The sequence below is a fragment of the Bradyrhizobium nitroreducens genome, from assembly GCF_002776695.1.
Taxonomy (GTDB): Bacteria; Pseudomonadota; Alphaproteobacteria; order Rhizobiales; family Xanthobacteraceae; genus Bradyrhizobium; species Bradyrhizobium nitroreducens.
In genome coordinates this window covers 7916102-7969297 of record NZ_LFJC01000003.1, presented here as the reverse complement: position 1 = coordinate 7969297, position 53196 = coordinate 7916102, and the positions used below count along the sequence as shown (strand labels likewise).

The window sequence follows — 53196 nt, the reverse complement described above, 5'->3', positions numbered from 1 at the left end:
CGGCGTCGCGCTCGGCCTTGGCCACCGCCTGAACCTTGAACTCCTCGACCGCGCCGGCCATCTCGCCGATCTCGTCCTTGCGTCCCAAGCCCGGCAGCACGACGTCGAAATTGCCCGAGGCCAGCTCGCGCATCGCCTTGCACATCGCGATCATCGGACGCGAGATGCCGGTGCCGAGCAGGAAGGCGAGAACAGCACCAAGCAAGGTACCGCCAATGGCCAGCATCAGAACCAACTGCTCGGTCTTGCCGATCGTCGCTTCCGATTCGGAATCCAGCCGCTGCTGCTCGGCGACGAGATCCGCCTTCATGGCGGTCGCTCCTTGCAGGATCGCACCCGCCGAACCGCTCATCTCGGTGACGAGCTCGTCGACCAGCTTGGCATTGGCGATCAGCTTCTCCAACGCTTCGCGATAGGCGCCGAGGATGGCCTTGGCGTCCTTCAGGCCGGCGACGATCTTGTCGTCCATGGAATAGACCGCGCCGAGCGAGTTCTCGACGAATTTCAGCCGTGCCAGCGCGCTGCTCGCGATCGCCTGATCGGACGTCAGCACGAAATTGGTGGCCGCGGCGCTCGCGGTTTGGAACTGGGCGTTGACCTGCTTGGTGCCGAATTCGATTGCCTGCGCCTCGGAATCGGAGGCGTTGTTGCCGATGTCGTCGAGCTTGTACTTGAGGAGATTGGCTTGGCGCTGCAGCTGGTTCTGCACCAGCAACGTGCTGTCACGCTTGGCCTGGAGAACCTTGGCGAAGGTCGCGGAGAAGTTCGAGAATTCCTTGGCGAGCTTGTCGAGACTCTCCTTCCGCGCCGGCGACTTGGCGCTCTTGACGGCCTGGTCGATGGCATTCTTCAGGTTGGCCTCGGCATCAAGTGCCGCCTTGGCGTCATCTTCCTTGCCGGTAACGACGAAATATTTGGCGGCCGAACGATAGCCGAGCAGCTCGCGGTCGATATTGCGGGCGAGGTCGGCCTCCGACACGCTGCTGCGGTAGGACCCGACCCCGGCCGAGACCCGCTCGAAGCCGAAATAGGAGAAGGCCATGCTGCCGGCGGAGATCGCCAGCACCGCGGCAAAGCCGAGGATGATCTTGGCGCGGAACCTGAGAGCGGGAAATATTGTGCGCTTAGACGGCGACGCGTTACGCCCGGACATTCCCAACCCCCGATGTCAATTCTTGCATGTGCAGCTCGGCCCGGGAGCAGCCCCTCCCGGACCGGCGATGAAAATTAGGGCAGAAAGGTCAAGGGGCGGTAAATTCGTGCAGCGCGCACCGTTTTGGTACGGACCACACGTTCCGCGGATTGTCCGCAATGTTGCGACCAGACGAAAAAGGCCATATTCTCTGGACACTTGTCAGGCACTTGGCATCAGACCAAGCGGGTCCTTGAGGGAGAGACGGAGTGGGGCAAACCGACTTTCGGTTTGGCGGTGCGTCTGGCGTTGCCGTCGCGAAGTCGAAGGCCGCGGGGGCCGAGCAAGCCGTCGCCGACCTCGCCGCTCAGCTTCCGTCCGACGAGCTGGCGCTCGTTCTGCTCTTCGTCTCCCCGAGCTACGATCCGCACCAATTCATCGCCGAGATCAGCCGCCAATTCGACGGGATCCCGGTCTGCGGTTGCACCACCGCCGGCGAGCTGGCTCCCGACGGCTGGGACGAGAACAGCGTCGTCGCGCTCGCTTTCTGCAGCGCCGATTTCTCCGCCGTGGTCCGCCCGATTCTCAATCTCGACAGCTTTCACGTCGAGGACGGCCGCAGGATCAGCGCCGAGGCCCGGCAGGAATTGCTGCGGGTGTCCTCCCAGGTCGAGCGCGGTAATCCGTTCGGCCTGGTCCTGATCGACGGCCTGTGCCGCCGGGAAGAAGCGGTGATGTCCGCGCTCTATGCCTCGCTGGACGACATCCCCATCGTCGGCGGCTCCGCGGGCGACGGGATGCGGTTCGAGCGGACCTGGGTGTTCCTCGACGGCAAGGCGCACACCAACGCCGCTCTCCTCATCCTCCTGAGCACGTCGCTGCCGTTCCGGGTCTTCAAGTGTGACAATTTCGAACCGCGGGCCCAGAAGATGGTGGTCACCGAGGCCGACATCGAGAATCGAACCGTCAGGGAGCTGAACGCCGAGCCTGCCGCCCAGGAATATTCCCGCGTCGTCGGGATCATGGACGCCAAGCTCGATCCGTTCTCCTTCGCCTCGCATCCCGTTCTGGTCCGCGTCGGCGGCTCCTACTATGCCCGCTCGATCCAGCGCGTCGAGCCGGACGGGTCGCTGCACTTCTTTTGCGCGATCGACGAAGGCATGGTGCTGACGGCGGCGACATCGCGCAGCCTCGTCGGCACGACGCGCGCGGCCTTCGCGGAGACGCGCGAGCAGATCGGCGACGTCTCGCTCTATATCGGTTTCGAGTGCCTGCTGCGCCGGCTCGACGCCGAGCAGCACCAGCTCGCCCGCGACATGTCCGAGCTCTACCGGCAGAATCGCGTGGTCGGCTTTCATACCTACGGCGAGCAGTTCGGCTCGATGCATGTGAACCAGACCTTCACGGGCGTCGCCATCGGCAGGCGTCCGTCGTGACCGAGCTGTGGCAGGACCCCGACACGGTCGAGCAGCTGCAGCGGGAAACCGTGAAGCTGAGGAAGATCAATGCCGCGCTGATGTCCCGGGTCGAGCGCTCGATGGACCAGCAGCTCAACGCCTTCTCGCTGTTCGAGACCGCCATCGCGCTCGACCGCCAGGTCCGGGACCGGACCCACCAGCTGCGCGAAGCCCTGCATTCGATCGAACGCGCCAACGAGGGTCTATATCGCGCCAAGCAGCAGGCCGAGGCTGCAAGCTCGCTCAAATCGTCCGTTCTGATCTCCGTCACCCACGACCTGCTGCAACCGCTGAACGCGGCGCGGCTCACGCTCTCTGCGCTGGCGGAGATGATGGAAACGCAGGAGTCGGGCCTTCTGGTCGACCAGGTCGATCGCTCGCTGGTGACGCTGGAGGATCTGCTGCGGTCGCTCTTGGAGATCGCCAAGCTCGACGCCGGCGCGCTCAGGCCCGACGTGCGTCCGTTGGCGCTGGCGCCGCTGTTCGAGCAGCTTCGCAACGAATTCGCGCCGATCGCGGCGCGGCAAGGCCTGTCCTTGCGCATCCGCAACTCGCCGCTCGCGGTGGCGTCGGACGCGATGATGCTCCGGCGCATCCTGCAAAATCTGCTCGCCAATGCCATCCGCTACACCCGCAGCGGTGGCGTCGTGATGGGGTGCAGGCGCCGCAACGACCGCATCTGCGTCCAGGTTTCCGATACCGGACCAGGAATTGCGCAGGCGCAGCAGGAAGCTATCTTTCGCGAGTTCCAGCGCGGCGAAGCCAGCGCGACCGACCAGGCCGGGTTCGGGCTCGGTCTCTCCATCGTTCGCCGCTTCGCGACGGTGCTCGGTCATGAGGTGCAACTGTCCTCGCAGGTCGGCAAGGGATCGACCTTCGTCCTGGAGCTCGAGCCGGCCGATCCCGCCGAGGTCAGCGACGAGGTGCACGAGACCAAGCTCAGCGAATGTCGATATGGCGGCCTCGAAGGCGCCAAGATCCTGCTGGTCGAGAACGACCCGTCCGGCTCCGAGGCCATGGCCGCCCTGCTGGAAGGCTGGGGCTGCGACGTCGCGACCACGCCATCGGCGGCCGACGCGCTGCTGCGCCTCAGCGAGCTGGGCGGCGCGCCCGATGCCGTCATCGCCGATCTTCATCTCGATCACGGCGAGAGCGGATTGTCGGCGATTGCCGACATCCGCCAGCATCTGAAGCTCGACGTGCCCGCGATGATCATCACCGCCGACTACTCCGAGAAGGCCGCCAAGCAGGCGAGCCTGTCCGGCCTCGAAGTGCTGAAGAAGCCGGTCAAGCCCGCCGAAATGCGCGCACTGCTGTCGTTCCTGCTGACGTGACGGACATCTATTCCGACTGTGCGCGATCGTGCTTCGCCCGGCTCTCGTCGCTTGCCAGCGTCGCAAAATCGATCTTCGACATCTCGACGATCGCCTTGGTGCGGCTCACGACGTTCAGCTTGCGCAGGATGTCCGAGACATGGACCTTCACGGTCGTCTCGGAAATCTTCAGCTCATAGGCGATCTGCTTGTTCTGGAGGCCGCGCTTGAGCATGTCGAGGACACGCAATTGCTGCGGCGTCAGATCATGCAGCCGCTTCAGCAGATCATGGGCGGGACTTGGGGCGCGCTGCGGCCGGAGTGCACGATAGGCATCGGGAAGACAGACGAGCCCCTGCAGCGCCTCGCCGATCGACTGGGCGAGCTCCTGCTTGGACGAGGATTTGAAGATGTAACCGGCCACACCGAGCGACAAGGCGCTCGAGATGATCCTGGAATCCTGATGTCCCGACACGATGACGACCGGAACCTTCGGAAAGGCCTTGCGGATGCGCACGATGCCCGAAAGGCCGGTCGTGCCCGGCATCGACAGATCGAGCAGGAGAAGATCGAGCTCGGCGCCCGCGGACAGCTGCTCCAGCGCACCGTCGACCGAAATCGCCTGCAGGATCTCGGCCCCGGGCGCCACCATTTGCAGCGCGCCTTCGAGTGCCTCGCGGAACAACGGATGGTCTTCGACAATCAGAAATCGCGTCACGCGTCAGCCATTTCCAAATCGTTGCCGGACTTCGAGCTTCAGATAAGCATGGATCAGCCGGCGCGCGCCGGCTTGATCGAGGTCAACAACGGCGAGGCCGATCATTGCGGCCTCCCGCGATCGACCCTCGCATAGGCGCGGTTCCTGGGATCGGGCAGGTCCATCTTGCCGATCTCGATGATCGCCTTGTTTCGGCTGAACAGCCCGAGCTTGCGCAGGATCTCGGTGATGTGCGCCTTGACCGTGGATTCGGCGAGCTGCAGCTCCTGCGCGATCTGCCGGTTCGGATAGCCGCGGCGCAGCAGGTCCAGAACCCTGAGCTGCTGCGGCGTGAGCTCGCGGAGCTTGACCTCGAGAGCCTTGCTGGTCTCGGCTTTCCGCCGCTGCGGCGTTGCCACGAAATCTCGCGGCACCGACACCGATCCGGACAGCACGCCCTCGATCGACTGAGCCAGCTCGCGCTTCGACGTCGATTTCGGCAGATAGCCGGCCGCGCCGAGCGCCAGCGCCTCGCGGACCACGTGCTGGTCTTCCTCGCTCGAGACGATGGCGACCGGCAAGCGCGGATAGGTCTCGCGCAAGCGCAGGAAGCCGGAGAAGCCGGTCGCATCCGGCAGCGACAGATCGAGCAGCGCGAGGTCGATCCCCTGCTCGGCCGACAGGATGTCCAGCGCGTCCTCGATCGACATCGCCTCCAGGATACGAGCCTCCGGCAAAGCCAGCCGCACTGCATTGCCCAGCGCTTCGCGAAACAGCGGATGATCGTCGATGATCAGGAAGCTGGCCATGGCGCCTTCCAAAAGATCCACCGCACGCGCGGCAGCAGCGCATCGCTCCTGGGCCGGTTCGGCGTCGGAAGGATGCCGGATGGACCCTACCACATCTTCCCGATCCCGTCCGGTCAAGACCGTTCAGTCGTTCGATTCGACCTGGACGCTCAGCAGGAAGGAATAGATGCTGGCGAACTGGTCGTCGGTGAAGACCTCCTTCCAGGACGGCATGCCCTTGGCGGGACGCCCCTCATGCACGGTCTTCCAGAACGTATCGCGCATGTCGTCGCCATAACGGTGTCGCAGCAGCCGAAGGTCGATCTTCCGCTCGCTCTGAATGGCGTCGGGGCCGTGGCAATGCGCGCAGGTTCCGTTGAAGATTTCCTTGCCCGCTCCGGCAACTTCTGCATTCGGCGCAGCCGCATCGCCCTTGGTCTCGGTCGCCACCACATTTGCGACCTGCGCCACACCCGGCCCAGGACCGGTCCCGGTCGTGGTTCCCGTCGGCACGGCTTCAATCGCGCCGAAGCGAACCGGCTGTCCGGCCGGCAAGCCGTATTTCACCGCAAGATCGGCGATCGTGCGCTGAAGCGTCGGCAGGATCGCATCGACCCGATCGCGCAGCTCGCTCGATCCCTTCGCGAAGCCGATCGCGGCATCCCATGACAGGCCCTCGCCTTCGGTCAGCCGGATCTGATAGCGATCGCCATAGGCTGTCATGTTCAGCCAGCCGGCGACAGGTCCCCAGATGAAGGCGACGTCCGCCCTGCCCTGGTCGAGCGCCTGCATCGCCTCCTCGGGCGACAGCACCGTCACCTTCTGGATGTCGTCACGGGTCGCCAGAAGGTTTTGCGGCGTAGAGGCGTACTGGACGGCCACGCGCTTGCCCCGGAGATCGTCCACGCCGCCGATCGCCTGCCCCTTCGCCGCAACCAGGGCATAACCCTCCCTTGCAAACGCGCTGGAGAAGATCACGGCCGGCCCCATGAAGTCCTCGGAGCGCGGCAAGCCGATCATGGCATCGCATTGCTTGCCGAGCAGCGTGACCCGCACGGTCCGCTTGCCGAAATAGGATTTGTACCAGTCGTAGGTGATCGGCTGGCCGAGCGCCTGCGCCAGCGCCTGGCCGATCTCGACATAAAATCCCGGCTGCGACGGATTATCGCTCGAGAACGGCAGGTTGGTCGGATCGGCGCACAGGCGGAACGGCTTGGCCTCGTCGGCATGGACGGCGGCAACCGATGCAATCACCGCGGACGCGGCGAGCCATGCAAGTCGTCCCGCGATGTTGCGATGTCGGCGCTTGCCGTTACCTGGATTAATCGGACGCATCCTCATCTCCGGGATCTGGGAATGGTTGGACCAGGCGTTGCGGCCCAGGATCTGGCTGGTGCCGCCGCGCAATGTCGAGAAAGCACGCGCGTATCCCGTCTCCTTCGGGATACGCGCGCGAGTGGTCACTGGACGGAGAACACGAAGAGCGAACCGCCCTCGGGGGCTGCGGCCGTCATCTTCTTTCCAACCTCGCCCAGGAACGCGGGCAATGCTGCCGTGCGGCCGACGACGATGGCGACGTATTGCTTGCCGTCGACACTGTAGGTCACCGGGCCTGCGCCGATGCCGGAGCCGAGATTCTTGCTCCAGAGCACCTTGCCGGACTTCGCATCGATGGCGCGGAAGTCGCCGTGAATGTTGCCGGCAAACACGAGGCCACCACCGGTGGTCAGCGTGCCGCCGTTGAACGGCAGGTCTTCCTTGATCGACCAGACCTTCTTCTGCGCCACCGGATCCCAGGCCACGAGCTCGCCGAGGAAGCCGCCGGGACCTTCCTTGGTCGGGAACTCGGCGCCGAGATAGAATACGCCACGCTTGTAGGCGACGTCGGAGACCGACCAGTCCATGCAGACGTTATTGGAGGGGATGTAGACGAGGCCGGTCTGCGGGTTGAACGACATCGGCTGCCAGTTCTTGCCGCCGATCAGGTTCGGGCAGATGTCCTTGGCGGGATGGTTCGGCCCCGGACGCTTGTCCGGATCCTCTTCCGCACGCATCGTGTTGACGTCCCACTTCTTGGCCCAGTTCGAGAAGACGTATTTCTCCGCCGAGAGCACCTTGCCGGTCTCACGGTTGGCGACGAAGAAGTAGCCGTTGCGATCCGCTTTCATCAGCGTCGGCACGGTGCTGCCGCCGATCTTCAGATCCGCGAGCACGGCCTCGTTGACGCCGTCATAATCCCAGGCATCGGCCGGCGTGGTCTGGATGTGCCATTTGATCTTGCCGGTGTTGGGATCGAGCGCGAGGGTCGAAGCCGTGTAGAGATTGGTCAGCTTGCCGAAATTGCCGTCGCCGGTCGAACGCACGCCGGTGTTCCACGGACCGGGATTGCTGGTGCCCCAATAGACGGTGTCGGTCTTGGCATCGTAGGAGCCGACCAGCCAGGCCGCACCGCCGCCATGCTGTGCGGAATCGCCCTTCCAGGTGTCGCCGCCGGGCTCGTCCGGGCTGGGAACGGTGAAGGTCTGCCACAACTGCTTGCCGGTATTGATGTCGAAGGCCTGGAGCGAGCCGCGCACGCCGTACTCGCCGCCGCCGAAACCGGTGATGACCTTGTCGCGCACGACCAGCGGAGGCGAGGTGATGACCGAGCCCTGCTTGTAGTCGACGACCTTCGTCGTCCAGAGCGACTTGCCGGTCGCGGCATCAAGCGCCGTCAGCTTGCCGTCGAGACGGCCGACGAAGATCTTTCCATCCGCGTAGGAAACGCCGCGGTTGTTCACGTCGCAGCAGGCAAATTGCAGCACGTCCTCGGGAATCTCGGGCTCCCAGGTCCACTTGCGGACACCGGTCGCGGCATCGAGCGCGTAGACATATTTCGGCCCCCAGGAGCTCGACACGTACAGCGTGTTGCCGATGACGATCGGCGATGATTCGTTCGAGCGCAACGAGGCCAGCGAGAACGAATAGGCGAGCGTCAGCTTGCCGGCGTTCTCGGTATTGATCTGCTTCAGCGGGCTGTAGCGCGTATTGCCGTAATCGTGGCCGGCGACGGCCCACTGATTCTGGTCGGATTGCGCCTTGATCAGCGAGTCGTTGGCGCGAACGCCCGACGTGACGGCGGCGAGCATCGCAATCATCGAGATGCCAGCCAAGAATCCCTTCGTTCCAAAGGTCATGTATTCCCTCCACGATGTTGTTGTGCACGCCACGTTGGGCGTCGAAGCGCGTTGCGCCGTGATGCGCAGTTCGTCTGCGAGCCATCGTTCGAAATTACAGCATCGCCGTTTCGCGCTTAGTATAGGCGGAAGGTAGTAGTGCAAATCATTGGCGGCTTTCGCCGCTCATCTCGTTGTCGCGACTTGCGCCTTACCCCTATTTTTAAAGCTCGAAATGCGCCATCGGATTGAGGCGGCATCGCCGCATCGGTCACGATGATGGCGCTACCACCGCTGCAAAATTCTCGAAGAAGCTCGCGGCAAGTTTTCGCGATGTCGAGTCGATCAACCGCGCGCCGAGCTGTGCGAGCTTGCCGCCGATCTGCGCGTCGGCCTCGTAGTGCAGGATGGTGACGTCGGGCGATTCATCTTCCAGCCTGACCTTCGCGCCGCCCTTGGCAAAGCCCGCGACGCCGCCGGCGCCTTCGCCGATGATGCGATAGCCGTTGGGCGCATCGATATCGGCCAGCGTCACCTTGCCGCTGAACGTCGCCTTCACCGGACCGACCTTCAGCACCACCGTCGCCGTCATCTCCGTCGGCGAGGCCATCTCGAGCGATTGGCAGCCGGGAATGCAGCGCCTGAGAATCTCGGGATCGTTGAGCGCGGCCCATACCTTGGCTTTCGACGCCGGAATGCGCTGGCTGTCGTTCATCTGCATCGCTTCCACCCTCCGTTGTGTTTGTTCAGCGCGGATAGGGCGGCATGCGCCGTCGATCAATCGCCAGGAAGTAGGAGGCGGGCCGCTGCGGCCGCGAGCGCTGCGGCCGCAATGCCCGGCCCCGGGCACGCCCGCAGCGAAATCAATGACTTAGCGTTTCGCCGCATACTACCAAGATCGCGATTACAAAGCCGCGAACCCATGCTCCTATCCAGGCCAAGGAACAAGACATCCGAGGAGGACAACGTGCGACAGGGCTGAACTCGCGCTCGAGCGGCCGCACGCGGCGTCGACGATGCGACGTTCCGGACGCGATGCCTGAATTTTCAAGACCTGCGTTCCAGCCGCGCCATGCTTTGGCGACGGCCCGGAGCATCGTGATCGATTCGCGCGCCGAGACGGCCGCCCCGATGACCTTTCCATGACGCGAGGTCACCAAAATGCCAGTTGCAAAGTTCCGTTGCGCTGTCTCTAATTAGAAGCAATCAAAATCACTTGGGAGGACGTCACGTGTCTACAGTCAAACTGACGGTGAACGGCAAGGCCGTTGCTGTCGACGTCGAGGACCGCACGCTGCTGGTCCAGCTGCTGCGCGATCACCTCAATCTCACCGGGACCCATGTCGGCTGTGACACCAGCCAGTGCGGCGCCTGTGTCGTGCACATGGACGGCCGTGCAGTGAAATCCTGCACCATGCTGGCGGGCCAGGCCGACGGCGCCAGCATCACCACCATCGAGGGCATTGCGAAGGGCGACGAGCTGCACCCGATGCAGGCCGCCTTCCGCGACAATCACGGCCTTCAGTGCGGCTATTGCACGCCGGGCATGATCATGTCGGCGATCGACATCGTGCAACGCCACGGCGGCCAGCTCGACGAGGCCACCGTCCGCACCGAGCTCGAAGGCAATATCTGCCGCTGCACCGGCTACCACAACATCGTCAAAGCCGTGCTGGATGCAGCCGGCCGCATGAAGGTCTCGCAGGCGGCCGAGTAAAGCGGCGCGCCTCGATAGAACAAATCACCGCTGCCGCTCTCGAAGGAAAGCGCAGCCATAAAATTTCCGGTCGGGAGGACCAGACATGGGTGTTGAAGGCATCGGCGCACGCGTCGTGCGCAAGGAAGACAAGCGTTTCATTACCGGCAAGGGCCGCTACGTCGACGACATCAAGCTGACGGGCATGACCCATGCCCATTTCATCCGCAGCCCCCACGCCCACGCCAAGGTCAAGGGGATCGACTCCTCCGCCGCGCTGAAGATGCCGGGTGTGGTCGCGGTGCTCACGGGCCAGCAGATCGTCGACGACAAGGTCGGCAACCTCATTTGCGGCTGGGCCATCACCTCCAAGGACGGCAGCCCGATGAAGATGGGCGCATGGCCCGCAATGGCGCCGGAGACGGTGCGCTTCGTCGGACAGGCCGTCGCGGTCGTGATCGCAGAGAGCAAGAATCTGGCGCGCGACGCCGCGGAAGCGGTCGTTGTCAATTACGAAGAGCTTCCCGCAGTCGCCGACGTTCACGCCGCGATCAAACCAGGCGCGCCGCAGCTGCATCCCGAAGCGCCCGGCAACCAGGTCTATGACTGGGTGATCGGCGACGAGGGCGCCACCGATGCCGCCTTCGCCAAGGCCGCCAACGTCGTCAAGCTCGACGTCACCAACAACCGCCTTGCTCCGAATGCGATGGAGCCGCGCGCGGCGATCGCCGATTACGACGCGGCGGAGGAGCATTTCACGCTCTACACGACCTCGCAGAACCCGCACGTCGCCCGTCTCGTGCTGTCGGCGTTCTACAACATCGCCCCCGAGCACAAGCTGCGCGTGATCGCCCCCGACGTCGGCGGCGGCTTCGGCTCCAAGATCTTCATCTATCCGGAGGAGATGGTGGCGCTGTGGGCCTCCAAGAAGGTCGGCCGTCCCGTGAAATGGACCGGTGACCGCACCGAGGCGTTCCTCACCGACGCGCATGGCCGCGACCATGTGACCCATGCCGAGATGGCGTTCGACGCCAACAACAAGATCACCGGCCTCAAGGTGAAGACCTACGCCAATTTCGGCGCCTACATGTCGCTGTTCTCGTCGTCAGTGCCGACCTATCTCTACGCGACACTGCTGTCGGGCCAGTACAACATCCCGGCGATCCACGCCGAAGTGGTCGGCGTCTACACCAACACGACGCCGGTCGACGCCTATCGCGGCGCGGGCCGCCCCGAGGCGAGCTATCTCATCGAACGTCTGATGGAGACGGCGGCGCGGCAGCTCAAGGTCGATCCGGCTCAGCTGCGGCGGACCAACTTCATCACCACGTTCCCGCACCAGACGCCCGTGATCATGGCCTATGACACCGGCGACTTCAACGCCTCGCTCGATGCGGCGATGAAGGCGATCGACTATGCCGGCTTCCCCGCCCGCAAGGCCAAGGCGAAAGCCGACGGCAAGCTGCGCGGCATCGGCGTGTCCTGCTACATCGAGGCCTGCGGCATCGCGCCGTCCAAGGCGGTCGGCAGCCTGGGCGCCGGCGTCGGCCTGTGGGAATCGGCCGAGGTGCGCGTCAATCCGGTCGGCACCATCGAGATCCTCACGGGCTCGCACAGCCACGGCCAGGGTCACGAGACCACGTTCTGCCAGCTCGTCGCCGAACGTCTCGGCGTTCCCATCAGCCAGGTCTCGATCGTCCATGGCGACACCGACAAGGTGCAGTTCGGCATGGGCACCTACGGCTCGCGCTCGGCGGCCGTCGGCCTCACCGCGATCCTGAAGGCGATGGAGAAGATGGAAGCGAAGGCCAAGAAGATCGCGGCGCATGCGCTGGAAGCTTCCGAAGCCGACATCGTCATCGAGAACGGCGAGTTCAAGGTGACGGGCACCGACAAGGCGATCGCCCTGCCGATGGTCGCGCTCGCGGCCTATACCGCGCACAATCTGCCTGACGGGATGGAGCCGGGCCTGAAGGAGAGCGCCTTCTACGATCCGACCAACTTCACCTTCCCGGCCGGCACCTATATCTGCGAGCTCGAGGTCGATCCCGGCACCGGCAAGACAAGCTTCGTCAACTTCGTCGCGGCCGACGATTTCGGCCGGCTGATCAACCCGATGATCGTCGAGGGCCAGGTCCATGGCGGCCTGGTTCAAGGCATCGGGCAGGCGCTGCTCGAGCACGCCATCTACGATGCCAACGGCCAGCCGGTCACGGCCTCGTTCATGGACTACGCCATGCCGCGCGCCGACGATGTGCCCTCGTTCAACCTCTCCCACACCACGACGCTGTGCCCGGGCAATCCCCTGGGCATCAAGGGTTGCGGTGAGGCCGGCGCGATCGGCGCCTCGGCGGCCGTGATCAACGCGATCACGGATGCGATCGGCAAGAACAATCTGGAAATGCCCGCAACCCCCGATCGGGTGTGGCGCACGATCCACGCAGGCTAACACCTCATCATCGTCATTCCGGGGCGATGCGCAGCGTCGAACCCGGAATCTGGAGCCACGAATTCAACCTCGAGATTCCGGGTCTGCGCCAACAGGCGCATCCCGGAATGACAGAGAATAGATTTCAGGAGCAACCAAGATGTACCAGACCACCTATCATCGCGCCTCCTCGGTCGACGAGGCCGTCAGCCTGTTCGGCAAGAGCAGCGAGGCGAAGTTCCTGGCCGGCGGCCAGACGCTGCTGCCCGTGATGAAGCAGCGCCTCGCCAGCCCCTCCGACGTCATCGACCTCGGCAAGATCAAGGAGCTGCAGGGCGTCGAATTGTCGGGCGACACGCTGACCATCAAGGCCGCCACGACCTACTACGACATCATGACGAATGCCGATGTGAAGAAGGCGATTCCCGCGATCGCCCATCTCACCTCGGTGCTCGGCGACCCCGCGGTGCGCTATCGCGGCACGATCGGCGGCTCGATCGCCAACAACGATCCTGCAGCGGACTTCCCCGCCGCGTTGCTCGCACTTGGTGCCACCGTGAAGACCAACAAGCGGTCGATCTCCGCCGAGGACTTTTTCCAAGGCCTGTTCACCACGGCGCTTGAGGACGGCGAGATCATCACCGCCGTGTCGTTCCCGGTGCCGGCGAAAGCAGGCTACGAAAAGATGCGGCATCCGGCCTCGCGCTTTGCGCTGACCGGGGTGTTCGTCGCCCAGACCAAGTCGGGCGAGGTTCGCGTCGCGGCGACCGGCGCCTCACAGAGCGGCGTCATGCGCGTGACCGCCATCGAAGCCGCGCTGAAGGCGAACTGGTCGCCGGCGGCGGTCGATGGCGTCAGCATTTCCGCGAGTGGATTGCTGGCCGACATCCACGGCACTGCGGAATATCGCGCCAATCTCATCAAGGTAATGGCGCAGCGCGCGGTGGCCGCGGCAGGCTGATCTCGCCGCCAGCGTCTCGACACAAATTTTCTGCGGCGCGCACTTCAGTGCGCGCCGTTTTATTTTTGGCCATGCGGCATGAAAACCGCTTGCCTCGCAGGCGTGAAGGCGAGAAAAGTTAATCAGCCGATTAACTCGCTCCAAAGAAGAACGTCAGCAGCGATTGCGGAATCATCGGCATTCGCCCGCGACCCGAGGAAACAACAACGTGCTCGATAAATCAGCCCCCTCCACGTCCGTCCGCGCCTCCGGCCCGCTCTCGGGCTTCCGCATCGTCGAATTCGCCGGCATCGGGCCCGGCCCGTTCGCCTGCATGATGCTGGCGGATATGGGCGCAGACGTCGTCACGCTCGACCGTGTCGGCGCGAAGAAGAGCATGAAGTCGGTGGCGGGCCGCGGCCGCAAGGTGATCGAGCTCGACCTCAAGGACAAGGCGGCGATCGCGCAAGTGCTGGACCTGCTCGCCAGCGCCGATGCGCTGGTCGAAGGTTTTCGTCCCGGCGTGATGGAGCGGCTCGGCCTCGGGCCGGACATCGTGCTCGCGCGCAATCCCAAGCTGGTCTACGGCCGCATGACGGGCTGGGGCCAGGAAGGCCCGCTTGCGAACGCAGCCGGCCACGACATCAATTACATCTCCATCACCGGGGCGCTCGCTGCGATCGGCACGAAGGAGGCGCCGGTGCCGCCGCTCAACCTGGTCGGTGATTTCGGCGGCGGCGCGCTCTATCTCGTCGTCGGCGTGCTCGCAGCGCTGCTGGAAGCGCAAAGGTCCGGCAAGGGCCAGGTCGTCGACGCCGCGATGTGCGACGGCGCGGCGTCACTGATGTCGTTCTTCTTCGACATGACCACGCTGGGACGCTGGACCGAGGGGCGTAACCAGAACTTCCTCGACGGCGGCGCGCATTTCTACGGCGTCTATGAATGCGCCTGCGGGCACTTCGTCTCGATCGGCTCGATCGAACCGCAATTCTACGCGCTGCTGCGCGAGCATGCGGGCCTGACAGATGCCGATTTCGACGCGCAGATGAACCCCAAGGCCTGGCCGGCGCTGAAGGAGAAGCTGAAGGCGGTGTTCAAGAGCAAGACGCGCGAGGATTGGTGCAAGATCATGGAAGGCACCGACATCTGCTTCGCGCCGGTGCTGACCATGTCGGAAGCGACGAAGCATCCGCACATGGTCGCGCGCAACGTGTTCATCGAACGCCATGGCGTGAAGCAGCCCGCACCGGCGCCACGGTTCTCGCGCACGCCGTCAACGGTGCGCGAGCCGGAGGGCGCGGAGATCGGCGCGGTGATGCAGGCGTGGGCGGGGCGTTAGCCCCTCTGCTGTCGCGTAACTCTCCGCTGTCGTCCCCCTGGACAAGCGAGCGTAGCGAGCGCTGATCCGGGACGACAGCTCTGTTTGGCGCGCGAGCGTAGCAACCGCAACAACCTATGCCGCATCCACCTTCAACACTCCGCGGCGGATCTGATCCTCCTCGATCGATTCGAACAGGGCCTTGAAATTGCCCTCGCCAAAACCGTCGTCGCCCTTGCGCTGGATGAACTCGAAGAAGATCGGACCGATCGCGTTGGCCGAGAATATCTGCAGCAGCACCTTGGTCTGGCCGCCTTCGACGACGCCTTCGCCGTCGATCAGGATGCCGTTCTTCCGCAGCCTCGCCAGATCCTCCCCATGCTTGGGCAGCCGCGCGTCGACCTTCTCGAAATAGGTGTCGGGCGGCGACGGCATGAACGGCAGGCCGGCCTCGCGCAGGCCTTCGATGGTGCGGTAGATGTCGCGGCAGCCGCAGGCGATGTGCTGGATGCCCTCGCCGCGATAGGTCTTCAGATATTCCTCGATTTGGCCGGCATCGCCGGCGTCCTCGTTGATCGGAATCCGGATCTTGCCGTCGGGGCTGGTCAGCGCGCGCGAGAACAGGCCGGAGGCGCGGCCCTCGATGTCGAAGAAGCGGATCTGGCGGAAATTGAAGATCCTCTCGTAGAAGCCGGTCCAGACATCCATGCGGCCGCGATGGACGTTGTGGGTGAGATGGTCGAGATAGAACAGGCCGGCGCCGGCAGGCTTGGGATCGCGCGCGCCGAGCCATTCGTACTCCGCATCATAGGCCGAGCCTTTGGCCCCGTAGCGATCGACGAAATATAGCAGGCTGCCGCCGATGCCCTCGATCGCGGGCACATCGAGCGTCTTCTGCGCGGATGACGCTTCCGCAGGCTCCGCGCCGAGCGAAATCGCGCGGTCATAAGCCGCCTTGGCATCGACGACGCGGAATGCCATCGACGGCGCACAGGGGCCGTGCGCGGCGACGAAGTCGTAGCCATGGGTGCCGGGCTCCTCGTTGACGAGATAGTTGATGTCGCCCTGGCGATAGACCGTGATCTTCTTGGTCCTGTGGCGCGCGACCGGCGCATAGCCCATCAGCTTGAACAGCGCGTGCAGCTCTTCCGGATGGGGATGCGCGTATTCCACGAACTCGAACCCGTCGGTGCCCATCGGATTGTCGGCGCTGACAGTGGCCGGCGGTGCATCGTGCGGAAACGGTCCCATGGTGTTCTCCCGAATGGTTGCTGGAAGGAATTATCCTTCATGGGAAGCGCAAGAGGCGTGCAAACGGACCGGCATTTCGCTATCTTATGCATGATCCGCGCATGAAATGGGCAAATGACGCATGATTTCGGTTGACGCCTTCGACCTCAAGATTCTGGGTGCGCTCCAGGACGACGGCCGCCTCACCAACCAGGAGCTCGCCGACCTCGCCGGGCTGTCGGCCTCGCAATGCTCGCGCCGACGGATGCGGCTGGAGGAAGAGAAGGTGATATCGGGCTATCACGCCGATCTCTCCAGCGAGGCGCTGGGCTTCGGCGTGATCGCCTTCATCCAGGTGGGGCTTGCGACCCATTCGCCTGACAATTCCAAACGCTTCCGCGCACTGGTGAACCGCATCGACGAGATTCAGGAGGCCTATTCGCTGACGGGCGATGCCGACTACGTGCTGAAGGCCGTGCTGCGTGATCTCAAGGGCCTCTCCAACCTCGTCAACGACGTCCTGATGCCGCACCAGAGCGTCGCGCATGTGCGCTCCTCGATCGTGCTGGACAGGTTGAAGGAAAGCTCGCGATTGCCGCTGAAGGAGATCAAGCCCGGCTGAAATCGAGGGAACTAAGTCATTCGCGCTGGCTCCGCGATCTGCGATGATCGCAGCCCCATGTGCGGAGATTTAACATGGCTCTCCAGCTTCGACCGAACTGCGAATATTGCGATTGCGACCTGCTGCCGGATGCAACCAACGCGCGGATATGTTCCTACGAGTGCACGTTCTGTGCGGACTGCGTCGAGACAAAGCTCTTCAATGTCTGCCCGAACTGCGGCGGTGGCTTTGCGCCGCGCCCGATCAGGCCGACTCGGGAATGGCGGCCGGGCGTGTGCACCAGCAAGCAGACGCCGTCCGACCAGCGGGTGCATCTGAAATACAGCGTGGAGGATGTCGCCGCGCATTGCGCGCGGATCCGCGACGTGCCGCCGGAGATGCGGTGATTTAGCCGGTCATTCCGGGGCGATGCGCAGCATCGAACCCGGAATCTCGAGGTTCTCTGGTGCGCAAGCGCGCACCATAGTTCGCGCTACGCGCGCCCCGGAACGACTGGATCTCACTCCGCCGCCAGAATCGTCCCCTCGACCTCGCCGAAGCCGACGCGATAGCCGTTGCCCTGGCACCAGCCGCGCATGACGAGACTGTCGCCGTCCTCCAGGAACGAGCGCCTGGCGCCGCCAGGCAATTCGACCGGCTCGGTACCGTTCCAGCTGATCTCGAGCAGGCTGCCGCGCTGGTTCTTCTCCGGCCCGGAGATGGTGCCGCTGCCGAGGAGATCGCCGACATTCATGGCGCAGCCGGAGGAGGCGTGGTGCATCAATTGCTGCACCGAAGACCAGTACATGTATTTGAAACTGGTGCGGCTGATGATGGTCGGCGCGTTGGCCCCGGCCGCGCGCAAGGACACGTCCAGCTCGACATCGTAGTTCTGCGGCTTGGTCTGCTTGAGATAGTCCAGCGGCACCGGCTGCTGCTCCGGCCCCTTCAGGCGGAACGGCTCCAGCGCCTCGCGCGTCACCACCCACGGACTGATCGAGGTCGCAAACGCCTTGGCCAGGAACGGGCCGAGCGGCACATATTCCCATTGCTGGATGTCGCGCGCGCTCCAGTCGTTGAGGAGCACGAAGCCGAAGATCATCTCCTCGGCCTGACTCTCCGTGAGCATGCCGCCCATCGGCGAGGACTGGCCGATCACGACGCCCATCTCCAGCTCGAAATCGAGCCGCTTGCACGGGCCGAAGCTCGGCAGCTCGACATTCGGCGGCTTGAGCTGCCCGCGCGGGCGCTTCACCTTGGTGCCCGACACCACCACCGTGGAGGCGCGGCCGTTATAGGCGATCGGCATATGCAGCCAGTTCGGCTGCAGCGCATTGTCCTTGCCGCGGAACATGACGCCGACATTGGTGGCGTGCTCCTTCGACGAGTAGAAATCGGTATAGCCGGAGACGGCGAACGGCATATGCAGCCTTGCTTCACGCATCGGCACGAGCGCTCGGCTGCGCAGCTCTTCATTGTCGCGCAGCTCGGGATGATCGGCGCGCAGGAGCTCGCTGATCCGCGCCCGCGTCTTCGTCCAGACCTTTGGCCCCAGCGCCATGAAAGAATTGAGCGATGGCGTCGCGAACACACCAAGCGGTCCGACATCGAGCCGCGAGTCTTGCTCAAGCTCCCAGAGATCGAGCACGTAGTCGCCGATTGCCACGCCAACGCGAGGCGTCGGATTGGACGCAGTGGAGAACACGCCGTAGGGCAGGTTCTGGATCGGGAAGTCGGAGGAAGGATCGACGTCGATGAAGGAGCGGAGGCTGGGGTCGTTGGGGTGGGGCACGGGGTTCTCCGAGCTCGGGATCGTCATGGCCGGGCTTGTCCCGGCCATCCACGATCTTGCTTCTACGTTTTAATACGTGGATGCCCGGGACAAGCCCGGGCATGACGACGGAGTAGGTGGCGTAGAGTTACGGCCGGTTCGGATCGAACCGCTTCTCGAGTCCCTTCCAGCAATCCGCGTAATCATCCTGCAATGTCGATGCGTTCGCCGCATGCGCCGTAACGCGCTGCGGGTAGCGGGTCTCGAACATGAAGGCCATGGTGCCGGTCAGCTTCACCGGCTTCAATTCGCCGTTGCTGGCATGCTCGAAGGCATCGCGATCGGGACCGTGCGGCAGCATGCAATTGTGCAGGCTCATGCCGCCGGGGACGAAGCCCTGCGGCTTGGCGTCGTAGACGCCGTAGATCAGGCCCATGAACTCGCTCATGATGTTCATGTGGTACCAGGGCGGACGGAAGGTGTTGTCGGCCACCATCCAGCGCTCGGGGAAGATGACGAAATCGATGTTCGCGGTACCCGCGGTCTCCGACGGCGAGGTCAGCACCGTGAAGATCGAGGGATCGGGATGGTCGAACCCGATCGCGCCGACAGGCGAGAAGGTGCGCAGATCGTATTTGTACGGCGCGTAATTGCCGTGCCAGGCGACCACGTCGATCGGCGAATGCGGCAAGGTCGTCTTGAACAGCGACCCGCCCCATTTCACGAACAGCTCGGTCGGCGTGTCCTTGTCCTCGTAATGCGCGACGGGCGTGAGGAAGTCGCGCGCGTTGGCGAGGCAATTGGCGCCGATCGGACCGCGCTCCGGCAGCGTGAAGGCGCCGCCGTAATTCTCGCAGAGATAGCCACGCGCCGGCTCGTTCGGGATCTCGACGCGGAACTTGACGCCGCGCGGGATCACCACGATCTCACCGGGCTCGGCATCGATGCGGCCGAACTCGGTGACGAGACGCAGATTGCCCTGCTGCAGCACGAACATCAGCTCGCCGTCGGCATTGTAGAAATGCTGGTCCACCATCGACTTGGTGATGAGATAGACATGCGCGGCCATGCCGGCTTGGGTGTTGACGTCACCCGCCGTCGTCATGGTCTGCACGCCCTGCACGAAGGTGACGTCATCCTTCGGCAGCGGCGTCGGATCCCAGCGCATCTGCGCGATCGGCAAATCATATTCGTGGCACGGCGCCGAGCGCCACAGGCCGGCATCGGCCTTCTCGAAGCGGCCGGAGTGCTTCACCGAAGGGCGGATGCGGTAGAGCCAGGAGCGCTCATTGGTGCCGCGCGGCGCGGTGAAGGGCGAGCCGGACAATTGCTCGGCATAGAGCCCGTAGGCGCAGCGCTGCGGCGAGTTGCGCCCGATCGGCAGCGCGCCGGGCAGCGCCTCGGTCTCGAAAGAGTTGCCGAAGCCGGACATGTAGCCCGGCGTCACCTGGGCCGAGCTGCGGACGATCTGGTCGGGCGAGGTGTTGATGTTCATGACTATCCTCCTCCTTGCAAATTCGCCCACATCTCCTGGTCGCGCTTGTCGGTCCAGATCACGGGGTCGTCGATCCCGGACGCTTCGTCATAGGCGCGCGACACGTTGAACGGCAGGCAGTGCTCGTAGATGGCAAAGCTGGAAAACTTCGGATCCATCACCTCGCGCGTCGCCGCCATCGTCTCCTTCAGCGTGCGCCCCTTGGCGACCGAAATCTCGGCGGCGCCATAGAGCGAGGTGACGAAGTCGCGCGTCATCGCAATGGCCTCGCGCACCGTGGCGGTACCCTTCAGCGCATCGCCGCGCCCCGGCGCGATCGCCTTGGGATTGAAGTTGCGGATCTCGGTCAGCGTCATCGGCCATTCGCGCAAATGCGCATCGCCGCAATAGCAGGCCGAGTGATATTCGATGAGGTCGCCGGAGAACATCACTTCCGCATCCGGCACCCAGGCGACGATGTCGCCGGAGGTGTGGCCCGCCCCGAGCTGCATCAGGCGCACCTCGCGTTTTCCCAGATAGATCGACATCTCGCCTTCGAAGGTCAGTGTCGGCCAGGTCAGGCCGGGAATGCTGGCTGCATCCTGGAACAGCCGGGGGAAGCGGCCATATTCGGAATCCCAATCCTGCTTGCCGCGCTCCTCGATCAGCCGATAGGTCTCCTGCGAGGCGACGATGCCTTGCGCCTTGTAGGCGGAGGCCCCGAGCACGCGCACCGCATGATAGTGCGACAGCACGACATATTTGATCGGCTTGTCGGTGACGGCGCGCACGCGCTCGATCACCTTGTTCGCCATCGCGGGCGTTGCCTGCGCGTCGAACACCAGGCAGCCGTCGTCGCCGACGATCACGGCCGTGTTCGGATCGCCCTCGGCGGTGAAGGCGTAGAGATCGGTGCCGATCTCGGAGAAGGTGATCTTCTTCTCGGCGAGATCGCCGGTGGATGCGAAGTTCTTCGCCATCGATTCGTCCTTTGAGCTGTGCTTCAGGTTGTTGGGTTATTGTTGTTGCTGTTGCTGCTGCTGGCCGTCGATCATGCGGCGCCTGGCGAGCCCGATCGCCTCACGCAGCACGTCGATATCGCCGATATGGTTGGCGAGGATCAGCACCAGCGCCGCGTCGAAATCCGCGCTCTGCTCCTCGGTGAGGCCACGATGCGCTTCGACGATGGCGCGAAAGGCATCGTCAGGTCGTGCGAAATTGGAGCTGGTGGACAACGGCATGCAAATCCTCGGTTCAAGCCTTCTTTTGGTTCAGGCCTTCAGTTCAGGCCTTGTGCGCGCGACAGCGCCGCAGCGATGGCTTCGCGCGTCGGATGGCGGAAGCGCGCCGCGACATAGCCGTCGGGCCTCAGCAGATAGGCCGTGCCGGGCTCGGCATCATAACGTTGAGCGACAAGGCCCGAGGGATCGGCAAATCCGCTCCCGCCGATCCGAATATTCCTGACGCCATCTGGCGGATCGAGCGCGGCGCCATTGCTGAACGACAGCAGGGTGAAGTCCGTTCCATCCTTGCGGAAGGCATCCGTCAAGTAGCTCTGCTCGGCAATCGGGGCATCGAGCATGGAGCAGCCGGGAGGCGGACCGCCGCGCCAGGAATCTGCATCGCGCGATGACAGCTGCGAGTCATAGCTGCACGGCACCGACAGCCGGCCGCCATTGACCATGCGCTTGCCGAACTCGGTTTCCTTGGCGAGCGACAGCACCGCCTTGCGCAGCCGCGCTTCCTGATGCGAGTTCGGCGCCATGAAATCGGTCGAGCGGGTGGATTCGCGGATGTTCTCGTCGGCCGCCATGCTGCGCTCGGTGTGGTAGCTCTCCAGCAGGCTCGCGGGCGAAGTGCCGCGCAGCACGCGGTCGAGCTTCCAGGACAGGTTTTCGGCATCCTCGAGCCCGGAATTGGCACCGCGCGCCCCGAATGGCGAGACCTGATGCGCGGAATCGCCGGCAAAGATCACGCGGCCATGGATGAAGCGATCCATCCGCCGGCACTGGAATTTGTAGAGCGAGATCCACTCGAACTCGAACTCGTCGTGACCGAGCATGCGCGCGATCCGCGGCCGCACGTTTTCCGGCTTCTTCTCCACGACAGGATCAGCGTAACGGTTGAGCTGGAGGTCGATGCGCCAGACGTCGTCCGGCTGCCGGTGCAGCAGCGCCGAACGTCCCGCATGGAACGGCGGATCGAACCAGAACCAGCGCTCGGTCGGGAATTCCGCGGTCATCTTGACGTCGGCGATCAGGAACTGGTCCTCGAACACCTGGCCGGCAAACTCCGCCCCGACCATCTGCCGCAGCGAGGAGCGCGCGCCGTCGCAGGCGATCACATATTGCGCGTGCAGGCGATAGGCGCCGTCCGGCGTCTCGATCGTCAGCGCGACGCAATCGTTGCGCTGCTCCAGCGCCGTCACCTTGTTGCGCCAGCGCAGGTCGACCGCAGGCAGATCCTGGATGCGATCGACCAGATAGGCCTCGGCGTAATATTGCTGGAGGTTGATGAAGGCGGGCCGCTTGTGGCCGTCCTCGGGCAGCAGGTTGAACTGGTAGAGCAGGGACTCCCCGTGGAAGATCCGGCCGACGCTCCACACCACGCCCTTGGCGACCATGCGGTCGCCGACGCCGAGCCGGTCCCAATATTCCAGCGACCGCTTCGAGAAGCAGATCGCGCGGGAGCCCTCGCCAATGCGGTCGGCGTCATCCAGAAGGACGACGCGCTGGCCGCGCTGGGCGAGATCGATCGCGAGCGACAGCCCGACCGGGCCGGCGCCGACAATTACCACCGGATGCTCGGCCGGGCTTTGGCTGGCGCGGTCCTGATCGGGATGGCGGCGATAGCCGAACTGGGCTTTGGCCTGATGTGTCTTGACCGGAAGTGTCTTGGCCTGCGCCATACTCGAACCTCGGCTATGGTCAGGAGAGCACGGATCTGCTAGATAGTCTCACGTGCAACTATTTTGGACCGGAGCCGGCCGGCCGTCAACTGGAATTCGGAGCGCCCCTTGGCAAGGACATCCAGCGACACCGCATTGAAGACGCGCGAGGCCGATGAAGCCTCTCTACGGCCAAAGGCACGGCTCGACCTGTTCAAGTTCGTGCCGTTCCGTCTCAACCGGCTCGCAGCAGAAGTCAGTTCCGCGCTCTCGGTCGAATATCAGGAACGGCATGGTCTCGATATTCCAGCCTGGCGCGTAATCGCAACGCTCGGGTTCCGCAACGACGCCTGCAGCGCGCAGTACATCGCGCAATGCACCCGCACGCACAAATCCACCATCAGCCGCGCGGTGACAATGTTGCTCCACGAGGATCTGATCGAGCGGGTCGAGAACGAAGCCGACCGCCGCGAATTCCGCCTGCAACTGACGACGAAGGGCCGCGCGCTCTACGAAGAGCTATTCCCGCAATTGCTGCGGCGGGAGGACGAGATCCTCGCCTGCCTCTCCGCGCAGGAGCGCAAGCAGCTCTCGATGCTGCTCGGCAAGATCGAGGAGAGCCTCGACCTGATCCAGACCAGCAAGGAAGCGGACGCCAAGCAGGCGTATTAGGGCGCAGGCTGGTCGTCGATGGCTTGATCGGAGTCTCGCGCCTGGGCGCGACTGTCTTCCGGAGTCGTCGAGACATTCGTGGCGCCGGCTTCCTCCTCCGCTGATGGCGACGGTGATTGGGACTGATCTTCGGCTCGGTTACCCCTGAAACGGCGATGCAGTTTCTCACCCTGATCGAAAATGATGTTGAGCAGCCATCCTGCGATTGGTCGCGCGATGGCACGAAACGGCCTGGCGATGATGAAACCGCCTTTGACATTCTCGATCGGGAACGCCAATGCGTTGACCAGGGTATCGGCGGTAACATACCGATAATTTTCCGCCAGATGTTCGGTGTTCATCAGCATCTGGATGGCAGGCCTGTCGTTCTGACCTTCGACCAGGATCATCGCGGAAAATTTATCGTCCGAGCCGGTTAGCGCATTGGCCTCAGCCGTTGGGACAGGATGCAAGCGCACCACGCCGGCTTCGGTTTGCTGGCGGTAGTGCACGGCCAGCGTAAGCTCGCCCATCTGCACCGCGGCGAGCAGCGTATTGAGATAATCGGCGTTAAGCTCCGGCTTCTCGAAACTGACGCCCGGGACCATTTCGATGATATCGAGAATGCGGCCCAGATCAGCGGCGGCTGCAGCACGGTTGGCAAGACTCGCGGCCAGGTCGGCAATTGCCCCGGAAACTTTCGAGAAACGCTCGCTGACGCCCTTCATGGCGTCAGCGGCAAGGTCTTTGAGTTTTGAAAGCACGCCCAACACCTCAGTGAATGTCAGGCACAACCTAGGAATGACGTATGAATACGTCAATCAGCGTGCGCGCATCGCCCGCGCGTGACGACATCGTCACGTCGCAAACGACCGCGACGGCGGCAGATGCAGCGCCCAGGCGTCGACCTTGTCGCTGGCGCGCGGATAGATTTCGGTCACGATCGGATCGTGGCCGGGAATGAATCGATCCGGATGGCCGGCAAGGCGCTCGATCGTCTCCCAGCCCTGCGCCATGTCGCCGACATTGTAGACAATCGGGAACGGGCTCTTGCGCTGCAGATTGGCGTAGTAATGCGCGGCATCGGATGCCAGCACCACCGGTCCGCGCGCGGTCTCGACCTTGACCACCTGCAGGCCGTCAGAATGGCCGCCGACACGGTGCACGGTGACGCCGGGCGCGACCTCGCCGTCGCCGGAATGGAAGGTGACGCGCTCGCCATAGACATGGCGCACCATCTGCGTGACGTGCTCGACCGTGAACGGATGACGCAACAGGCCGTTGCACATGCAGCGGCCGGTCGCATAGGCCATCTCGCGCTCCTGCAGATGGAAGCGCGCATTCGGGAAGCGATCGAGATTGCCGGCGTGGTCGTAATGCAGATGCGTCACGATGATATCGCGGATCTTCGACGCCGCGACGCCGAAGCGCTCCAGCGCATCCACCGGATTGAGCGTCAGCTTGCGCGCCCGCGCGCTCGCCTCCTCGGCATTGAAGCCGGTGTCGACCAGGATGTCGCGGCCGCCCCCGCGGATCAGCCAGACGAAATAGTCGAGATCCTGCGCCGCGCTGTCATGCGGATCGGGCGCCAGGAAGTTCATGCTGGGGGTGCGAGGCGACATCGTCGCATAGCGCAGGGCGTAGATCTCGTAGGCGTTTCCCATGTTTCTTGACTTTGCTTTTCTGAGTGGACGTTCCGGGACGAGCCTGCGCACCAAGCCATCATCGGCAGCAAAGGTCAAACACCGCGCAGTGCGACGGAGGCGGCCCTTCAATGTGAGACCCATCACATTTTGATCGCCGTGGTCGCCCTAACATGTTGCCGATAGGATCGAGCCGGATCGCGTCGAGCACAACCATGCCCCCCCGTTTATTCCCCTTGCGGCGCGCCGAGGCGTTGCGGTCAATCGTCGCGATAACGCCGAATCTCCAAGCGGTTGACGCCCCCCGCCCTCGGTTTGATAATGAGGTAAGCGTAAGTTAAGGTCGCCGCGGCGCAAGCTGGAACGGCGCCTTTTTGGCTGGACCGCGCTGATTATGAAAATTCGCTTCTTTTTTCTTCTGCCCTTGCTCATCTCGCTCGTCCCGACAGCGCCATCACTGGCGGCCGGTGACCGCTTTGCGCTGGTGATCGGCAATGCAAAATATCCCGATGCGGATGCCCCGCTGAAGGAACCGATCAATGACGCGCGCGACGTCGCCGACGAGCTGAAGCGCGACGGCTTTGCGGTCGAGATCGGCGAGAATCTGACCGGCGACGGCATGCGCCGCGCCTTCGACAAGCTCTACGGCAAGATCAAGCCCGGATCAGTGGCGCTGGTGTTCTTCAGCGGCTTCGGCATCCAGTCGGCGCGCCAGAGCTACATGCTGCCGATCGATGCGCAGATCTGGACGGAATCCGACGTCCGCCGCGACGGTTTCAGCCTCGAGACCGTGCTCGGCGAGCTCAACACCCGCGGCGCCGGCGTCAAGATCGCGCTGATCGATGCCAGCAGGCGCAATCCGTTCGAGCGCCGGTTCCGCAGCTTCTCGGCCGGCCTGACCCCGGTCATCGCGCCGAACGGCACGCTGGTGATGTATTCGGCGGCGCTGGCCTCGGTGGTCTCCGACGCCGGCGGCGACCACAGCCTGTTCGTCCAGGAGCTTCTGAAGGAAATCCGCGTCCCCGATCTGATGGCCGAGGAGACGCTGAACCGGACCAAGATGGGCGTCACCCGCGCCTCGCGCGGCGAGCAGGTGCCGTGGATATCCTCTTCACTGGCCGAAGATTTCTCGTTCAGCCCGGGCGCCGTCGGATCGCGTCCGGCACCAGCCACGCCGCCTGCGCCACCCGCACCGCCGCCGGTCGTTGCCAACAACCCGCCGCCGGCCCCGCCCGCGCCGCCGACACCGCCTCCGCCGCCGAAGCCGGCCGACACTGCTGCGGCCCCGGCGCCTGCACCTGCTCCACCGCCTGCGCCCGCACCGGCCCCCACGCCGAAACCGCAGGTCGAGGCAGCCCTGCCTCCGCCTCCGCCACCCCTGCCGGTAAAACCGATCGAGACCGCTCCGGCGCCGAGCCCGGACAGCGGGCCGAGTGCCGCGGCCCTGGCTGACGACCCGACGATCAAGAGCCTGACCTCCAAGATTGCGGCCAATCCGGACGACGTGAACGCGCTGTACCGGCGCGGCCAGGTCTATGCCAGCAAGGGCGCCTACAACCTCGCCATCAAGGATTTCGACGACACGCTCCGGATCAATTCGAAGGATGTCGAGGCGCTGAACAACCGCTGCTGGACCCGCACCGTGGTCGGCGACCTCCAGGGCGCGCTGAAGGATTGCAACGAGGCGCTGCGGCTGCGGCCGAACTTCGTCGATGCGCTGGACAGCCGCGGCCTCGTCAACCTCAAATCGGGCGCGGTCAAGAATGCCATCGCCGATTTCGACGCTGCCCTGAAGATCAACCCGCGCCTGACCTCCTCGCTCTACGGACGCGGCCTCGCCAAGCAGCGCAACGGCTCCGCCCAGGAAGGGGCGCTCGATATCGCCAATGCCAAGGCGATGGATCCGAACATCGTTCAGGAATTCGCAAGCTACGGAGTACGCTAGTATTTTTTTCGATTGAGGCAGGCGCCGCCTCGAACCTTGACGGCTCAGGAAAGACTAACAAACGGATGCCGCAGGCGGCCTTCTCCGGAAGGCCCATTGCAGGAATTTTCGAACCGCGCGAGCTGGCTGCGCAGGAGGGACTGGCTATGAAATCGGCTGCAAAGGGACTTACCGCGATCCTGTCCATCGTTACGCTGAGCGTTGCTCTTGGCGCCGCCCTGTCGCTGCCGACCTCGCCCGCATTCGCCGGCGATGACGGCAACAGCAAGAACGTCACCGAGGATGAGATCGTTCGAGCCCTGGCGCCGGCGCCGAAGAAGCCCCTGACCCGCGGCCTCTCGATCGCCCCGCAGGCCGATCCCGCGCCCAACGCGGCGGAGACCAAGCTGATCCAGTCGGTGCGCGGCCGCTCGACGCGTTCGCTGTCGTCGACCGAGCGCGAGGAAATCGCGTCAGTCGCCAAGGACAAGCCGAACATCGATCTCGAAATCACCTTCGACTACAACTCGGCCAACATCAGCGCCAAATCGATGCCCTCCGTGCAGGCGCTCGGCCGTGCGCTGACCAGTCCCGACCTCAAGGGCTCGACCTTCGTGGTCGCCGGCCACACCGACGCCGCCGGCGGCGAGGCCTACAATCAGGATCTGTCGGAGCGCCGCGCGGATTCGATCAAGCGTTACCTCGTCGAAAAGTACAGCATCGCGGCGACCGACCTCGTCACCGTCGGCTACGGCAAGAGCAAGCTGAAGGACCCGAGCCAGCCGATGGCGGAGGCCAACCGCCGCGTGCAGGTCGTCAATATGGAAAACAAGACCACCGCATCGAAGTAAGCACGACGCAATCCCTTGGAATGACCAGTCGTGATGTGGTGTAAAGTCTCGCTTGCAAAGCGCGTCCCGCAGCCTTGCGGGACGCCGCTTTGTTTCAGGGAAACGCTTTTCATGGGCCGCGCGCGGATGGCCGTGAGCCAGGCCAGGATGATCCGGCGATGAATCTCTCCGAATATCTCAAGCCTGCCGGAACCGTGGTGTTCGTCGTCGCGCTCGGCGTCGGCTATTACCTGTTCGAGCATCGCAAGCGCCCCGAGCCGAAGGAGACGCAAAGCGAGGCGCTCGTCATCGTGACGAAGTCGACCAACGCCTGCTTCTCCGACCTCGTGCGCGTCACCGGCTTCTTCGTGCCACGCCGCGAGGCCGTGGTCATCGCCGACCAGGAAGGCTCCAAGGTCACCGATCTCCTGGTCACCGAAGGCGCCGTCGTTGCCGACAATCAGGAGCTGGCGCGCCTGACCGCGCCGCCGCAGATCCCGGGCCAGCCGCAACGCCCCGGTCCGCAAGGCCCGATCTCGCTGAAGGCACCTGCGCCGGGCCTCGTCACTGAAGTCCGTACCATCGTCGGCGCGCCGGCATCCCCGCAGGCCGGCCCGATGTTCCGCATCGCCGTCAACAACGAGATCGAGCTCGATGCCCAGGTGCCGGCGGTGCACATGCCCAAGCTCAGCGCCGGCGCCACCGTGCGCATCAGCCGCGACGACGCGCCCGACCTGATCGGCCGTGTCAGGCTGGTTGCGCCCGAGATCGACCGCGCCACGCAGCTCGGCCGCGTCCGCATCAGCGTCACCAACAATCCGTCGCTCAAGGTGGGCGTGTTCGCCCGCGCCTCGATCGACGCCAAGCGAAGCTGCGGCGTCTCGATCCCCAAGACCGCGATCGACCATCTCACCATTCAGGTCGTCAAGGGCAACACGATCGAGACGCGCAAGGTGCGGGTCGGACTGTCGTCCGACAGCGCCACGGAAATCCTGGAAGGTCTCGACGTCGGCGAAATCGTCGTGGCCGACGCCGGCTCTTCACTCCATGACGGCGACCAGATCAAGACCATGTTCGCCGATGAACTCGATCGCACGCGGGTACGCTGATGGCTCTCAATATCTCGGCTTGGTCGATCCGCAATCCGCTGCCGTCGGTCGTCTTCTCGATCATCCTCCTGGTTCTCGGCTGGGTCTCCTTCACCAAGCTCGCGGTGACGCGGCTGCCGTCGGCCGACATTCCCGTAATCTCGGTCGTGGTCTCGCAATTCGGTGCGGCGCCCGCCGAACTCGAATCGCAGGTCACCAAGACGGTCGAAGACGCGGTTTCCGGCGTCGAGGGCGTGCGGCACATCACCTCACAGATCACCGACGGCGTGTCGGTGACCACGATCCAGTTCGCGCTGGAGACCAACACCGACCGCGCCCTCAACGACGTCAAGGACGCGGTGACGCGCGTGCGCTCCAACCTGCCGCAGAACGTCACCGAGCCGCTGATCCAGCGCGTCGACGTGATCGGCCTGCCGATCGTCACCTATGCCGCGATCTCGCCCGGCAAGACGCCGGAGCAGCTCTCCTACTTCGTCGACGACGTGGTCAAGCGCGCCCTGCAAGGCGTGCGCGGCGTCGCCCAGGTCGAGCGCATCGGCGGTGTCGAGCGCGAGATCCTGGTCTCGCTCGATCCCGATCGGCTGCAGGCGATGGGCCTGACTGCCGTCAATGTCAGCCAGAGCCTGCGCGGCACCAATGTCGACGTCGCTGGCGGCCGCGCCGAGATCGGCAAGAACGATCAGGCGATCCGCACGCTCGCCGGCGCCAAGACGCTGGGCGACCTCGCCGGCACCATGATCCCGCTGTTCGGCGGCGGTGAGGTCCGGCTCGACGATCTCGGCACCGTCACCGACACCATCGCCGACCGCCGCACCTTCGCCCGCTTCAACGGCGAGCCCATCGTCGCGCTCGGCATCAAGCGCTCCAAGGGCGCCAGCGACGTGAAGGTGGCCGAGGCCGTGCAGAAGCGGGTCGACGCGCTCAAGGCCGCCTATCCCGACGTCGACCTCAAGGTGATCGACACCTCGGTCGAATACACCAACGGCAATTACCACGCGGCGATCTCGACCCTGTTCGAAGGCGCCATCCTCGCCGTCGTCATCGTGCTCTTGTTCCTGCGAGACCTGCGCGCCACCATCATCGCCGCGATCTCGCTGCCGCTGTCGATCTTCCCGGCGTTCTGGGCGATGGACCTGCTCGGCTTCTCGCTGAACCTCGTCAGCTTCCTCGCGATCACGCTGTCGACAGGCATCCTGGTCGACGACGCCATCGTCGAGATCGAGAACATCGTCCGGCACATGAACATGGGCAAATCGCCCTATCGTGCCGCGCTCGAGGCCGCCGACGAGATCGGCCTCGCGGTGATCGCGATCTCGCTGACCATCATCGCGATCTTCGCTCCCGCGAGCTTCATGTCGGGCATTGCCGGACAGTTCTTCAAGCAGTTCGGCATCACCGTCTCGGTGCAGGTGTTCTTCTCGCTGCTCGCGGCGCGCTTCGTCACGCCGGTGCTGGCCGCCTACTTCCTCAAGCACGGCAATCACGAGGAGCCGCCGCCCGGGCGCATCTTGCGGTCCTATCACCGCATCGTGGCCTGGTCGGTGAGACACTATTTCATCACGGTGCTGATCGGCTTCGGCGTGTTCGCGGCCTCGATCTGGAGCATCACGCTGCTGCCGCAGGGCTTCCTACCGGCGCAGGACAGCGCGCGCTCGCTGCTGGCGCTCGAGCTGCCGCCGGGCACGCAGCTCGCCTATACCGAAAAGGTCACCGAGGACATCGTCGCGCGCTTGCGCAAGCGGTCCGAGGTGAAGAGCATCTTCGTCGACGGCGGGCGCGTCCCGCCCGGCACCCAGGAAGTCCGGCGCGCCTCGCTGATCATCAATTACACGCCCAAGGATGCCCGCGACATCACCCAGCGCGAGCTCGAATTCTCGATCAGCCAGGAATTGGAGAACATCCCCGACATCCGCTTCTGGTTCCTCGACGAGAACGGCCTGCGCGCCATCTCGCTGGTGGTGACCGGCGTCGACGCCAACATCGTCAACAATTTCGCGAGCGAGCTCGCGACGCAGATGAAGCGGATTCCCACGATCTCCAACGTGATCTCGGAGACCACGCTGGAACGGCCCGAGCTGCGCGTCGAACCGCGCGCCGATCTCGCCGCGCGGCTCGGCGTCTCGACCGAAAGCCTGTCGCAGACCATCCGCGTCGCCACCATCGGCGACGTCGGGCCGGCGCTCGCCAAGTTCGACGTCGGCGACCGACTGGTGCCGATCCGCGTGCAGCTCGAGGATGCCGCGCGCGGCAATCTGAAGACGCTGGAGCAGCTGCGCGTGCCGCTCGGCGAGCACGGCGAAAAGGGCGGCGTGCCGCTCTCGGTCATCGCCGACGTCAAGCTCGACCAGGGTCCGACCAGCATCAACCGCTACGACCGCGAGCGGCAGGCGACCGTGGCCGCCGACCTCGTCGGCTCCGCCGCGCTCGGCGACGCCACCAAGAAGATCTACGACCTGCCGGTGATGAAGAGCCGGCCGAAGGGCGTGAAGGTCTCGCCCTCCGGCGACGCCGAAAGCCTGAACGAGCTGTCCGATGGCTTTGCCACCGCGATCACCGCTGGTCTGATGATGGTCTACGCGGTGCTGGTGCTGCTGTTCGGCACCTTCCTGCAGCCGATCACCATCCTGTTCTCGCTGCCCCTCTCGATCGGCGGCGCGATCGCGGCCCTGCTCCTCACCGGCAAGCAGCTCACCACGCCGGTGTGGATCGGCATCTTGATGCTAATGGGCATCGTCACCAAGAACGCGATCATGCTGGTGGAATTTGCGATCGAGGCCATCCACGCCGGCAAGCCGCGCGACGAAGCCATGATCGACGCCGGCATGAAGCGCGCCCGCCCGATCGTGATGACCACGATCGCCATGGCCGCGGGCATGATGCCGAGCGCGCTCGCGGTCGGCGCCGGCGGCGAATTCCGCTCGCCGATGGCGCTCGCGGTGATCGGCGGCCTGATCTTCTCGACCATCCTGTCGCTGGTGTTCGTGCCCGCGATGTTCATGGTGATGGACGATCTCGGCGCCCTGATCTGGCGCTTCGCCAAGCGGCTGATCGTGCACAGCGAGGATGCGGAGACGGGTGGTCATCACGACGCCGCACCGGCCGAAGCGGGGCCGGCGCCAAGGAATATCGTGCATCCTGCGGCGGAGTAGGACTGAGGCCTACTCGTTCCGCGCGATCGCCGTCAGCTTGGTCATGTTCCTGAGCAGGATGCGGCCGCGCTGCAGATCGAGGATCGCTTCCTTGCGCCAGGCCTGGAGCTGGCGGTTGACGCTCTCGCGGGCGGCGCCGACGAAGATGCCGAGCTGTTCCTGCGAGATGTGGACCTCGGAGCCGAAATCGGCAGCGAGCGCGCAGAGCCGCCGCGCGAGGCGCACCGGCAGCGGCTGCAGCATGGATTCCTCCATGCGCTCGCTCTGCCAGCGGATGCGCTGGCACAGCAGGGCGATGATCTTGATCGCGACCTTCGGCTCGCGTTCGAGGAAGCTGAGAAAGTCTTCGCGCCGCAGCACGAACAATTCGCTGGCCTCGCCCGCGGTCGCATCCGCGGTGCGGTTCTGGCCGTCCAGCACCGCGACTTCGCCGAACAGGTCGCCCGGTCCCATGAAATTCAGCGTCAGCCGGCTGCCGTCGGACGCGCCGGTCTCGATGCGGACCTGGCCGCGGCGCACGCCGAACAGCGCGTCTCCGGGATCGCCCTTCTGGAACAGCACCTCGCCATTCCCCAGATGCTGGGTGTGGCAGAGATTGGACAGCCGCTGGAGCTCGTCCGTACCGAGATCCGCGAACATTGCGTTCATCTTCAGAATGACCGCAAATTCGGCCTGCTTGCTCATTTCAATGTCCTTGTGAACGTCCTGGTCAGTCTTGTTGGGAAATCGCTTGAAACCATCATCGTCACGATCGCGTAAAACCGCGCCGGGGAAGTGTGTCATAAGTCACATAACTTTGCAGCACCCCCTGACTATTTTTACGCGCTTGGAGCCCCTTCCCGTCCGGGGATAAACTCAAGGCGTGAGGGATGGTGCAAAGGACGGTATTCTGCGGGATTCGACGCCGATTGTCCGTCGTTGGAAAGTCGACATGAGAGCAGTGAAATTCGCCGGCGCGGCTTTGGCCGTTGTCATCATCTTGATCGCCGTCGTTCTGTCGGTCGGGATCCCATCGGGCTTCCTGAGCTCGACGATCGCCTCGCGTGTCGAGAGTGCGACCGGCTATCGCCTGGCGATCGACGGCACCACGAAGATCAGCCTGTGGCCGACGCTCAATGTCACCCTCAACGATCTCACGCTGTCGGACCCGAAGGACCGCAGCGGCATCACGCGCCTGACGATCGACAGCGTGCAGGCCGACATGTCGCTTTCCAGCGTGTGGTCGGGCCGCCCAAAGGTCAGTGAGCTCGTCGTCACCCATCCCGTGCTCTACCAGCCGCTGCTGCGTGAACGCCTGCCGAATGCGAGCACCTCGTCGAAGCCGCCCATCGCGCTGGACGCCGATGTCGCAACCATCGACCGCGTCAGGATCAACGACGGCGAAGTCGCATTCTCCCGCCTGCGCGATCGGGTCGAGGGCCGCATCAGCGCCATCAACGCCGACGCGGTCGTCGGCCGCGACCGCAAGGTCAATGTCACCGGCACCGCGCGTGTCGGCGACCACCCGACCAAGTTCGACATCAAGGCGGCCACGCCGGCTGCGCCAGGCGACCGGCCGACGATCCCGGTGGATTTCGCCATCGACATGCCCGATGTGCTGAAGTCGCAGCTCACCGGTCATGCCGAGATGCGGCTGAGCGGCGACGTCGTGATGATCAACGGCGTGAACGGCCGGCTCGGCGACGGCGCGTTCAACGGCTGGGCTTCGGTCGACATTGCGAGCAAGCCTCTGGTCAAGCTCGACCTCGACTTCCAGCGGCTGGCTGTACCGCTGGCGAAAACGCCGGCGGGCGTCGCCGGGCAACCCTGGAGCGATGCGGCGATCGACGTGTCCGGGCTCAATTACGTCGATGCGCAAATCAGGATCTCGGCGAACGAGGCCGTGATCGGCGACGCCCGCATCGCGCCGCTGGCGCTCGATGCCAAGCTCGCGGGCGGCGTGCTGAAGGCCGGCACGGCCAATCTCGGCGCCTATGGCGGCCAGGTCTCCGGCGAGGTGATCCTGGACGCGACCACGGGCGCGCCGAGCTTTGCCATGCACTCCGACCTCGTCGGCGTGCGGGCGCTGCCGCTGCTGCAGGGGCTCGCCGAATTCGACCGCATCGACGGCAAGCTGCAGGCCAAGCTCGCGCTGCGCAGCGCCGGCACCAGCCAGCGCGCGCTGATGGCGAACATGCAGGGCACCGCGTTCGTCAATTTCCAGGACGGTGCCATCCGCGGCATCAATGTCGCCCAGATGATCCGCTCGCTGACATCGGGCACGCTGTCCGGCTGGCAGGACAACCAGAGCCCCAGCCAGGAGCAAAGCACCGACCTGTCGCAGCTCTCGGCCTCGTTCCGCATCGACAAGGGGCAGGCGGTGACGACCGATCTCAATCTGATCGGGCCGCTGGTGCGCGTCACCGGCGCCGGCACCATCGCGCTCGACACCAAGATGATGGGTTTTCGCGTCGAGCCCAAGCTGGTGATGACCACCGAAGGCCAGGGCCGCACCAACGAGCCGGTCGGCTTCGGTATTCCCGTGATGATCCAGGGCTCCTGGTCGCAGCCGAAGATCTACCCCGATATGGCCGGCATGCTGGACAATCCGGATGCCGCCTATGCCAAGCTGCGCGAGATGGGCAAGGGCCTGTTCGGCCCCGACGGTGCCGGGCTCGGCAACATTCTGGGAAGTTTGGGTCTCGGCGGCACCGCCGCGCCGGGCGGCGGCAATGCGGCCGGCAACGCCAATCCGCAGGCCCAGCAGCCGGGGCAGAACAATCTGCTCGGCGGCCCCTTGGGCGAGGCGCTCGGCAATTTGATTCAGCAGGGCCTGTCCAATGGCGCCGCAAGCAGCACCGGCGCCGCGCCAGGCAGCGGCCGCAGCCGCAGCCTGCCGGCAACCCCCTCCACGCCGGCACCCCAGGCTTCGCCCGCGGCCCCGTCCCTGGACGACCCGCCGGTCGCGCAGCAGGACAGTCAGCCAATGAACGACGTGCTGCGGCAACTTTTCAACCGGTAATGGGCGGACGGGCGGACTGAACTCCACGGCAATCCCCTTACATCAGCTTCCCCGCCCGCGGCTTCCTCCGAACGGATGAGGCGGCGGCAATTCACGCCCCTTCCACCCGCCCAGGCATCCAAGCGTCCACAGGGGGTAAACCACGCCGGCCGGTCCTTCGGCCGCGCGGCGGTCCCTTGGCCCGAATTGTGATAGAAGGACCCCGCAGCGCCGGCGTCGATGGCGGCGCGAGAGGATCGGGATGGCAGGAGCGAACGACAAGACACGGTTTCTGCGCGAGGGCCTGTTCGCCAAATACGTCGTCTCCCTCGTCGGCCTCGTCGTGTTCGTCCTCGCCGTCAACGGCGCGATGGAGACCTGGATCTCCTACCGCGCCACAAGGACCCAGCTGACCGACGGCCTGGAAGACAAGGCGCAGGCCGCCGCCCGGCGGATCGAGCAGTCGATCTCCGAGCTCGACCGCCAGATCAGCTGGGTGACGCGGGCAAGCCAGGACACGCTCGAGAAGCGCCGCGCCGACTATGCCTCGCTGCTGCACCAGGTCTCCGTCGTCAACCAGCTGTTCCAGCTCAACGGCGAGGGCCGCGAGGTGCTGCGCGTCTCGCGCCAGTCGACCACGACCGGCAGCAATGCCGACCTCTCCCGCGACGCACGTTTCACCGAGACCGTCGCCCGCGGCGTCAGCTACGCGCCGGCCTGGTTCGCCGACCGGACGCCGCTGATGTCGATCTCGGTGGCGCATTCCGGCTTCAATGCCGGCGTCACCGTGGCCGAGATCGATCTCAGCTTTCTCTCCGACTTCCTGTCCGACGCCCAGGTCGGCAAGGCCGCCTTCGCGTATGTGGTCGATCCGCGCGGCCGCGTGCTGGCGACCTCGTCGAAAGGGCCTGAGGTCGGCAAGGATCTGTCGAAGCTGCCGCAGGTCGCGGCCGCGATCGCGCCTGGCCGCGAGCCCGACACATCGGGCACCGACTTCAACGGCCAGTCGGTGATGAGCGCCGCCAGCACCGTGCCGAAGCTCGGCTGGAGCGTGCTGTTCGAGCAGCCGACCACGCAGGCCCTGATGCCGATCCGCGACCAGCTGGTGCGCATCGCGCTGCTGATCGGGATGGGCCTGATGGTCGCGATCCTCGCCGGCACGCTGCTCGCCCGCCGCATGATCATCCCGATCACGGCGCTGCGCGACGGCGCGCACAGGCTCGGCGAAGGCGATTTCAGCCATCGCATCGACGTCCACACTTCGGACGAGCTGGAGGACCTCGCCAGCCAGTTCAACCGCATGGCCGGCCAGATCCAGGAGACCTATTCCAACCTGGAGAGCAAGGTCGAGGAGCGCACGCGCGACCTGGCGCAGTCGATCAACGAGCTGAAGGTGCTGGAAGAGGTCGGCCGCGCCGTCGCCTCCTCGCTCGATCTCAACGCCGTGCTGCCGACCATCGCCGCGCGCGCGATCGAGATCACCCATGCCGATGCGGTGCTGATCTACGGCTTCGATGCCGAACGGCGCCGCTTCGACCTGGTCGAGGCCGGCGGCATCGACAGATCCGCCGACGGCGCCCATGTCACCATCGACGAGGGCGAGAACATCCTGAGCGATGCCGCCCGCAGCGGCGAGCCGATCGCACTTGCCGATCTCGATCAGGCCGCCGAGCAGCCGCTGCGCGAGGTCGCCATCGCCGCCGGCTTCCATTCGGTGCTGGTGGTGCCGCTGATCGACCAGCAAGGCACGCTCGGCGCGCTGGTGGTGCTGCGCCGCGCCGGCGGCGAGTTCGCGCCCAGCATCATCGGCCTGATGCGCACCTTCGCCAACCAGGCCGTGCTGGCGATGCGCAATGCGCGCCTGTTCACCGAGGTCGACGCCAAGGGCCGCGAGCTGGAGGCGGCGAACGAGACCGTGCGCGCCCAGGCCGACAAGCTGCGGATGCAGACCGAGCAGCTCAAGGACTGGAACAAGTCGCTGGAGGAGCGGGTCAAGACCCAGCTCGGCGAGATCGAGCGCATCCGCAAGCTCGAGCGTTTCCTGGCGCCGCAGGTGGCGCAGCTGATCGCCTCTTCCGACAGCCCGGAAGGGCTGCTCACCAGCCAGCGCCGCGAGGTCACCGTGGTGTTCTGCGATCTGCGCGGCTTCACCGCGTTCACGGAAGCGACCGAGCCGGAAGAGGCGATGAACGTGCTGCGCGAATATCACGCAGCCCTCGGCGAGCTGATCTTCAAATACGAGGGCACGCTCGACAAATATGCCGGCGACGGCGTGATGATCCTGTTCAACGCGCCGATCCAGTTCGAGGACCACACAAGACGCGCCGTGAAGATGGCGGTGGAGATGCGCGAGACCATCGGCCCGCTGACCGAGCGCTGGCGCAACCGCGGCCACAGCCTCGGCTTCGGCATCGGCATCGCGCTCGGCTATGCCACGCTCGGCCAGGTCGGCTTCGAGCAGCGGCTGGAATATGCCGCGATCGGCAGCGTCACCAACCTCGCCTCGCGCCTGTGCGGCGAGGCCAAGCCCAACCAGATCGTGGTGAGCCGCCGCGTCTACGGCATGGTCGAGCCCTGGGTCGAAGCCCGCGCCCTCGACGATCTCCAGCTCAAGGGTTTTAATCACCCCGTGCTGGCGATGGAGATTTTGAGCTGGCGCGAGGAGGTCGAGAACGTGGTGGATGCGTCGGTGGTGCGGCGAAGGGGCTAGCGTCCGCGACGGTGCCGTAGCCCGGATGGAGCCGAACGAAATCCGGGTTCGTGCCACAAGCGATCGCGGCCCCGGATTGCGCTCCGCTCCATCCGGGCTACCGGCCCTTGTATCCCTTACAAACAGCCTGTCGCGATCCCGCGGCACATGGCGCCCGGGTTTTGCTTGGGTTTCGGCACCCTTCGAAGTGGAAGGGCGCAGGGAAGACCGGGCACCGGCTGGCACCCGCAAGACCCCTGTGCATGAGTGCGTGATAGTCGCTCACAGGGGAGAAACAGGTGCGACCGGATGCCCGGCCTTCCCTGCGCGATGGTTGAAACGGCTTATGTCGCGCTCTCGCCGGTGAGACGATTCTCTGTTGCCACCGTCGCCTTGCGGCTTTCATCGGATGCGATGTCCGGTCGGACACGCGCACCGCCGCAAGACTTGACGCCAGAAATTCGGGCGTCGCGACCACACGATTTTGCCGTACGCAAGCCACGCCGTCGTACACGCGCCCGCTGATCGCTCACAGGGGACTACCCCGCCCTGCGACAGCATCTGGCGCCAACGCTGCCCGCGTCCACCGCCCCTCACCCCACGAACCCTGACGATCGCGATCCGTCCCTTACCATGGGATGAGTTGGAGCGGATCATAGGGTGTGTCGCGGTTCGGGTAAAGAGAATTTTTGATTATTCGAAGAGATGACAAGCGAACGGCAGGAGGAAACTTGCAAGAACCTCTTGTTTCCGGCCCAAGGGCGGACATTCTGCGCAAATGTAGAAAACAACCCCATGCGCAGTAGACCGGGCCAGCGAGATCAATGGGTTACGAGAGGCGCTTGGGAACCACAGGTCAACGTGGCAGGTTTTCGCGCCGACTGTCACCCTGGTCCTTGGTCTGCGCAGTGGTCGCACTTCCACCGGCAGCAACGATTTCGTCACCCTCCTCGAGCGCGAGACGATCGATCAGGTCCTGGGGAAGAACCACAGCCAGGTCGTCATCCCATTTGGAAACCTTCATCGCAGCCTCCGCTGGGAGCAATCCTATGGTCGGGGTGCGTGCTGCTTCTCTGCGTCGAGGCGCTCGATGTCTTCCTTGAGGAGGGTGTTCACAAGGTGGCTCAGCGAGGTGCCTTGGGTCTCGGCGAGGTCCGAGAGATAGGTCAGAACCTCGGGTTCCAGGTGGACCGGCGGCACGAGGTGAGCGTCTTTGCGGAAAAACTTGCCGCGCGCTGCGGTCGAGAAATCGTATTCGTCCTTCATCGGATCACCGATCAACCTTCATAAGACCTGATCTCGCGGCTGCTCGGGTAGCGCGCCGAGATGATGCGGATCGCAGCCCGGTCCGCTGCGAGGTCGACATAGGTATGAACGACCAGCAGCAAGGTACCAGCTGCGTTCCGGCCCATGGTAACCCATCGCTCCTCCCCTTCGCCAGACTCATTGTCGAGTAGCGACAGGGCCAGAGGATCGCTGAAAACGCCCATCGCCGCCTCGAAGGCGACCCCATGCTTGCGCCGATTGCTTTCCGCCTTGGTCGGGTCCCAATCGAACTCGAACTGCATGGTCAGGGCTGCCCGGAGAAGACGCGGTGCTGTAGGGGCCGCGAAGAGAAATCAATCATTGCTTCCTCGCAGAGCGTAGCAATAAGCCTTTCCGTAAGAAATTCCCAGCAGTCTCGTCAGATAGAGCGGTTGTGGCCGAGGCCGAACAACTCGTCTTTGCCAAGCTTCGCCCTATGTTCTTACGTTCCGCCGTTCGCCGGAACGACAGGGGAGAGTGAGGGACGGCGTCGCCAACAATCTCCTTCTCCCCCGAACCCCATCCCTCCTCCCCGCGACTAACCCACGCCTCAACGGCGAGGCAATTTCTATGGGAGACGGCCCGTGGCGTTTGCCTTGCCTTCGCGTGCTTATGATCTGCAGATGCTGGACCGTCCCGTCGACCGTGCGCGCGACCAGGGCTGGGTGTTCGGGCTGCCGCCGGGCATTAGAAGCGAGCAATGGCCGCTCGATCCCGTCACCGGCTTTCCGCTGATGCACGGTTTTACGCTGCTGCTGCCGGAGGATTATCGCGTGCATGGCGAGGACATCGTCGCGTTGTCGTTCTTTGCCACCGCGCCCGATCACAATGACGGCGGCGCGCCCGATGATCCCGAAGTCCGCGAGGCCGTGCTGGCGATCCCGGCGCATCCGCGCCTGTCGCGCATGACCGACATTCTCGACTACGAATATGCCGCGCTGCTGCTGACGCGGGCCGAATACGACGGCCCGTTCGCGACACCGCCGGCGCCGCTTGCGCTGGCGAGCGCCGATCGGCCGCGCTGGCTCGATGTCGGCGGCGCCAGCGCCTTCTTCGAGGCCGCCGCGCCTTACGCCAGGAAGATGTTTGCCGCTCCGCCGCGCGCCGATCTCAGCGAGACCCGCGCGATTGGCATGACGGCGCGCGCTGATGATCCCAATGCCGGCAAGGGTCCGCAGGACGAGCACGGCCGCGGAAATCCGCCGACCGGCTATCAGCCGTATTACTATTACGTCGGCGGCAAACCGGGCCGCGACAATTTCCGCCTGCACGACTGGGCCAAGGACCACGCTCCCAACCATCTCGGCGGCACCATGCGGCCGTGCCAGGCGGTGCCGGAGATGAGCCCGTTCTACGTCGAGTTCGAGGAATATTTCGGCGGCTACAATTTCGGCGGCGGCAACGCGCAGCTCGACTTCAAGGCAATGAAGTTCGACTGGGCGTGCGGGTGATCGCGGCGAGCGTGCGGCCTGCGCCGAGGCTCAACCTGAACTCTAAAAAATCGAAAATCGATTTTCTGTTGACCACACGGCGCCGCCTTGCGATCATCGGCCAATGGGTCCGCTTCAGTTCGACATGTCCGGGAGCCCCGGCGACGGTCCGCGCAGCCTGACCTCGGCGCTGCATGAGCGGCTGCGCGCCGATATCCTGGCGACGCGGCTGCTGCCGGGCCAGAAGCTGCATATCGCGGGCCTCGCCAAGCAGTTCTCGGTCAGCCTTGCCGCGGTGCGCGAGGCGCTGTCGCGGCTCGTCGCCGACGGCCTGGTGCAGGCCTCGGACCAGCGCGGTTTTCGCGTCAGCCCGGTGTCGCTCGCCGATCTCGCCGACGTCACCCAGACCCGGATCGACATCGAGGGGCTGGCGTTGCGCCGTTCGATCGAGCGGGGCGATGACACCTGGCTCGCCGCGGTGAAGGCGAGCTGGACCGATCTGAAAGCCGTCCCCTATCGCTACCCCGACGATCCCACCGTGCATTACGAGGAATGGGTGATCCGTCACCGCATCTTCCACCGCGCGCTGGTCAACGCCTGTGGCTCGCCCTGGCTGCTCGGCTTCCGCGACGTGCTGCACGAGCAGAGCGAGAGATATCGGCGCCTGTCGATCCGCCGCGAGGTCGGCGGCAAGCCGCGCGACGTCGAGGCCGAGCATGCGGCGATCGTCGCGGCCGTGACGAAGCGCGACGCCGATGCGGCAGTTCGCGCCTTGTCAAAGCACTTCGGCACCACCAAGGCGTTCGTCGAGCTCGCCGCCTCGCGCATTGCGGAGGTGAGCCGCACGACCTGACGATCCCCAATTCGGCCTACAAAAAAAGACAAACCGGGAGGAAACAATGAAGATCAATCGCCGTCACGCGTGCCTGTCGCTCGTCGCCGCCGCAATCCTGGCCGGCCCCGCGAGCGCCGCCGAGACCATCCGCGTCGGCCTGCCCACCAAGACATACTGGCCGACGACGATCGCCGAGACGGCCGTGCGGCAGAAACTGTTCGAGAAGGAAGGCATTCAGGCCGAGCTGACCATCTACCGCAGCGGTGCCGAGACCTTCGAGGGCATGGCCGCGGGCGCGGCCGACATCATCCTCGATCCGCCGTCGCTGGTCTCGGCCGGGCGCAAGAAGGGCGTGATGTCGCGCATCGTCGCCAACGCCGCGATGGGCAATTTCGGCTGGCAGCTGATGGTGCCGGCCAAATCGACGCTCGACGTCAAGGACCTCAACGGCAAGAAGGTGGCGATCACCGCGGCGGGCTCAGGCTCGGACCTGCTGGCGCTGTGGACCATCCAGGACAAGAAGATCGATTTCACGCGCGTGCCCGTCGGCGGCGGCGGCCTGGTGCCCAATCTCCTGGCGGGTAACGTCGAGGCCGCCGTGGTCTATTCGCCGCTGAGCTTCCAGATCTCCAAATCCGGCGAAGCCAAGACCATCCTCGACTATTCGACGGCGGTGCCGCCGAACCTCACCGCGGGCTGGATCGTGCTCGACAAGCTCGCGGAGGCGAAGCCCCAGCTGGTGCAGAAGGCCGTGAACGCGCTCTATGGCGCGGTCGCGTTCATGCGCGCCAACCGCGACGTCACCGTCAAGCTGATCGCCGAGCTCTACGAAATGCCGCCGGAGATCGCCGGCCTCGAATACGACAACACCATCATGAAGCTCGAGACCAGCGGCGACATGGGCGCGGCGAACGTGAATGCCGCCGTACAGCTCTCGCTCGATCTCGCCAAGCTCGGCGGGCTCAAGGACATCGTGCCGGCCGAGGACGTGATCTCGACCAAGTTCAAGCCGGTCCCGACCAAGTAACTGCGATGCAGGGCACGCTCGCCATCAACCTCGCGCGGATCGCGATCATCGTCGCGATCCTGGCGCTGTGGGAGGTGCTGTCACGCACCGGCATCGTCAATCCGCGCCTGTTGCCGTCGGCATCCGACACGTTCGCGACGCTTGGTGACCTCCTGCGGCGCGCGGCGGTGCAGAAGGACCTGATGGTCACCGCGACCGAGGTGCTGACGGCGTTCGCGCTGGCGGTACCCTTCGGCGCGCTGATCGGCTTCCTGGTCGCGGAGAACCGCTACTTCGCCGACGTCGCCAAGCCGCTGCTGTTCTTCGCCTTCAGCATCCCGAAATCGATCTTCCTGCCGATGTTCATCCTGGTGTTCGGCGTCGGCTTCGCCCAGAAGGTCGGCTTCGGCTTCTTCTCCACCATCTTCATCGTGATCATGTCGACCACGACGGCGGTGGAGTCGGTCAAGGTCGAGCATCTCACGGTGGCGCGCTCCTATGGCGCCACGCCATGGCAGACCGCGTTCCGGGTCTATCTGCCGAGCATGCTGCCGGTGCTGCTGGAGGCGTTGCGGATCTCCATGATCTTCAACCTCACCGGCGTGATCCTCGCCGAGATGTACGCCTCGCGCGACGGCATCGGCCACCAGATCGCGACCTGGGGCGAGAATTTCCAGATGAAGCAGCTTCTCGCCGGCGTCGTGATGGTCGCCGCGATCGCCATGACCTTCAACGAACTTGTCAGATGGGTGGAAACGCGATGCAGCCATTGGCGAACGTGACCCCGTTGAAACCCGCCGCGCGCGCCGGCGCGATCGAGGTGAAGAATGTCGGCCAGGTGTTCAAGACCCGGTCGCAGGACGTCGTCGCGCTGGAGGACGTCTCGCTCGAGGTCAAGCCCGGCCGCTTCGTCGTGCTGGTCGGCCCCAGCGGCTGCGGCAAGTCGACGCTCCTGATGATGATGGCGGGCCTGCGCCAGCAGACCGCGGGCACCATCACCATCAGCGGTGCGCCGATCCTGCAGCCCGATCCTGACAGAGTCGGCGTGGTGTTCCAGGAGGCGAGCCTGTTTCCCTGGCTGACCGCCGAGGACAATGTGGAGTTTCCGCTGGCGCTGCGCGGCGTGCCGAAGGCCGAGCGCCGCGCCAAGGCGCAGGATGCGCTGAAGCTGGTCGGGCTCGACGGCTTCGGCAGGCGCCATCCGCACGAACTCTCGGGCGGCATGAAGCAGCGCGTCTCGATCGCGCGCGGGCTGGTGCAGGATCCGCCGGTGCTGTTGATGGACGAGCCGTTCGCGGCGCTCGACGAGCAGACGCGCATGACCATGGGCGACGAGCTGCTGCGGATCTGGGCGGCGACCGGCAAGACCGTCGTCTTCGTCACGCACAGCCTCACCGAAGCGGTCTATCTCGCCGACGAGGTGATCGTGATGTCGGCGCGGCCCGGCCGCATCGTCGACCACCTTCAGGTCCAGCTGCCGCGGCCCCGCACCTACGAGATGCTCAGCGGCGATGCGTTCGGCAGCCTGCGCGACCGCATCTGGCGGCACATCCGCAAATCGGCGTGAGACGATCATGAGCGCCAGAATAAGTGCCAGGATCAGCGCAAAGACGTTGCGATATCTGATCGTGATCGGCCTGATCGCGTTGTGGGAAGGGCTGCCGCGTGCCGGGCTCATTCCCGAGCTGTTCCTGCCTTCGCTGTCGTCCACGCTGGTCGCCGGATGGACCGATGCGGCTGAATACGGTCATGCGCTCGCGGTCACGCTCTACGAGGTCGTGGTCTCCATGGCATTCGCCTGCGGCGGCGGCATCCTGCTCGGCGCCATCGTCGGCAGCCTGCCGCGGCCGCGAATCCTGATCATGCCGATGGTGTCGAGCCTGTATGCGGTGCCGCTGGTGATCCTCTATCCCGTCTTCACCGTGTGGCTCGGCATCGGCTCTGAGTCCAAGATCGCGTTCGCCTCGATCTACGGATTCCTGCCGACGATGCTGGCGACCGCGGCCGGCATCCAGACCATCGATCCGCAGCTCCTGCTCGCGGCCCGCAGCATGGGCGCGACGCTGAGCCAGCGGCTGGTCCGCGTCATCATCCCCGCCGCGATCCCGACGGTGCTGTCGGGCCTGCGTGTCGGCGGCGCGCTTGTCATCGTCGGCGTCGTCGTCTCGGAGATGCTGATCTCCTCGGCCGGCATCGGCTACCTGATCTCGCGCTACCGCACCATCCTCGACAGCGCGCATGTGTTCGCGGGCGTGCTGCTCGTGCTGTTCCTCGCCATCGGCTTCAACGCCGTGATCCGCTGGATCGAGCGCAGGGCCGCGATCTGGCAGACCGGCACCCGCGCCGGCCAGGCCAATGACGAGATCGCGACGGGCGCGATACAGCCGGCGACCTGAGGTAGCTGCGTGTACGACCTGACCCTGACATTCGACAACGGCCCCGACCCTGACGTGACGCCGCGCGTGCTCGACATCCTGGACAAGCGCGGCATCAAGACCACCTTCTTCGTCATCGGCGAGAAGCTGGCCGATCCCGCGCGGCGCGTGCTTGCGGAGCGCGCGCATGGCGAGGGGCACTGGATCGGCAATCACACCTTTACGCACAGCATCCCGCTTGGCGAGCAGTCCGGGCGCGACACCGCGGAGAATGAGATCGGCCGCACCCAGCATGCGATCGGCGATCTCGCCCATCCGCAGCGCTGGTTCCGGCCGTTCGGTGGCGGCGGCAATCTCGACAAGCGGCTGCTCAAGCCGTCCGTGGTCGATCATCTCACGCGCGAAAGGCACAGCTGCGTGCTGTGGAATTCCATTCCGCGCGACTGGGACGACCCCGACGGCTGGACCGAGCGCGCGCTTCATCAGTGCAGCCGGCAGCCCTGGACGCTGATGGTGCTGCACGATCTGCCGACCGGCGCCATGGCGCATCTGGAGCGCTTCCTCGACCGCGCAGAAGCGGCCGGCGCGCGCTTCCGCCAGGACTTCCCGCCCCAATGCGTTCCGATCCGGGGCGGCGAGATCACGCTTCCCATCGACGACTATGTTTCCTCCATCGAAGAGAGTGTTTGACCCATGAAAGTCGCAAGCTTCACCATTTCGGGCACCGCGAGCTATGGCATCGTCACCGACAAGGGTGTCATCGACGCCGGCAAGCGCCTGAAGGCCATTCCGACGCTGAAGGCGCTGCTTGCGAAAGGCTCGCTCGACGAGTTGAAGAAGCTCACCGGCGAGAAGCCCGACTATGCGCTTGCGGACGTCGCGCTGCTGCCGACCATTCCCGATCCCGACAAGATCTTCTGCATCGGCGTCAACTACGCCACGCATCTCGCCGAAAGCGGCCATCCGACGCCCGCGCATCCCATGATCTTCACCCGCTTCGCCAACAGCCAGGTCGGCCATGGCCAGCCGATGATCCGGCCGCTGGAATCCGAGCGTTTCGATTACGAGGGGGAAATGGCTGTGATCATCGGCAAGGCCGGCCGCCGTATCTCGCGTGAAGCCGCGCTCGGCCATGTCGCCGGCTACGCCTGCTACAATGACGGCAGCATCCGCGACTGGCAGCGCCACACCTCGCAATTCGCGCCGGGCAAGAATTTTGCCGGCACCGGCGGTTTCGGGCCGTGGATGGTCACCACCGACGAACTGACCGACGTCAGCAAGCAGACGCTGATCACCCGGCTCAACGGCGTCGAGGTGCAGAAGGCACCGATCTCCGACCTCGTCTTCGACGTGCCCGCCCTGATCGCCTATTGCTCGACCTTCACCGAATTGGTGCCCGGCGACGTGATCGTGACCGGGACGACCGGCGGCGTCGGCGCCTATCGCACGCCGCCGCTGTGGATGAAGGGCGGCGACACCGTCGAGATCGAGATCTCCGGCATCGGCATCCTCAGCAATCCCGTCAAGGACGAGGGTTCAGTCGCGGCAACGCGCGCCGCCTGAACCGCCGCGCTCAACAACGACGTTCAACAACAATAAGAAGGAGACCTCGATGCCGATGCCAACGCACCTGCTGCCGACCACCGTGGTCGGCAGCTATCCGCAGCCGGAATGGCTGGTGAACCGCGCCATGCTGTCGAAGGTGGTGCCGCGCACCCGCCTGCACGACATGTGGCGCCTGCCCGCGGAGCACCTGGAGGAAGCCCAGGACGATGCCACGATCGTGGCCATCCGCGACATGGAGCGCGCCGGCATCGACATCGTGACCGACGGCGAGATCCGCCGCGAGAGCTATTCCAATCGCTTTGCCACCGCGCTCGACGGCATCGACGGCGACAATCCCGCGATGATCGTAGCACGCACCGGCAACACGCAGACGCCGGTGCCGCGCGTCGTCGGCCCCGTGAAGCGCAAGGGTCCGGTCGAGCTGCATGACATGCAGTTCCTGCGCAAGAACACCGACCGCGCGGCGAAGATCACCCTGCCCGGCCCGTTCACGATGAGCCAGCAGGCCAAGAACGAGTATTACAGGGACGAGGAAGAGCTGGCGATGGCGCTGGCCGAGGCCGTCAATGCCGAGGCGCTCGACCTGCAGAAGGCCGGAGCGGACGTGATCCAGCTCGACGAGCCCTGGGTGCGCAACAATCCCGAGCTCGCCAAGCGCTATGCCGTCAAGGCGATCAACCGCGCGCTGCAGGGCATCACGGTGCCGACCGTGGTGCATCTCTGCTTCGGCTATGCCGCTGTCGTGCCCGGCTCGAACAAGCCGGCCGGCTATTCCTTCCTGGCCGAGCTCGACGACACCATCGCCGACCAGATCTCGATCGAGGCGGCGCAGCCGAAGCTCGACCTTGGCGTGCTCAAGGATCTGTCGTCGAAGAAGATCATGCTCGGCGTGCTCGACCTTGCGGACCCCGCAATCGAGAGCGTCGATACCGTCGCCGACCGGATTCGCAACGGCCTCAAGCACGTGTCGCCCGATCGTCTGATTCCCGCGCCCGATTGCGGCATGAAATACATGCCGCGCGCGACGGCGTTCGGGAAGCTGAAGGCGATGTGCGACGCCGCGGCGAAGGTCAGGCGGGAGATCGGCTAACAGCTCTCACGCAAGCCGGCCTCACGCCCCGCGCTTCGGCCCGATCGCCTCGAAGCCGGCCTTCTGCTCGTCGCTCAGATCCGCCTCGAAATCATCGAGCGCGTCGGTGACGCCGTTCACGGCAGCAAGCATCGTCTCCAGCCGTGCCTTTGCGGCGGTGAGGCGCGCTTGCGGTGTCGCGGCAGGCTGTGACGGGCAGGCGCTGAGCGTTTGCATGGTGCGTAGCGTGGTGTCCTGAAGCACCTCGAAGCGGGCGCGGGCGACCTCGTCGAGGCGGAGCGTCGTGGCGATGTCGCCTGCGGGCCATTGCTGCTGCACGAGCTGCTCGTATTGACGCTGCAGCTTCTCGTCATAGCGGGGATCGCTGTCGGCATCGCAGACGCTCGGCGCCGGCGCGTCCTTGCTCGCATCCTTGCTCGTGTCCTTGCTCGTGTCCTTGCGCTGCATCGACGCAAGCACGGCGCGGCGGTCCTTGCCGAGCGCCTCGAGCCTTGCCTTCTGGTCGTCGTCGAGCAGATCGGTGAACTTGGCCAGCGGCGCCGCGACCGCGTCGATGGCCTTGATCATGGCGTCTAACCGCTCGCGCATCAGGCCGAGGCGCTCCGCGGCCGTGGCGGGCGCCTGCGCCGGGCAGGCCGCGCGAATGATTTCGCGCGCCCCGCTCCAGGCGGATGCAAGCTCGTCTAGCGCAGTACGCTGCAATTCGTTCGGCGCGACGGCAGCAGCGATGCGTTCGACCGGCAGGCCGCCGGTGTCGCTGGCATCGCAAAGAGTCTCGGCCGCCGGAATCCGCCGCGCGCGCCGGCCTGCCGGCACGGCGTAGGCCGCGAGCTCGGTCACCGCATAGGGCGCGAAGATCGCCGCATAGATATCGCCATAACCGTAGAGCGAGAGGCTGGTCGGATCGCCGAGGATCACGGCCGCGGTGAGATCGTCATGCGCGAACGGCCAGAACACCGGACCGACCCAGCCATAGCTGCCGTCGGGATGGCGCCACCAGCCTTGCGGGCGGCGGCCGCCGCGCCAGCCCACGAGCGCGGCTTGCGCCGTCAGTGCCGCGCGCAGGACGTAGGGGTTGGCAAATTGGGGGCGCTCGGCCCCGCGCGGGTCCTGTGATCGCAATGCGGCGGAGCGGTAGCGACCGCCCCGCACCGCCATGCGGGAATGGCGCAGGCGCGACAGGCCGATCATGTGGCCGACGGCGAAACGTGCAACGCCGAGGGGACCGCCGCGGAAGCCAAACTGCGCCTCGGCCTTCACCGGCAGCAGCACCGCTGCAATCATGATCGTCGCGCCGGCCAGCGCCAGTTTCATGCGTCCCGACATGACCGCTGACCTGACCAAATCGGCCTCCTCCCGGCTGCCCACGCGCGCACTGCGTCGCACCGGGATGACTCGCGGGGGAACCAATTGTTCCCTGGGGATACAGGGCAAAGCGTCGCGGGTGACGGCCGAGTTCATCCCGCTCCCGGGAGAAGGAGAGGAAGAAAGACCGTCCTCACTCCGTCTTCTGCGGCATCACGAACGTCTGGCCGGGATAGATCAGGTTGGGGTTGTGGATCTTGTCGCGGTTGGCGTTGAAGATCACGGCGTAGCGGGCGCCGTCGCCATAGGCGAGGCGGCTGAGTGCCCACAGGCTGTCGCCGCGGGAGATCACCCGGCTGCCGCCAGCTTCCGCCGGTGCGGTGTGAAGCACGTCGGCCGGTGAGGCCGATGCAACCGTCGTGGCGGCAGGCGCCCGCGCCATGACCCTGGGTTTCGGCGTGCCGACGAATTTCGGCCGGGCAGCCAGCCTCTCGGGCACCGACGCCAGACGCGGCGACGGCAGGGCGGCCACGACATCCGCTTTTTCGTCGACCCTCTCGGCCTGCTTCGGCTGTTGCCCGGTCTCTTGCTTGGTCTCTTGCCTCGCGACCGGTGCCGGACGCGCGGGCGGCGGCGCCGCTTCGGCGATGGTCACCGGCATGGTCCGGCTGGACTGCGTGACCGTGCCGTCCGGCGCCTTGGCCCGCAGCGTCAGTTCATAGGACCCGGCGGGAAGCTGCGGCGGGGTCATCACGAACTGCCCCGCGGCGTCGGCAACCACGGTATCCAGCGGCTTGCCGTCGCGCAGCAGCTCGACCTTGGAGCCCGGCGCGGCCTGACCCGCAATCACCGCGGCCTCGCCGTGATCGTCGACACGGGCGACGTCGAAACGCGGACCGGCAACCGCAGCCGGCGGCTTGGCCGGCGCGAGATCGGGCAGCGCCGCGGCCTGCTTCTCAGTCTCGGCCAACGCGCTCACCTTCGGCTCGGCGGCCGGCGCAGGTGCCGGCGGCGCGCGGAGCGCGAGCTGCGGCTGGTCCGGTTTGGACTCTGCCGGTTTCGGCTCGACCTTGGCTTCAGCCTTGGCCTCGCCTTTGGGTTCGGCCTTGGTCTCGGGCCCGGCGGCGACGGTCTTGGTCCCGTCCGGCAGCAGGCGGCGCAGCTCGGTCGGGCCGATCACCAGCACCGTGCCGACCAGTGCGAGCAGGCAAAGAGCAATGAAGGCCTTGGATGCGGTCATCATCGGAAAAGAACCTTGGGTGGCAAATCAACCGAGGCCGGCAAAGTGCGCCGATTTGGCTGCGGCAGCAAGACGGCCGATGGGATGATGGCGCCCGTTCCCGCACCATCGGAGATGAACCGGCGCCACCCCACGGGCGTCAAATCACGCGAGGCCGCACCGCCGCATTTTTTAAGGAATTTCCCATGACCCGATTTCGCCGTCCCGCCCCAAGTCTGACCCTTGGGAGTCTGACCCTTGGGAGTCTGCCCCTTAAGCGTCTGACCCTTGGGCTGGCGCTTGCCCTGACGCTCGCCGCTTCCCCCGCGCTCGCCGCCTCCGGCCCGCCGCCGGGCTTCGTCCTCACCGACAATGCCGAGCTCGCATTCACCTCGCCTGATGGTGCCACCAAGCTCGAACAATACATGAAGGACAGCGAAGACCTTTTCGAAGTCAAATGGCAGGTCTGGGCGCGCCGTGGCGACCAGATGACGGAGCTGAAGCCGGAGCAGGGCTATGGCGCCGGCTTCCGCTTCACCAGCGATTCGCAATGGCTGGTGCGGATGCAGAAGACCGGTTCGGGCTCGCAGGACCTGTTTCTCTATCACTTCGAGAACGGCGCCTTCGTCAACGCGACGCAGAAGTCGCTCAGCGACCTCGCCTGGGCCTATTTCCACAGCCGGCCCGACACTGGGAACATGAAGCTCGACTACCACATCTCCGCCAATCTGATGAAGGGCACCGAGGATGCCTATCGCTGGCTCGGCGTCGACTGGCCGAACAACCGCTACCTCGTGATCTCGCTGTCGGGCGCGATGGACAAGCATCCGAAGAACGTCGCCGTGAAGGGGCTGGGCGACTGGAAATGCCGCTATGACCTCAAGACCGGCAAGTTCGATGTCCCCGCGATGTTCGCCAAGGGCAATGCGGAGGCGTTGAAATGGGAGATCAAGCGGTGAGGACGGCTTCGTAGTTGGTCTCAAGGGTGGGCAAAGCGTAGCGTGCCCACCACCTCTATCCATCGAGACAGAGGGTGGGCACGGCCGCTGGGACGGAACCAACCCTCTGAATTTGTTTCGGTTCATCTTTCCCTAACCTTCAATGGTAACGGGGTCTTGTCGGTTTTGCCGCATCTTGCATCCCACGGGAGGGCTGGATGGGCACATCGATCCGATGGACCGCGCGCATGCGCGCGTTGCTCCGTCGCTGGCGGGGAGCGCCACTGACATGGCTGATCGTCGGCGGCTTCGTGCTGATGGCCGCAACCGCCGTCGGCACCGCGCTCACCGTCGACCGCTTCCGGCAGAATGCGATCGAGAGCGGCCGCGACAGCCTTGAAAATTCGGTGCGCCTGCTGGCCCGGCATTTCGACCGCGAGTTCGAGGATTTCGCGGTGCTCCAGAAGAGCATCATCACCGAGCTCGAGAGCCATGACTTCGAAGGACATGGCATCGAATCCGCCGAAATCTTCCGCAGCGAGATGGGCACGCTGGCGATGCACGAGGTGCTGCGTGCGAAAGCCAGCGGCTGGTCCGACGTTGCCGGCGCCAATCTGTTCGATTCCAGGGGCATGCTGATCAACTCGTCGCGGCGTTGGCCGGTCGCCGACATCTCGGTCGCCGACCGCGGCTATTTCAACCGCCTCAAGGACGATCCTGTCGCGCAGGAAGAGGTGGAGGTCGTGCCGGGGCGGTTCGGCAGCGGACCGGCGATCGTATTCGCCCGCCGCGTGTCAGGTCCGCACGGCGAATTCCTCGGGCTGGTCTCACGCGCGATCACGCCCGAGCAGCTCGAATCCTTCTTTGCCTCGACCGGGCTCGGCGAGGATTCCTCGGTCGCGATGTATCATCAGAACGGCCAGTTGCTCGCGCGCATCCCGCATGTCGACGCGATGATCGGGCAGAATTTTCGCAAGGGCACGCCGGGGCAGATGGAGGTGTTTCAGCGCACCGTCGTCTCCACGCAGCTCGTGAGCCCGGTCGACGGCAAGGACCGCATCGTCGCCTCGCGCCTGCTGACGGGCGAACCGCTGGTCGTGATCGCGACCAAGTCGCTGGACGCGGCGCTCGCGACCTGGCGCACCCAGACGAAATTCTTCGTCACCGTCGCCGTGCTGTCGATCGGCCTTCTGGTGCTCACGCTGTTCCTGATCTTCCGCCAGGTGACGCACCGGCTCTCGTTCGAGAAGCAGCGGCTCGACACCGCGATGAACACGATGACGCAAGGGCTCCTGATGTTCGACCAGGACGAGCGGCTGGTCGTCTGCAACCGGCGCTACATCGAGATGTATGGCCTGTCCGCCGAATTGGTGAAGCCCGGCGTCCATTTCCGCGACGTGATCCGGCATCGTCACGACACCGGCTCCTTCCACGGCGACGTCGAATCCTATTGCGACGACATCCTCAGCAATGTCGGGCGCTTCCAGAACACCATCGTGGAGACCGCCGACGGCCGCCTGATCGAGATCAAGAACCAGCCCGGCGCCGCCGGCGGCTGGCTCGCCACCCACGAGGACGTCACCGCGCGCATCCGCGCCGACGAGCGCATCGCGCATATGGCGCATTACGACGCGCTGACCGACCTGCCCAACCGCGTGCTGATGCGCGGGCATCTGGAGCGGCGCGTTGCCGATCTCGGCGAGGGCAAGCCGTTCGCCATCCTCTATATCGACGTCGACGAGTTCAAGGGCGTCAACGATTCGCTCGGACACGAGGTCGGCGACGAGCTGCTGCGCCAGGTGGCGAACCGCCTGCGCGCCTGCGTGTCCGGCAACGACCTCGTCGCGCGGCTCGGAGGCGACGAGTTCGCCATCGTCAAGGCCGGCACGCGCGATCCGGCCGAGCTGACGGCGCTGGCGGAGAACATTCTCAAGGCGTTGCGCATGCCGGTGGATTGCAAGGGCCAGGACATCCCGACCGATGTCAGCATCGGCATCGCGATCGCGCCCGACCATGGCGACAATCCCGACGACCTGCTCAAGCGCGCCGATCTGGCGATGTACGCGGCGAAGTCGGAAGGGCGCCGCACCTGCCGGGTCTTCGCGCCCGAATACGACGCCAAGGCGAAGGAGCGCCGCCAGCTCGAGCTCGATCTGCGCCAGGCGCTGGCTCGGGGCGAGTTCGAGGTGCACTACCAGCCGCTGGTCGATCTCAAGGCCAATGTCGTCACCGGCTGCGAGGCGCTGCTGCGCTGGCGTCACCCCG

46 protein-coding genes (1 of these 46 running past the window's edge) are annotated in these 53196 nt (G+C 65.1%); 26 read left to right on the top strand and 20 right to left on the bottom strand.

The annotated features are described in order from the left end of the window. On the bottom strand, positions 1-1153 hold a 1153-nt coding region (locus TSA1_RS37620; RefSeq protein WP_142250001.1), incomplete at its 3' end, for a HAMP domain-containing protein. Positions 1154-1401: 248 nt separating this feature from the next. Between TSA1_RS37620 and TSA1_RS37615 the strand changes: the two genes are divergently transcribed. Beyond that, complete coding sequence (locus tag TSA1_RS37615) at positions 1402-2568, top strand: FIST N-terminal domain-containing protein (protein ID WP_100180732.1); 1167 nt, start codon at positions 1402-1404, stop codon at positions 2566-2568. Then, positions 2565-3923: a hybrid sensor histidine kinase/response regulator gene (locus TSA1_RS37610; RefSeq protein ID WP_100180731.1), complete on the top strand. Its 1359-nt coding sequence runs from the start codon at positions 2565-2567 to the stop codon at positions 3921-3923. The genes TSA1_RS37615 and TSA1_RS37610 overlap by 4 nt, the downstream gene beginning before the upstream one ends. 7 nt (positions 3924-3930) lie before the next feature. Here the strand turns inward: TSA1_RS37610 and TSA1_RS37605 are convergent, their stop codons facing one another. From TSA1_RS37605 to TSA1_RS37585, 5 genes are all read right to left on the bottom strand, one after another. After that, a complete protein-coding gene (locus tag TSA1_RS37605) occupies positions 3931-4620 on the bottom strand; it encodes a response regulator (protein ID WP_100180730.1) in 690 nt (229 codons plus the stop codon). Between the two features lie 101 nt (positions 4621-4721). Continuing rightward, positions 4722-5408, bottom strand: coding sequence for a response regulator (locus TSA1_RS37600; RefSeq protein ID WP_100180729.1), 687 nt, complete (start codon positions 5406-5408; stop codon positions 4722-4724). 123 nt (positions 5409-5531) lie between these two features. Continuing rightward, positions 5532-6722 carry a c-type cytochrome gene (locus TSA1_RS37595; protein WP_430649790.1) on the bottom strand — a complete coding sequence of 397 codons (1191 nt, stop codon included), beginning with the start codon at positions 6720-6722 and terminating at the stop codon, positions 5532-5534. Positions 6723-6847: 125 nt separating this feature from the next. Next, complete coding sequence (locus TSA1_RS37590; protein WP_245448509.1) at positions 6848-8563, bottom strand: PQQ-dependent methanol/ethanol family dehydrogenase; 1716 nt, start codon at positions 8561-8563, stop codon at positions 6848-6850. A gap of 250 nt (positions 8564-8813) precedes the next feature. Continuing rightward, the gene (locus tag TSA1_RS37585; protein WP_100181563.1) at positions 8814-9263 is read right to left on the bottom strand and encodes an SRPBCC family protein; all 450 of its coding nucleotides are present in this window, start codon (positions 9261-9263) and stop codon (positions 8814-8816) included. A 510-nt stretch (positions 9264-9773) separates the two neighbouring features. Between TSA1_RS37585 and TSA1_RS37580 the strand changes: the two genes are divergently transcribed. The 4 genes from TSA1_RS37580 to TSA1_RS37565 all read left to right on the top strand — a co-directional run bounded on the left by TSA1_RS37580 (position 9774) and on the right by TSA1_RS37565 (position 14945). Continuing rightward, positions 9774-10259: a (2Fe-2S)-binding protein gene (locus tag TSA1_RS37580; RefSeq protein ID WP_100180726.1), complete on the top strand. Its 486-nt coding sequence runs from the start codon at positions 9774-9776 to the stop codon at positions 10257-10259. An 85-nt stretch (positions 10260-10344) separates the two neighbouring features. Then, positions 10345-12687: a xanthine dehydrogenase family protein molybdopterin-binding subunit gene (locus tag TSA1_RS37575; RefSeq protein WP_100180725.1), complete on the top strand. Its 2343-nt coding sequence runs from the start codon at positions 10345-10347 to the stop codon at positions 12685-12687. 139 nt (positions 12688-12826) lie between these two features. Beyond that, positions 12827-13627, top strand: a complete 801-nt coding sequence (locus TSA1_RS37570) for an FAD binding domain-containing protein (protein ID WP_100180724.1) — start codon at positions 12827-12829, stop codon at positions 13625-13627. Between the two features lie 208 nt (positions 13628-13835). Beyond that, entirely contained in the window at positions 13836-14945 is a 1110-nt protein-coding gene (locus TSA1_RS37565) for a CaiB/BaiF CoA transferase family protein (protein WP_100180723.1), read from the top strand. A gap of 114 nt (positions 14946-15059) precedes the next feature. Here TSA1_RS37565 and hppD read toward each other — a convergent pair whose 3' ends face one another. After that, positions 15060-16175, bottom strand: a complete 1116-nt coding sequence (gene hppD, locus TSA1_RS37560; RefSeq protein WP_100180722.1) for a 4-hydroxyphenylpyruvate dioxygenase — start codon at positions 16173-16175, stop codon at positions 15060-15062. Between the two features lie 121 nt (positions 16176-16296). On the opposite strand from hppD, the gene TSA1_RS37555 reads away from it, so the two are divergent. Together TSA1_RS37555 and TSA1_RS37550 are read left to right on the top strand one after the other, a co-directional pair. Then, positions 16297-16776, top strand: a complete 480-nt coding sequence (locus TSA1_RS37555; protein ID WP_100180721.1) for an Lrp/AsnC family transcriptional regulator — start codon at positions 16297-16299, stop codon at positions 16774-16776. Positions 16777-16850: 74 nt separating this feature from the next. After that, the gene (locus tag TSA1_RS37550; protein WP_100180720.1) at positions 16851-17162 is read left to right on the top strand and encodes a DUF1272 domain-containing protein; all 312 of its coding nucleotides are present in this window, start codon (positions 16851-16853) and stop codon (positions 17160-17162) included. Between the two features lie 113 nt (positions 17163-17275). On the opposite strand, the gene fahA is transcribed toward TSA1_RS37550, so the two are convergent. From fahA to TSA1_RS37520, 5 genes are all read right to left on the bottom strand, one after another. Beyond that, positions 17276-18547 carry a fumarylacetoacetase gene (fahA, locus tag TSA1_RS37540; RefSeq protein WP_100180719.1) on the bottom strand — a complete coding sequence of 424 codons (1272 nt, stop codon included), beginning with the start codon at positions 18545-18547 and terminating at the stop codon, positions 17276-17278. 127 nt (positions 18548-18674) lie between these two features. Further along, a complete protein-coding gene (gene hmgA / locus TSA1_RS37535) occupies positions 18675-20021 on the bottom strand; it encodes a homogentisate 1,2-dioxygenase (protein ID WP_174719253.1) in 1347 nt (448 codons plus the stop codon). Positions 20022-20023: 2 nt separating this feature from the next. Next, the gene (locus tag TSA1_RS37530) at positions 20024-20980 is read right to left on the bottom strand and encodes an MBL fold metallo-hydrolase (RefSeq protein WP_100180717.1); all 957 of its coding nucleotides are present in this window, start codon (positions 20978-20980) and stop codon (positions 20024-20026) included. Between the two features lie 36 nt (positions 20981-21016). Further along, entirely contained in the window at positions 21017-21241 is a 225-nt protein-coding gene (locus TSA1_RS37525) for a DUF2783 domain-containing protein (RefSeq protein WP_018646238.1), read from the bottom strand. Between the two features lie 38 nt (positions 21242-21279). Next, positions 21280-22908, bottom strand: coding sequence for an FAD-dependent oxidoreductase (locus TSA1_RS37520; protein ID WP_100180716.1), 1629 nt, complete (start codon positions 22906-22908; stop codon positions 21280-21282). A gap of 108 nt (positions 22909-23016) precedes the next feature. Between TSA1_RS37520 and TSA1_RS37515 the strand changes: the two genes are divergently transcribed. Beyond that, positions 23017-23559, top strand: a complete 543-nt coding sequence (locus TSA1_RS37515) for a MarR family winged helix-turn-helix transcriptional regulator (RefSeq protein WP_100180715.1) — start codon at positions 23017-23019, stop codon at positions 23557-23559. On the opposite strand, the gene TSA1_RS37510 is transcribed toward TSA1_RS37515, so the two are convergent. Together TSA1_RS37510 and TSA1_RS37505 are read right to left on the bottom strand one after the other, a co-directional pair. Further along, on the bottom strand, positions 23556-24302 hold the full coding sequence (locus TSA1_RS37510) for a hypothetical protein (RefSeq protein ID WP_142250013.1): 747 nt from the start codon (positions 24300-24302) through the stop codon (positions 23556-23558). The genes TSA1_RS37515 and TSA1_RS37510 overlap by 4 nt on opposite strands. Before the next feature lie 93 nt (positions 24303-24395). Then, positions 24396-25202 (bottom strand): N-acyl homoserine lactonase family protein, encoded by an 807-nt coding sequence (locus TSA1_RS37505; RefSeq protein ID WP_100180713.1) that lies wholly within the window; start codon positions 25200-25202, stop codon positions 24396-24398. 373 nt (positions 25203-25575) lie between these two features. Here TSA1_RS37505 and TSA1_RS37500 point away from each other — a divergent pair, with 373 nt between their 5' ends. From TSA1_RS37500 to TSA1_RS37485, 4 genes are all read left to right on the top strand, one after another. Further along, positions 25576-27126: a caspase family protein gene (locus TSA1_RS37500; RefSeq protein ID WP_100180712.1), complete on the top strand. Its 1551-nt coding sequence runs from the start codon at positions 25576-25578 to the stop codon at positions 27124-27126. A gap of 146 nt (positions 27127-27272) precedes the next feature. Beyond that, positions 27273-27956: an OmpA family protein gene (locus tag TSA1_RS37495; RefSeq protein ID WP_174719252.1), complete on the top strand. Its 684-nt coding sequence runs from the start codon at positions 27273-27275 to the stop codon at positions 27954-27956. A 158-nt stretch (positions 27957-28114) separates the two neighbouring features. Continuing rightward, positions 28115-29044 (top strand): efflux RND transporter periplasmic adaptor subunit, encoded by a 930-nt coding sequence (locus TSA1_RS37490; RefSeq protein WP_100180710.1) that lies wholly within the window; start codon positions 28115-28117, stop codon positions 29042-29044. Further along, complete coding sequence (locus TSA1_RS37485; RefSeq protein WP_100180709.1) at positions 29044-32193, top strand: efflux RND transporter permease subunit; 3150 nt, start codon at positions 29044-29046, stop codon at positions 32191-32193. The genes TSA1_RS37490 and TSA1_RS37485 overlap by 1 nt, the downstream gene beginning before the upstream one ends. A gap of 9 nt (positions 32194-32202) precedes the next feature. On the opposite strand, the gene TSA1_RS37480 is transcribed toward TSA1_RS37485, so the two are convergent. Continuing rightward, positions 32203-32877: a Crp/Fnr family transcriptional regulator gene (locus TSA1_RS37480; RefSeq protein WP_100180708.1), complete on the bottom strand. Its 675-nt coding sequence runs from the start codon at positions 32875-32877 to the stop codon at positions 32203-32205. 247 nt (positions 32878-33124) lie between these two features. Here TSA1_RS37480 and TSA1_RS37475 point away from each other — a divergent pair, with 247 nt between their 5' ends. Together TSA1_RS37475 and TSA1_RS37470 are read left to right on the top strand one after the other, a co-directional pair. After that, entirely contained in the window at positions 33125-35194 is a 2070-nt protein-coding gene (locus TSA1_RS37475) for an AsmA family protein (RefSeq protein ID WP_100180707.1), read from the top strand. Positions 35195-35435: 241 nt separating this feature from the next. Next, the gene (locus tag TSA1_RS37470) at positions 35436-37883 is read left to right on the top strand and encodes an adenylate/guanylate cyclase domain-containing protein (RefSeq protein WP_100180706.1); all 2448 of its coding nucleotides are present in this window, start codon (positions 35436-35438) and stop codon (positions 37881-37883) included. An 835-nt stretch (positions 37884-38718) separates the two neighbouring features. Here TSA1_RS37470 and TSA1_RS39180 read toward each other — a convergent pair. The 3 genes from TSA1_RS39180 to TSA1_RS37460 are packed head-to-tail and all read right to left on the bottom strand — an operon-like array spanning position 38719 to position 39430. Beyond that, positions 38719-38886: an AbrB/MazE/SpoVT family DNA-binding domain-containing protein gene (locus tag TSA1_RS39180; protein WP_145984427.1), complete on the bottom strand. Its 168-nt coding sequence runs from the start codon at positions 38884-38886 to the stop codon at positions 38719-38721. Between the two features lie 23 nt (positions 38887-38909). Continuing rightward, entirely contained in the window at positions 38910-39128 is a 219-nt protein-coding gene (locus tag TSA1_RS37465; protein ID WP_100180705.1) for a hypothetical protein, read from the bottom strand. Between the two features lie 11 nt (positions 39129-39139). Continuing rightward, complete coding sequence (locus TSA1_RS37460; RefSeq protein WP_100180704.1) at positions 39140-39430, bottom strand: BrnT family toxin; 291 nt, start codon at positions 39428-39430, stop codon at positions 39140-39142. Positions 39431-39751: 321 nt separating this feature from the next. On the opposite strand from TSA1_RS37460, the gene TSA1_RS37455 reads away from it, so the two are divergent. The 9 genes from TSA1_RS37455 (at position 39752) to TSA1_RS37415 (ending at position 47469) form a co-directional block, all read left to right on the top strand. Further along, positions 39752-40618, top strand: coding sequence for a hypothetical protein (locus TSA1_RS37455; RefSeq protein WP_100180703.1), 867 nt, complete (start codon positions 39752-39754; stop codon positions 40616-40618). A gap of 124 nt (positions 40619-40742) precedes the next feature. Then, entirely contained in the window at positions 40743-41450 is a 708-nt protein-coding gene (locus TSA1_RS37450; RefSeq protein WP_245448508.1) for a GntR family transcriptional regulator, read from the top strand. Between the two features lie 46 nt (positions 41451-41496). Continuing rightward, a complete protein-coding gene (locus TSA1_RS37445; protein WP_100180701.1) occupies positions 41497-42459 on the top strand; it encodes an ABC transporter substrate-binding protein in 963 nt (320 codons plus the stop codon). 5 nt (positions 42460-42464) lie between these two features. Next, positions 42465-43220, top strand: coding sequence for an ABC transporter permease (locus tag TSA1_RS37440; RefSeq protein WP_100180700.1), 756 nt, complete (start codon positions 42465-42467; stop codon positions 43218-43220). Further along, positions 43199-44005, top strand: coding sequence for an ABC transporter ATP-binding protein (locus TSA1_RS37435; protein WP_245448507.1), 807 nt, complete (start codon positions 43199-43201; stop codon positions 44003-44005). Before TSA1_RS37440 ends, TSA1_RS37435 begins: the two co-directional genes overlap by 22 nt. 7 nt (positions 44006-44012) lie before the next feature. Next, a complete protein-coding gene (locus tag TSA1_RS37430) occupies positions 44013-44834 on the top strand; it encodes an ABC transporter permease (protein WP_100180698.1) in 822 nt (273 codons plus the stop codon). Between the two features lie 9 nt (positions 44835-44843). Further along, the gene (locus TSA1_RS37425; protein ID WP_100180697.1) at positions 44844-45503 is read left to right on the top strand and encodes a polysaccharide deacetylase family protein; all 660 of its coding nucleotides are present in this window, start codon (positions 44844-44846) and stop codon (positions 45501-45503) included. A gap of 3 nt (positions 45504-45506) precedes the next feature. Then, the gene (locus TSA1_RS37420; protein ID WP_100180696.1) at positions 45507-46376 is read left to right on the top strand and encodes a fumarylacetoacetate hydrolase family protein; all 870 of its coding nucleotides are present in this window, start codon (positions 45507-45509) and stop codon (positions 46374-46376) included. 49 nt (positions 46377-46425) lie between these two features. Next, a complete protein-coding gene (locus TSA1_RS37415; protein WP_210421919.1) occupies positions 46426-47469 on the top strand; it encodes a uroporphyrinogen decarboxylase family protein in 1044 nt (347 codons plus the stop codon). A 21-nt stretch (positions 47470-47490) separates the two neighbouring features. On the opposite strand, the gene TSA1_RS37410 is transcribed toward TSA1_RS37415, so the two are convergent. After that, on the bottom strand, positions 47491-48795 hold the full coding sequence (locus TSA1_RS37410; RefSeq protein WP_100180695.1) for a Spy/CpxP family protein refolding chaperone: 1305 nt from the start codon (positions 48793-48795) through the stop codon (positions 47491-47493). 172 nt (positions 48796-48967) lie between these two features. Further along, positions 48968-50017, bottom strand: a complete 1050-nt coding sequence (locus TSA1_RS37405; protein WP_100180694.1) for a LysM peptidoglycan-binding domain-containing protein — start codon at positions 50015-50017, stop codon at positions 48968-48970. A 182-nt stretch (positions 50018-50199) separates the two neighbouring features. Between TSA1_RS37405 and TSA1_RS37400 the strand changes: the two genes are divergently transcribed. Together TSA1_RS37400 and TSA1_RS37395 are read left to right on the top strand one after the other, a co-directional pair. Further along, a complete protein-coding gene (locus TSA1_RS37400) occupies positions 50200-50952 on the top strand; it encodes a hypothetical protein (protein WP_245448506.1) in 753 nt (250 codons plus the stop codon). A 197-nt stretch (positions 50953-51149) separates the two neighbouring features. Beyond that, positions 51150-53196: the 5' portion of a bifunctional diguanylate cyclase/phosphodiesterase gene (locus TSA1_RS37395; RefSeq protein WP_100180693.1), read on the top strand. Its footprint extends 629 nt past the window's final position; the window shows 2047 of its 2676 coding nt (coding positions 1-2047); it begins with the start codon at positions 51150-51152; its stop codon lies beyond the right edge, outside the window.

Excerpts from the sequence above, each read along its gene's own strand:
- TSA1_RS37600 (WP_100180729.1), bottom strand. The coding sequence starts at position 5,408 with ATGGCCAGCTTCCTGATCATCGACGATCATCCGCTGTTTCGCGAAGCG.
- TSA1_RS37595 (WP_430649790.1), bottom strand. The coding sequence starts at position 6,722 with ATGCGTCCGATTAATCCAGGTAACGGCAAGCGCCGACATCGCAACATC.
- TSA1_RS37590 (WP_245448509.1), bottom strand. The coding sequence starts at position 8,563 with ATGACCTTTGGAACGAAGGGATTCTTGGCTGGCATCTCGATGATTGCG.
- TSA1_RS37585 (WP_100181563.1), bottom strand. The coding sequence starts at position 9,263 with ATGCAGATGAACGACAGCCAGCGCATTCCGGCGTCGAAAGCCAAGGTA.
- TSA1_RS37575 (WP_100180725.1), top strand. The coding sequence starts at position 10,345 with ATGGGTGTTGAAGGCATCGGCGCACGCGTCGTGCGCAAGGAAGACAAG.
- TSA1_RS37570 (WP_100180724.1), top strand. The coding sequence starts at position 12,827 with ATGTACCAGACCACCTATCATCGCGCCTCCTCGGTCGACGAGGCCGTC.
- hppD (WP_100180722.1), bottom strand. The coding sequence starts at position 16,175 with ATGGGACCGTTTCCGCACGATGCACCGCCGGCCACTGTCAGCGCCGAC.
- TSA1_RS37555 (WP_100180721.1), top strand. The coding sequence starts at position 16,297 with ATGATTTCGGTTGACGCCTTCGACCTCAAGATTCTGGGTGCGCTCCAG.
- TSA1_RS37550 (WP_100180720.1), top strand. The coding sequence starts at position 16,851 with ATGGCTCTCCAGCTTCGACCGAACTGCGAATATTGCGATTGCGACCTG.
- hmgA (WP_174719253.1), bottom strand. The coding sequence starts at position 20,021 with ATGAACATCAACACCTCGCCCGACCAGATCGTCCGCAGCTCGGCCCAG.
- TSA1_RS37530 (WP_100180717.1), bottom strand. The coding sequence starts at position 20,980 with ATGGCGAAGAACTTCGCATCCACCGGCGATCTCGCCGAGAAGAAGATC.
- TSA1_RS37525 (WP_018646238.1), bottom strand. The coding sequence starts at position 21,241 with ATGCCGTTGTCCACCAGCTCCAATTTCGCACGACCTGACGATGCCTTT.
- TSA1_RS37520 (WP_100180716.1), bottom strand. The coding sequence starts at position 22,908 with ATGGCGCAGGCCAAGACACTTCCGGTCAAGACACATCAGGCCAAAGCC.
- TSA1_RS37505 (WP_100180713.1), bottom strand. The coding sequence starts at position 25,202 with ATGGGAAACGCCTACGAGATCTACGCCCTGCGCTATGCGACGATGTCG.
- TSA1_RS37500 (WP_100180712.1), top strand. The coding sequence starts at position 25,576 with ATGAAAATTCGCTTCTTTTTTCTTCTGCCCTTGCTCATCTCGCTCGTC.
- TSA1_RS37495 (WP_174719252.1), top strand. The coding sequence starts at position 27,273 with ATGAAATCGGCTGCAAAGGGACTTACCGCGATCCTGTCCATCGTTACG.
- TSA1_RS37490 (WP_100180710.1), top strand. The coding sequence starts at position 28,115 with ATGAATCTCTCCGAATATCTCAAGCCTGCCGGAACCGTGGTGTTCGTC.
- TSA1_RS37485 (WP_100180709.1), top strand. The coding sequence starts at position 29,044 with ATGGCTCTCAATATCTCGGCTTGGTCGATCCGCAATCCGCTGCCGTCG.
- TSA1_RS37480 (WP_100180708.1), bottom strand. The coding sequence starts at position 32,877 with ATGAGCAAGCAGGCCGAATTTGCGGTCATTCTGAAGATGAACGCAATG.
- TSA1_RS37475 (WP_100180707.1), top strand. The coding sequence starts at position 33,125 with ATGAGAGCAGTGAAATTCGCCGGCGCGGCTTTGGCCGTTGTCATCATC.
- TSA1_RS37470 (WP_100180706.1), top strand. The coding sequence starts at position 35,436 with ATGGCAGGAGCGAACGACAAGACACGGTTTCTGCGCGAGGGCCTGTTC.
- TSA1_RS39180 (WP_145984427.1), bottom strand. The coding sequence starts at position 38,886 with ATGAAGGTTTCCAAATGGGATGACGACCTGGCTGTGGTTCTTCCCCAG.
- TSA1_RS37465 (WP_100180705.1), bottom strand. The coding sequence starts at position 39,128 with ATGAAGGACGAATACGATTTCTCGACCGCAGCGCGCGGCAAGTTTTTC.
- TSA1_RS37460 (WP_100180704.1), bottom strand. The coding sequence starts at position 39,430 with ATGCAGTTCGAGTTCGATTGGGACCCGACCAAGGCGGAAAGCAATCGG.
- TSA1_RS37450 (WP_245448508.1), top strand. The coding sequence starts at position 40,743 with ATGTCCGGGAGCCCCGGCGACGGTCCGCGCAGCCTGACCTCGGCGCTG.
- TSA1_RS37445 (WP_100180701.1), top strand. The coding sequence starts at position 41,497 with ATGAAGATCAATCGCCGTCACGCGTGCCTGTCGCTCGTCGCCGCCGCA.
- TSA1_RS37440 (WP_100180700.1), top strand. The coding sequence starts at position 42,465 with ATGCAGGGCACGCTCGCCATCAACCTCGCGCGGATCGCGATCATCGTC.
- TSA1_RS37435 (WP_245448507.1), top strand. The coding sequence starts at position 43,199 with ATGCAGCCATTGGCGAACGTGACCCCGTTGAAACCCGCCGCGCGCGCC.
- TSA1_RS37430 (WP_100180698.1), top strand. The coding sequence starts at position 44,013 with ATGAGCGCCAGAATAAGTGCCAGGATCAGCGCAAAGACGTTGCGATAT.
- TSA1_RS37420 (WP_100180696.1), top strand. The coding sequence starts at position 45,507 with ATGAAAGTCGCAAGCTTCACCATTTCGGGCACCGCGAGCTATGGCATC.
- TSA1_RS37415 (WP_210421919.1), top strand. The coding sequence starts at position 46,426 with ATGCCGATGCCAACGCACCTGCTGCCGACCACCGTGGTCGGCAGCTAT.
- TSA1_RS37410 (WP_100180695.1), bottom strand. The coding sequence starts at position 48,795 with ATGTCGGGACGCATGAAACTGGCGCTGGCCGGCGCGACGATCATGATT.
- TSA1_RS37405 (WP_100180694.1), bottom strand. The coding sequence starts at position 50,017 with ATGATGACCGCATCCAAGGCCTTCATTGCTCTTTGCCTGCTCGCACTG.
- TSA1_RS37400 (WP_245448506.1), top strand. The coding sequence starts at position 50,200 with ATGACCCGATTTCGCCGTCCCGCCCCAAGTCTGACCCTTGGGAGTCTG.